At 65.5% G+C, this 40,831-nt stretch carries 39 protein-coding genes, 13 tRNA genes and 6 pseudogenes; 42 read left to right on the top strand and 16 right to left on the bottom strand.

The genetic code is table 11. The features are described from left to right. Both B9H04_RS09085 and B9H04_RS09080 read right to left on the bottom strand, forming a co-directional pair. Positions 1-1,026 (bottom strand): annotated as a pseudogene (locus tag B9H04_RS09085) (hypothetical protein); the annotation flags it as partial. A 115-nt stretch (positions 1,027-1,141) separates the two neighbouring features. After that, a complete protein-coding gene (locus B9H04_RS09080) occupies positions 1,142-1,600 on the bottom strand; it encodes a hypothetical protein (RefSeq protein ID WP_049931879.1) in 459 nt (152 codons plus the stop codon). Positions 1,601-1,656: 56 nt separating this feature from the next. On the opposite strand from B9H04_RS09080, the gene B9H04_RS09075 reads away from it, so the two are divergent. Both B9H04_RS09075 and B9H04_RS09070 read left to right on the top strand, forming a co-directional pair. Beyond that, complete coding sequence (locus B9H04_RS09075) at positions 1,657-2,724, top strand: ABC transporter ATP-binding protein (RefSeq protein ID WP_085682625.1); 1,068 nt, start codon at positions 1,657-1,659, stop codon at positions 2,722-2,724. Continuing rightward, positions 2,721-3,584: an ABC transporter permease gene (locus B9H04_RS09070; protein WP_049931883.1), complete on the top strand. Its 864-nt coding sequence runs from the start codon at positions 2,721-2,723 to the stop codon at positions 3,582-3,584. Before B9H04_RS09075 ends, B9H04_RS09070 begins: the two co-directional genes overlap by 4 nt. Here B9H04_RS09070 and B9H04_RS18675 read toward each other — a convergent pair. From B9H04_RS18675 to B9H04_RS09060, 3 genes are all read right to left on the bottom strand, one after another. Further along, a complete protein-coding gene (locus B9H04_RS18675; protein ID WP_155120039.1) occupies positions 3,578-3,754 on the bottom strand; it encodes a hypothetical protein in 177 nt (58 codons plus the stop codon). The genes B9H04_RS09070 and B9H04_RS18675 overlap by 7 nt on opposite strands. 75 nt (positions 3,755-3,829) lie before the next feature. After that, the gene (locus tag B9H04_RS09065) at positions 3,830-4,468 is read right to left on the bottom strand and encodes a bifunctional 4-hydroxy-2-oxoglutarate aldolase/2-dehydro-3-deoxy-phosphogluconate aldolase (RefSeq protein WP_049931885.1); all 639 of its coding nucleotides are present in this window, start codon (positions 4,466-4,468) and stop codon (positions 3,830-3,832) included. Between the two features lie 60 nt (positions 4,469-4,528). Next, positions 4,529-5,275: an IclR family transcriptional regulator gene (locus tag B9H04_RS09060; protein ID WP_049931886.1), complete on the bottom strand. Its 747-nt coding sequence runs from the start codon at positions 5,273-5,275 to the stop codon at positions 4,529-4,531. A gap of 324 nt (positions 5,276-5,599) precedes the next feature. Between B9H04_RS09060 and B9H04_RS09055 the strand changes: the two genes are divergently transcribed. The 6 genes from B9H04_RS09055 to B9H04_RS09030 are packed head-to-tail and all read left to right on the top strand — an operon-like array spanning position 5,600 to position 12,034. After that, a complete protein-coding gene (locus B9H04_RS09055) occupies positions 5,600-6,934 on the top strand; it encodes a sugar ABC transporter substrate-binding protein (protein WP_049931888.1) in 1,335 nt (444 codons plus the stop codon). 18 nt (positions 6,935-6,952) lie between these two features. After that, positions 6,953-8,023 (top strand): carbohydrate ABC transporter permease, encoded by a 1,071-nt coding sequence (locus B9H04_RS09050; protein ID WP_049931889.1) that lies wholly within the window; start codon positions 6,953-6,955, stop codon positions 8,021-8,023. Beyond that, a complete protein-coding gene (locus B9H04_RS09045) occupies positions 8,023-8,859 on the top strand; it encodes a carbohydrate ABC transporter permease (protein WP_049931890.1) in 837 nt (278 codons plus the stop codon). Before B9H04_RS09050 ends, B9H04_RS09045 begins: the two co-directional genes overlap by 1 nt. A 3-nt stretch (positions 8,860-8,862) precedes the next feature. Next, positions 8,863-9,984: an ABC transporter ATP-binding protein gene (locus B9H04_RS09040; RefSeq protein ID WP_049931891.1), complete on the top strand. Its 1,122-nt coding sequence runs from the start codon at positions 8,863-8,865 to the stop codon at positions 9,982-9,984. Positions 9,985-9,990: 6 nt separating this feature from the next. After that, positions 9,991-11,139: a galactonate dehydratase gene (dgoD, locus tag B9H04_RS09035; RefSeq protein WP_049931892.1), complete on the top strand. Its 1,149-nt coding sequence runs from the start codon at positions 9,991-9,993 to the stop codon at positions 11,137-11,139. 40 nt (positions 11,140-11,179) lie between these two features. After that, positions 11,180-12,034, top strand: a complete 855-nt coding sequence (locus tag B9H04_RS09030) for an SDR family NAD(P)-dependent oxidoreductase (protein ID WP_085682624.1) — start codon at positions 11,180-11,182, stop codon at positions 12,032-12,034. Between the two features lie 640 nt (positions 12,035-12,674). On the opposite strand, the gene bga is transcribed toward B9H04_RS09030, so the two are convergent. Next, entirely contained in the window at positions 12,675-14,786 is a 2,112-nt protein-coding gene (gene bga / locus B9H04_RS09025) for a beta-galactosidase Bga (RefSeq protein ID WP_049931894.1), read from the bottom strand. A 121-nt stretch (positions 14,787-14,907) separates the two neighbouring features. Between bga and B9H04_RS09020 the strand changes: the two genes are divergently transcribed. Together B9H04_RS09020 and kdgK1 are read left to right on the top strand one after the other, a co-directional pair. Further along, entirely contained in the window at positions 14,908-16,929 is a 2,022-nt protein-coding gene (locus B9H04_RS09020) for a glycoside hydrolase family 36 protein (RefSeq protein WP_049931895.1), read from the top strand. Positions 16,930-17,018: 89 nt separating this feature from the next. Next, on the top strand, positions 17,019-17,975 hold the full coding sequence (gene kdgK1 / locus B9H04_RS09015) for a bifunctional 2-dehydro-3-deoxygluconokinase/2-dehydro-3-deoxygalactonokinase (protein WP_049931932.1): 957 nt from the start codon (positions 17,019-17,021) through the stop codon (positions 17,973-17,975). A gap of 75 nt (positions 17,976-18,050) precedes the next feature. On the opposite strand, the gene B9H04_RS09010 is transcribed toward kdgK1, so the two are convergent. Further along, positions 18,051-18,500 (bottom strand): acyl-CoA thioesterase, encoded by a 450-nt coding sequence (locus B9H04_RS09010; protein ID WP_049931896.1) that lies wholly within the window; start codon positions 18,498-18,500, stop codon positions 18,051-18,053. A gap of 180 nt (positions 18,501-18,680) precedes the next feature. Between B9H04_RS09010 and B9H04_RS09005 the strand changes: the two genes are divergently transcribed. Both B9H04_RS09005 and B9H04_RS09000 read left to right on the top strand, forming a co-directional pair. Then, on the top strand, positions 18,681-20,288 hold the full coding sequence (locus B9H04_RS09005; RefSeq protein WP_049931897.1) for a methyl-accepting chemotaxis protein: 1,608 nt from the start codon (positions 18,681-18,683) through the stop codon (positions 20,286-20,288). After that, positions 20,281-21,021 carry a G protein-coupled receptor family protein gene (locus tag B9H04_RS09000; RefSeq protein ID WP_085682623.1) on the top strand — a complete coding sequence of 247 codons (741 nt, stop codon included), beginning with the start codon at positions 20,281-20,283 and terminating at the stop codon, positions 21,019-21,021. The genes B9H04_RS09005 and B9H04_RS09000 overlap by 8 nt, the downstream gene beginning before the upstream one ends. A gap of 67 nt (positions 21,022-21,088) precedes the next feature. On the opposite strand, the gene B9H04_RS08995 is transcribed toward B9H04_RS09000, so the two are convergent. From B9H04_RS08995 to B9H04_RS08985, 3 genes are read right to left on the bottom strand one after another with little or no spacing between them, the layout of a single operon-like run. Continuing rightward, positions 21,089-21,916, bottom strand: a complete 828-nt coding sequence (locus B9H04_RS08995) for an undecaprenyl-diphosphate phosphatase (protein WP_085682622.1) — start codon at positions 21,914-21,916, stop codon at positions 21,089-21,091. A gap of 45 nt (positions 21,917-21,961) precedes the next feature. After that, positions 21,962-22,624, bottom strand: coding sequence for a hypothetical protein (locus tag B9H04_RS08990; RefSeq protein ID WP_049931900.1), 663 nt, complete (start codon positions 22,622-22,624; stop codon positions 21,962-21,964). A gap of 60 nt (positions 22,625-22,684) precedes the next feature. Next, the gene (locus B9H04_RS08985) at positions 22,685-23,785 is read right to left on the bottom strand and encodes a DUF4330 family protein (protein WP_049931901.1); all 1,101 of its coding nucleotides are present in this window, start codon (positions 23,783-23,785) and stop codon (positions 22,685-22,687) included. Positions 23,786-23,913: 128 nt separating this feature from the next. Here B9H04_RS08985 and B9H04_RS08980 point away from each other — a divergent pair, with 128 nt between their 5' ends. Further along, positions 23,914-24,360, top strand: coding sequence for a VanZ family protein (locus B9H04_RS08980; RefSeq protein ID WP_049931902.1), 447 nt, complete (start codon positions 23,914-23,916; stop codon positions 24,358-24,360). Next, positions 24,357-24,830: a hypothetical protein gene (locus tag B9H04_RS08975; protein ID WP_199237899.1), complete on the top strand. Its 474-nt coding sequence runs from the start codon at positions 24,357-24,359 to the stop codon at positions 24,828-24,830. The genes B9H04_RS08980 and B9H04_RS08975 overlap by 4 nt, the downstream gene beginning before the upstream one ends. Before the next feature lie 3 nt (positions 24,831-24,833). Here the strand turns inward: B9H04_RS08975 and B9H04_RS19190 are convergent. Both B9H04_RS19190 and B9H04_RS19435 read right to left on the bottom strand, forming a co-directional pair. Beyond that, positions 24,834-25,328: pseudogene (locus B9H04_RS19190) on the bottom strand (UDP binding domain-containing protein); the annotation flags it as partial. A 3-nt stretch (positions 25,329-25,331) separates the two neighbouring features. Continuing rightward, positions 25,332-27,545, bottom strand: a pseudogene (locus B9H04_RS19435) (nucleotide sugar dehydrogenase); the annotation flags it as partial. Here B9H04_RS19435 and B9H04_RS19175 point away from each other — a divergent pair. From B9H04_RS19175 to B9H04_RS08955, 3 genes are all read left to right on the top strand, one after another. Next, the gene (locus tag B9H04_RS19175) at positions 27,532-27,867 is read left to right on the top strand and encodes a DUF7342 family protein (protein WP_085682621.1); all 336 of its coding nucleotides are present in this window, start codon (positions 27,532-27,534) and stop codon (positions 27,865-27,867) included. The pseudogene B9H04_RS19435 and the gene B9H04_RS19175 overlap by 14 nt on opposite strands. A 123-nt stretch (positions 27,868-27,990) precedes the next feature. Continuing rightward, a complete protein-coding gene (locus B9H04_RS08960) occupies positions 27,991-28,296 on the top strand; it encodes a toxin-antitoxin system TumE family protein (protein WP_049931908.1) in 306 nt (101 codons plus the stop codon). Positions 28,297-28,319: 23 nt separating this feature from the next. Then, the gene (locus B9H04_RS08955; protein WP_049931933.1) at positions 28,320-28,724 is read left to right on the top strand and encodes an HVO_A0114 family putative DNA-binding protein; all 405 of its coding nucleotides are present in this window, start codon (positions 28,320-28,322) and stop codon (positions 28,722-28,724) included. Positions 28,725-28,772: 48 nt separating this feature from the next. Here the strand turns inward: B9H04_RS08955 and B9H04_RS08950 are convergent. Continuing rightward, positions 28,773-28,982, bottom strand: a pseudogene (locus B9H04_RS08950) (UTP--glucose-1-phosphate uridylyltransferase); the annotation flags it as partial. A gap of 90 nt (positions 28,983-29,072) precedes the next feature. Between B9H04_RS08950 and B9H04_RS08945 the strand changes: the two are divergent. Together B9H04_RS08945 and B9H04_RS08940 are read left to right on the top strand one after the other, a co-directional pair. After that, positions 29,073-29,591, top strand: a complete 519-nt coding sequence (locus tag B9H04_RS08945; RefSeq protein ID WP_085682620.1) for a DUF7342 family protein — start codon at positions 29,073-29,075, stop codon at positions 29,589-29,591. Further along, positions 29,588-30,028 (top strand): hypothetical protein, encoded by a 441-nt coding sequence (locus tag B9H04_RS08940; protein WP_049931912.1) that lies wholly within the window; start codon positions 29,588-29,590, stop codon positions 30,026-30,028. Before B9H04_RS08945 ends, B9H04_RS08940 begins: the two co-directional genes overlap by 4 nt. A gap of 104 nt (positions 30,029-30,132) precedes the next feature. On the opposite strand, the gene aglF is transcribed toward B9H04_RS08940, so the two are convergent. Continuing rightward, the gene (gene aglF, locus B9H04_RS08935; protein WP_049931913.1) at positions 30,133-30,903 is read right to left on the bottom strand and encodes a UTP--glucose-1-phosphate uridylyltransferase AglF; all 771 of its coding nucleotides are present in this window, start codon (positions 30,901-30,903) and stop codon (positions 30,133-30,135) included. A gap of 273 nt (positions 30,904-31,176) precedes the next feature. On the opposite strand from aglF, the gene B9H04_RS08930 reads away from it, so the two are divergent. The 23 genes and pseudogenes from B9H04_RS08930 (at position 31,177) to B9H04_RS08835 (ending at position 39,702) form a co-directional block, all read left to right on the top strand. Beyond that, entirely contained in the window at positions 31,177-31,428 is a 252-nt protein-coding gene (locus B9H04_RS08930) for a hypothetical protein (protein WP_080508589.1), read from the top strand. A 15-nt stretch (positions 31,429-31,443) separates the two neighbouring features. Further along, positions 31,444-31,716: a hypothetical protein gene (locus tag B9H04_RS18090; protein WP_129452297.1), complete on the top strand. Its 273-nt coding sequence runs from the start codon at positions 31,444-31,446 to the stop codon at positions 31,714-31,716. A gap of 43 nt (positions 31,717-31,759) precedes the next feature. After that, positions 31,760-32,152: a hypothetical protein gene (locus tag B9H04_RS08925; protein ID WP_049931916.1), complete on the top strand. Its 393-nt coding sequence runs from the start codon at positions 31,760-31,762 to the stop codon at positions 32,150-32,152. Positions 32,153-32,154: 2 nt separating this feature from the next. Further along, a complete protein-coding gene (locus B9H04_RS08920; RefSeq protein ID WP_049931917.1) occupies positions 32,155-32,715 on the top strand; it encodes a hypothetical protein in 561 nt (186 codons plus the stop codon). Positions 32,716-32,779: 64 nt separating this feature from the next. Next, positions 32,780-33,223, top strand: a pseudogene (locus B9H04_RS08915) (zinc ribbon domain-containing protein); the annotation flags it as partial. Positions 33,224-33,850: 627 nt separating this feature from the next. Further along, positions 33,851-33,926, top strand: a tRNA-Gln gene (locus tag B9H04_RS08910). A gap of 3 nt (positions 33,927-33,929) precedes the next feature. Then, positions 33,930-34,003: transfer RNA gene (locus B9H04_RS08905), tRNA-Asp, on the top strand. Between the two features lie 252 nt (positions 34,004-34,255). Next, positions 34,256-34,328: transfer RNA gene (locus B9H04_RS08900), tRNA-Pro, on the top strand. A gap of 4 nt (positions 34,329-34,332) precedes the next feature. Next, positions 34,333-34,415 (top strand) — tRNA-Ser (locus tag B9H04_RS18670). Positions 34,416-34,784: 369 nt separating this feature from the next. Continuing rightward, positions 34,785-34,870, top strand: a tRNA-Ser gene (locus B9H04_RS08895). A 47-nt stretch (positions 34,871-34,917) separates the two neighbouring features. After that, positions 34,918-34,999: transfer RNA gene (locus B9H04_RS08890), tRNA-Leu, on the top strand. A gap of 42 nt (positions 35,000-35,041) precedes the next feature. Continuing rightward, positions 35,042-35,124 (top strand) — tRNA-Leu (locus tag B9H04_RS08885). An 80-nt stretch (positions 35,125-35,204) separates the two neighbouring features. Beyond that, positions 35,205-35,331: transfer RNA gene (locus B9H04_RS18665), tRNA-Thr, on the top strand. Positions 35,332-35,365: 34 nt separating this feature from the next. After that, a tRNA-Glu gene (locus B9H04_RS08870) sits at positions 35,366-35,438 on the top strand. Between the two features lie 104 nt (positions 35,439-35,542). Continuing rightward, positions 35,543-35,613: transfer RNA gene (locus B9H04_RS18660), tRNA-Met, on the top strand. 12 nt (positions 35,614-35,625) lie between these two features. Further along, on the top strand, positions 35,626-36,030 hold the full coding sequence (locus B9H04_RS08865) for a hypothetical protein (RefSeq protein WP_049931919.1): 405 nt from the start codon (positions 35,626-35,628) through the stop codon (positions 36,028-36,030). A gap of 47 nt (positions 36,031-36,077) precedes the next feature. Next, positions 36,078-36,153, top strand: a tRNA-Glu gene (locus B9H04_RS08860). Positions 36,154-36,632: 479 nt separating this feature from the next. Next, a tRNA-Arg gene (locus B9H04_RS08855) sits at positions 36,633-36,707 on the top strand. Between the two features lie 68 nt (positions 36,708-36,775). Next, the gene (locus B9H04_RS08850) at positions 36,776-38,305 is read left to right on the top strand and encodes a TROVE domain-containing protein (protein WP_049931921.1); all 1,530 of its coding nucleotides are present in this window, start codon (positions 36,776-36,778) and stop codon (positions 38,303-38,305) included. A 27-nt stretch (positions 38,306-38,332) separates the two neighbouring features. Further along, positions 38,333-38,456, top strand: a tRNA-Gly gene (locus B9H04_RS18655). A 60-nt stretch (positions 38,457-38,516) separates the two neighbouring features. Continuing rightward, complete coding sequence (locus B9H04_RS08845) at positions 38,517-38,810, top strand: hypothetical protein (protein WP_049931922.1); 294 nt, start codon at positions 38,517-38,519, stop codon at positions 38,808-38,810. 48 nt (positions 38,811-38,858) lie between these two features. Further along, positions 38,859-39,461 (top strand): hypothetical protein, encoded by a 603-nt coding sequence (locus B9H04_RS08840; protein ID WP_049931923.1) that lies wholly within the window; start codon positions 38,859-38,861, stop codon positions 39,459-39,461. Next, the gene (locus B9H04_RS08835; RefSeq protein WP_049931924.1) at positions 39,439-39,702 is read left to right on the top strand and encodes a hypothetical protein; all 264 of its coding nucleotides are present in this window, start codon (positions 39,439-39,441) and stop codon (positions 39,700-39,702) included. The genes B9H04_RS08840 and B9H04_RS08835 overlap by 23 nt, the downstream gene beginning before the upstream one ends. 267 nt (positions 39,703-39,969) lie before the next feature. On the opposite strand, the gene hepT is transcribed toward B9H04_RS08835, so the two are convergent. After that, on the bottom strand, positions 39,970-40,371 hold the full coding sequence (gene hepT, locus B9H04_RS08830; RefSeq protein ID WP_211216868.1) for a type VII toxin-antitoxin system HepT family RNase toxin: 402 nt from the start codon (positions 40,369-40,371) through the stop codon (positions 39,970-39,972). Positions 40,372-40,736: 365 nt separating this feature from the next. Then, positions 40,737-40,831: pseudogene (locus tag B9H04_RS18085) on the bottom strand (IS5/IS1182 family transposase); the annotation flags it as partial.

The following is a 40,831-nucleotide window of genomic DNA, read 5'->3' as shown; positions in this document are numbered from 1 at the left end:
GTCGTCACCGCGTCGCAGGAGCGTGTCGTTGCCCCACCCCGCCGCGGCCTCGGCAGCGCGCGATTCTGCCACCCCCTCCGTCAGCGCGACCTGGAGGCGGAGCTCGCCGACGGTCCCGCGGGATTGCCACTTCCCTCCGGCTCGGACTGACAGGGGAACCGGCGGCGCTTCGTCGGGTCGCAGCCCGTGAACGAGCTGCTCCGTCGTCTCCGGGGGCGTCTCGTACACGGCCGGCAGCTGTCGCGGCGACTCGGCGCGGGCCGCGACGTGGCGATAGCCGTAATAGTAGCCGGCCCTGGACAGCTTCCAGGCGTTCGGTCTGGCCCGCTCGTAGGCCGCCCGGCGCTCGGCCCTGAGATCGATCCCCTCCAGGTAGCGCTCGGCGTAGACATCGGCGACGTACTCTGCGGCCCCCTCGCGGACGGCGGCGAACATCCCCGGTGAGACGTTCGCCTGAACCTGTGTCAGTTCCTCGTCGGTCAAACAGAAATCGGTCTCGATCTGGACGACGTGTACGTACTCGTGGGCGAGCGTGGCCTCGACGTCAGCGACGGGGTCGTCCCCGCCGATCCCCACGTTCACTCTCGAGTAATTACCGTCGGTGAAATCCGGGGGAGCGACGTAGCCGTCGGGGCTGGTCAGCGTCACGTCTCGACTCTGGTTCTCGTTTAACCCGATTAGGTTGCCGAAGCGGTCCATGTTCCCGTCCAGATCGGTCTGCGAGAAGGTCTGCTCGCTGGCCGGAGCGACCCTGACAACAGGGGCGGGAACCTCCGCGGGCGACAGTCCGTGGAGGTCGAGCACGCGCAGCCAGACCACGGTGGTGTTCACCGGGAGCCTGTCTCCGTCACCTCGGACCTCGACCCGGGAGGCGTCGGGAGGCGCAGTGCTGGCTACCGACTCGGGAGTCTCGGCCCCCGTGGCCCCACGGCAGACGTCGTCTGCCGGCGCCGACCCAGCAGGTCCCAAGGACCCGCCGCATCCCGCGAGTACCACGCAGAGGGCGAGGAGGGCACCGTACCGCATCGTGAACGCCCTGAGTCTCGTCGATAATAAAATTCGGTCTGCTCAGGTGCCGTCTCGCGGGTCCGCCCGGCCGTCGCGGCGTATCTCAGTAGAGCCGGTGATCACGACCGGCCGGTCAGGTCTCCGCCCGCTCGCGCAGCGCCGACAGCGTCCCGGCCTCGCGGAGGTCGTCGACCGCGCAGTACCACGCGCCGCGCACGCCGTTCAGGTCGTTCTCGACCGGGCGCTCCAGCGGCACGAGGTCGTCGAACTCGAAGACGACGACCACGCGCTCCTCCGAAAACGGGTCGATGAGCGCCTTCCAGTCGGCCTCGTCCATCGGGCCGGGCTCACCGCGGGTCTGCTCGGTGCGGGCCGTGACGCGGGCGTAGTGCGTGACCGCCGACACCGGTTCGGTCCGGTAGAAGGCCATGTACGCGAAGTCGGCGCGGGTGCGGTCGTACGAGCGCGGCGCGGGGTAGAAGCCGGCGCGACAGCGCTCGAAGGTGTCCGGCTGGGTCGCGACGACGCAGACGCGGGCGTCGCCGGGCGCGTCGTCGTCGGGGGCGTCCGCCGCGAACTGGTCGAGGTCCATGTCCGCGTTGGGGCGCGAGCGCGGATATATCCCCGCTCGGCTCGTACCCCGGATCAATGGCACGGAGCGCGGCGAGCGCGAGCGATGGTCCCCGCAAGCGCGACGAGACCCGGAGCGCGGACGACGACGCGTCGACGGACGGGCTGACCGGCCCGCCCGCCCTCTCGGTCGAGCGGCTCACGAAGCGGTTCGGCGACGGCGACGACGCGGTGACGGCGGTCGACGACGTGAGTCTCGCGGTCGAGCGCGGCTCCGTCGTCGGGCTGCTCGGACCGAACGGCGCGGGTAAGACGACACTGATCAAGTGCGCGCTGGGCATCGTCGTCCCCGACGCGGGGTCGATCCGGGTGTTCGGCAACGACGTGGGCGACGGCCGCCGCGCGGCCTACGCCGACGTGGACGCGATGTTGGAGGGCGCGCGCAACGACTACTGGCGGCTCACGGTCCGGGAGAACCTCCGGTACTTCGCGACGATCAGCGGAGTCGACCCCGACTCCGTGGCGGCGCGTCACGACCGCCTGCTCGACCGGCTCGACCTGGCCGACAAGGCGGACACGCCCGTTCGGGACCTCGCGCGCGGCATGAAACAGAAGGTGTCGCTGGCGAGCGTGCTGGCGGGCGGCGCGGAGCTGGTCTTCCTCGACGAGCCGACGCTCGGGCTCGACGTGGAGAGCGCGCGGACGCTCCGGGCCGAGTTACGCCGGCTGGCGGTCGAGGAGGGGCTCACCATCGTCGTCAGCAGCCACGACATGACGACGATCGAGGCGGTGTGCGACCGCGTCGTCATGCTGTCGAACGGGCGGATCGTGGCGGACGACAGCGTGGAGGCGCTGCTCGGCGCGGCCGCGAGCGACGCGGTACGCGTGGCCAGCCCGGACCTCGACGCCGAGGCGGTCGCGGGCCTCCGCGAGGCGTTCGAGGTCCTCGACGTTGACCGCGAGGCGCGCCCGCCCGCGGTGACGGTCGCGGCCGGCGGCGACCGGCTGTACGACCTGACCGACGCGCTGCGGGCGGCCGGCGTCACCGTCTCGGACATCCGCACGGTCCAGCCCGACCTCGAAGAGGTGTTCCTCGAACGCACGGGGAGCGACCTCGGTGCCCCGTCCGGGGGTGACCGGCGATGAGCGCGGACACGAGCCCGCCGGAGGATCCGGGCGGCGCGGCCGCGGCCGAACCCGGCGACGGAGTGCGGCCGGACGACGAGCCCCGGCCGGCCACCTACTACCACTTGGCGCGGGCGGTCCTCTATCGGGAGTTCCTGATCTTCGTGCGGTACCCGGCCAACGCGATCGGCGGGATCGTGGTGTCGCTGTTCTTCTTCGCCGCGCTGTTCCTCGGCGGGCAGCTGCTCGCCGGACAGGCGCTGGCGGACTCGATCGAGGGGATCGTTGTCGGCTACTTCCTGTGGACGCTGTCGGTGGGCGCGTACTCCTCGGTGTCGAACGACATCGGCAGCGAAGTGCAGTGGGGGACCCTCGAACGCCACATCACCACGCCGTTCGGCTTCGCGCCCGTCGCCCTGCTGAAGGGGGTCGCGAAGGTGGTGCGCACCTTCCTCACGAGCGCGGTGATCCTCGCCGTGATGCTCCTCGCGACCGGGACGCGGCTCAGCCTCGCGCCGGTGACGGTGGTCGCCGTCGCCGGGCTGTCGATCGTCTCGGTCCTCGGGCTCGGCTTCGCCGCGGGCGGCGTGACGGTGCTGTACAAGCGGATCGGCAACTGGCTCAACCTCCTCCAGTTCGGGTTCGTCGGGCTGATCTCGGCGCCCGTCTTCGATCTCCCGTGGACGCGCGTCCTCCCCTTGGCGCACGGCAGCGCGATGCTCCAGCGCGCGATGGTCGACGGGACCCGACTGTGGGAGTTCCCGCCCGCCGACCTGGCGCTGCTCGTCGCGGTCGCCGGGGGCTACCTCGCCGGAGGATACCTCGTCTTCCAGCTGGCGACGCGCCGAGCGCGGCGGCTCGGCGTGCTCGGCGACTACTGAGCGTCGTCGTCGGCCGCCGTCATCACGGCGTACGTCAGCGCCACGGGAATCGCCGCGCCGAGCGCGCCGGTCGGGACCAGCGAGGTCGGCGCCCCGACCAACAGCAACAGTCCGACCGCGACGCCCGCCGCCGCGACGCCGGCGAGGAACACCCGTCCGGACTTACGCATACCCGAACGACGTTCGCGGCGGCATATGTGCGTGTCGGGTCGGGACCTCCCCTCGTCGAGTCGGAGCCACCCGGTTCACTCCCGCGCGGCCGACACGGCCTCGACCACCGCCCGCGCGTCCGCGGCGATCCGGTCGTACGCCCCCGCCTCGATCGCGTCGTGATCGACGATGGCGCCGCCGACCCCGACCGCCGCCGCGCCAGCCTCGACGTACGCGCCGGCGTCGTCCGCCGTCACGCCGCCGGTCGGGACGAGCGGGACCTGCGAGAGGGGCCCGCCGAGCGCCGCGACGTGGGCGGGACCGCCGGTCTTCGCCGGGAACACCTTCACGAAGTCCGCGCCGGCCTCGAACGCCTCGATCGCCTCTGTCGGCGTGTACGCGCCGGCCGCGATCGGCGTCCCGTACCGGTTCGCGGTCCGGATCACCTCTCGGTTCACCGTCGGCGTCACGACGAACTCGGCGCCGGCGAGCTGCGCCGCGCGGGCGGTCTCCGCGTCGAGGACGGTGCCGACCCCGACCGCGGCGTCGTCGACGCGCTCGGCGACCGCCTCGATCGCGGCCGTCACGTCCGGCGTGTCCGCCGTCACCTCCAGGGCCGTCACGCCGCCGTCGGTGACGGCGTCGGCGACCGCCGGGGCCTCTTCGACGCCGACGCCGCGGAGGATGGCGATCACGCCGCTGTCCGTGATCCGGTCGAGTCGGTCGGTTCGCATGGCGAGTATCTTTCGGGGAGGGGTATTAAATTAAACCGTGTTGAGCGCGGTCGCGCCGCGTCACAACAGTTCGAGTTCAATAGTCTTCGCGGCGCTGGAGACGAGTCCGGCTGTGTCTTCCTCCAACCGCTTCCCCTGCATCTCGTCTGACGGGCCGGAGACGCTGACCGCGCCCACAGGGTCGCCGTCGACGACGACGGGGGAGGCGGCGCACTGCCAGTCCGGGTCGAGTTCGCCGCGGTCGAACGCGATGTTCCGGTCCCTGATAGACCGAAGTTCGGAGCGGAGCGTCGCCCGGTCGGTCACTGTCCGGTCGGTTTTCGGGTCGAGGCCGTGACGGCCGACGTACTCGTCGACCGCGTCCGCCGACCGGAACGCGAGGATCGCCTTGCCGGCCGCGGCGGCATGGAGCTTGACGCTCCCACCGATCGAGATCGGGTGGTCTCGGGCGCCGATTCGATGTAGATAGACGGCGTCCGCGTTCTCCGGAACCACGAGGTTCGCGACCGCGTTTGTGTTCCGCGCCAGTTTTCGTATCTCGCTTTGCGCCGCCTGATAGACGGGATTGCGTTCTCTCGTCCCGAACCCGATCCGCAGGAATCGATGGGTGAGCTCGTAGGTCCCGTTGGTGTTCTTCACGTAACCGAGCGTACGGAGCGTCGAGAGGTGGTTGTGAACCGCGCTTTTCGAGACGTCCATCGCGTCGGCTAACTCGGTGACTCCGGCGCCGTCACGGTCGTATAGTTCCTCGACGATCTGCATGGACGTCTCCGTCGCCTGAACAGTGATGGTGTCCGTATCTCCCATCGTTTCTGAGAGTGGTATGAGAGACAGCGGTATAACACTTGTTTAGTATAGGAGAACACAGTCACCGATAAGAGTATTATATTATGGTTGTAGTCTATAAATTAATTACATTATGCTCACACTATTGGGTTCGGACGGAATAAATTCGAAAAAACGCATATATATCGCCTCTGTTCACCTCGTGAAAACACAAATGAAGCGGTTCTGAGCCGTTTTTAGGACAAATGCCCAGTAATTTTATATAGCTGTAACGCAAGAGACTGATAGTCAGGTTCGATCATGACTAACAAACCAAACTACGCCCAATACGGGCGACGTAGACTCATGAAAGGCGCGGGACTCGCGGGGCTCGCGGGACTCGCAGGGTGTATCGGAACCGGCGACCCAGGAAGTGGGGGAGACGGCGGCGACGGGAGCGACGGCAGTGACGGGAGCGACGGCAGCGACGAGAGCGACGGCGGCAACGGCATGGCGTCGGAGATCAACGTGTGGGGGTGGGATGTTGCCGCGCGAGCGCTGATGATAACCTCTGAGGAGTACGAGTCCGAGAACGACGCGACGGTTGCCGTCGAGGAGTTCGGTCGGTCCGCGATGAAGGACCGACTCCAGACGAACCTGCTCTCGGGCTCCGGCGCGCCGGCGGTCTCCATGTTGGAGTCCGTCGACGGCCCGTCGTTCATCGACACGGGCTCCGTCGCGCCGCTCACCGACGAGATCGAGGAAGCGGGCGTTCAGGACGACTTCGTCTCCGGGAAGTGGGAGGCCCTCACCGTCGACGGCGACATCTACGCGCTCCCGTGGGACACCGGTCCCACGGCGGTGTATTACCGCCGGTCGGTGTACGACGAACACGATATCGACCCGGACAGCATCGAGACGTGGGAGGAGTTCATCGAGGAGGGCCAGAAGCTCCCAGATGACCAGTACATGCTCAACCTCCCTGAGGGGGACCTCTCCGGCGTCTGGCGGTATCAGTTCCGCCAGCTGTCCGGCGAGCCCTTCCTCGAGAGCGGCGAGGTGAACATCCACAACGAGAAGTCGCTCCGTGTGGCCCGCAATATAAAGGAGATCTATGACGCCGATATCGCGGCCAACATTGAAGGATGGACGTCCGCCTGGTTCAGCGCCTACGGCGACGCGACGATCGCCTCGCTCCCCTCGGCGGCGTGGATGGAAGGGACTCTGCGGGCCGAGCTTCCCGACACCGCGGGCGACTGGGGAGTATTCAAGATCCCCGCGCTGGAGTCGGGCGGGCCGCGCGCGTCGAACTGGGGCGGCTCCAACCTTATGATCGCCGACCAGGTGTCCGACGAGGCCCATGCGCGTGGGTGGGACTACATGGAGTTCTCGCTGGCGACCAAGGAGATGCAGCTGGCGATGTATGACGAGTACGGTCTCTTCCCGGCGCTGGAGACCACCTACGACGACCCGGTTTTCGACAAGGAACTGGACTTCTACGACGGTCAGCCCGCACGAGCGCTCTTCGCTGAGGTCGCACAGGACGCGCCCGGATACCGGTTTACCGCGGACACGCCAGAGGTGTCACAGGCCATCGAGACCGAGTTGCAGCGGATGATCAACGGCGAGCAGTCGCCCGAAGAAGCCGTCCAGGCGGCCGCGGAGACTGTCGCCGAGAACACCGATCGGGACCTCGCGTAACTCGGAGGGACCGATCGAATGGCCACTTCTGACGAGACAAACGACCGCGTCGAGCAGACGTACCGCCGACGCGCCCGGGCGAGGATACAGAGCGTCGGGAGACGGCTCAGACGAGCGGCGCGACCGGGATGGGACAGAGTGCGGTTCGCCAGGCAGGATCTGACGGCGGCGATGCCGGCGCTGCCGCGCGTCGCGTACCTGTTCATCGCACCGTTCTTCGTACTGTTCGGGCTGTTTCTCGCCTTCCCGGTGTTTTACACGCTGTATCTGTCGTTCTTCGAGTATCAGGGCGTCGGCGAAGGATCGCTGTTCTGGATCGACCTCGGCCCGCTGTACGTCGAGATTCCACAGATCGCGCAGCTGAATTTTGTCGGGCTCGGGAACTACGCCCGCCTGCTCGGCAACGATCTGTTCTGGCAGTCGATGTTCAACACCTCGTACATCCTCGCGGTTCAGGTCCCGCTTATGATTGGGCTTGCACTTGCGCTCGCACTCGCGCTGAACGCCTCGTTCATGCGTCTCAAGGGAGTGTTCCGCACCGCGATCGCGCTGCCGGTCTCGGCGAACCTCGTCGCGTACTCGACGGTGTTCCTGCTGCTTTTCAACGAGCAGCTGGGATTCCTGAACTACGTCCTCTCCGGTGTCGGGCTCGGTCCGATACCGTGGTTGACCAGTGAGTTTTGGGCTCGGAACACGATCATCGCCGCGGTGACGTGGCGGTGGACGGGGTACAATATGATTATCCTCCTCGCTGGTCTCCAGACGATCCCACAGCAGCTGTACGAGGCGGCTGAGATCGACGGAGCGAACCGGTGGGAGAAGTTCCGCTACGTCACGCTCCCGCAGCTTAAACCGGTGCTGCTATTCGTCGTCGTGTTGTCGACGATTGGGACGTTCAAGCTGTTCGCCGAGCCGTACGTCATCACTGGCGGCGGCCCGACGAACGCGACAATCACGATCGTCCAGTACATCTACCGGCAGGCGTTCGTCAACTTCAACCTCGGCTATGCGAGTGCGCTTACGGTCGTGTTCGTGGTGGTCGTTAGCATCTTCTCAATCATCCAGATCAAGCTCGGGGGTGAGGACTGATGCGCGATCAACGCCGGAAGGACGCGGTCTGGCGGTTCCTCACCTACGCCTTCGTCATCACGATGGTTGTGGTGATGATGGTACCGCTGTACTGGATGCTGGTGGCGGCGACGCTCCCACAGGAGCAGTTCCTCCAGTTCCCGCCGCGGTTGATTCCCGGCACCGCATTCCTCGACAACTTCGCGGCACTACAGGAGCGGCTCGACTTCGTCCGTACGATCCGGAACAGCGTCTTCATCGCCGTCGTCTACACGCTGCTCTCGCTCGTGTTGTGTTCGATGGGTGGTTTCGCGTTCGCCAAGTACGAGTTCAAGTACAAGGAACCGATCTTCTATACGATCTTGGCGACGCTCGTGTTGCCGATCCAGCTGCTCGTCATCCCGCTGTTCCTGCTGATGGCACAGCTGGACTGGACAAACACCTTCCGGGCGATCATCCTCCCGTGGGCGGCCAACCCCATCGGAATCTTCCTCATGCGGCAGAACATGAAATCGATCCCGGACGCGCTGCTCGAATCCGCCCGGATGGACGGCGCGACGGAGTTCCAGATATTCTATCGGATCGCCTTACCGACAATGCGGTCGTCGCTGGCCGCGCTGGCGATCATCCTGTTCCTGTTCCAGTGGGACCTGTTCTTGTACCCGCTCGTGATCCTCGAGTCGGCAGACATGTACACCATCCCCATCGGACTGGCGCAGCTGACCGGGTTCCAGCGGATTTACTACGACCAGATCATGGTGGCGGCGACGCTTGCCATCGTTCCGATGGTCGTGTTGTTCTTAGTGCTACAGAAACAGTTCGTCAGTGGCATCCTCGCGGGGTCGCTCAAAGAGTAACCAATGTCAGGAATCAACATCACGGAATTAGACAAGGTGTACGACTCCGGAACCGAGAACGTGGTCGCCGTGGAGAGCCTCTCCGTCGATATCGACCACGGCGAGTTCCTCGTATTGGTCGGGCCGTCCGGCTGCGGGAAGTCGACGACGCTCCGCTGTCTCGCCGGTCTTGAGGACGCGACGGCGGGGACGATACGGTTCGACGGCGAGGATGTCACGGAGTACCGGGCCAGCGAACGGGACGTGGCCATGGTGTTCCAGAACTACGCGCTGTACCCGCACATGACCGTCCGGGGTAACATCGGCTTCGGGCTGAAGCTCTCGACGAAGCTGACCGGCGACGAGATCGAAGCGAAAGTTGAGGACGTCGCCGAAATGCTCGGGATACGCGAGTTGCTCGACGAGAAACCGAAGGCACTCTCCGGGGGGCAACAGCAGCGCGTGGCCCTTGGACGGGCGATCGTTCGAGAGCCGTCTGTGTTCCTGATGGACGAGCCGCTCAGCAACCTCGACGCCAAGCTCCGCTCAGAGATGCGGACCGAGCTACAGGAGCTACAGGCCGACCTTGACGTGACGACGGTGTACGTCACCCACGACCAGACGGAGGCGATGGCGATGGGCGATCGGATTGCCGTGATGGACGGCGGTGTACTCCAGCAGGTCGGGTCGCCGGAGGAGGTGTACCGCTCGCCTGTGAACCGGTTTGTCGCCGACTTCATCGGATCGCCGAGCATCAACCTCCTTACGGCCGACGTGGAAGACGGTACCCTTGCGGGTCCCGGGGGGTTCGCGTACGAGCTCGACGGCTCGGAGCCGGTCGACGGACACGAACGGGTCAGTGTCGGTGTCAGGCCGGAGGACATCGAGGTCGTCGAATCGGGTCGGAACGCGGCCGACGTGACGGTCGTGGAGCCGATGGGGAACGAGAACTTCCTCTACATGGAGATTGGCGGCCACGAGCTCACCGCCCGCGTCAGCCCAACGGTCCGGCCGGCGGAGGGGTCACAGGTCGCGTTCGACTTCGACGAGGCGGCGCTGTACCTGTTCGACGTCGAGACCGGCGACGCGCTGAAAACCAAAACGGACTCCGTCGACAGCGCTGTCGTCGGAACGACACAGAACTAAGCGATCATGTACATCACCGACTACGAGCTGTTCGAAGTACCGCCTCGCTGGCTATTCTTGAAGCTCACAACGAGCGACGGTACCGTCGGCTGGGGAGAGCCGATCGTGGAAGGGCGCTCGCACACGGTCGTCGCGGCCGTTGAGGAGCTGCTCGACAACTACCTGCTCGGCGAGGACCCGACGCGGATCGAGGACCACTGGCAGGCGATGTATCGCGGGGGGTTCTACCGCGGGGGCCCCGTGCTGATGAGCGCCATCGCCGGCGTCGACCAGGCGCTGTGGGACCTCAAGGGGAAGCAGTTCGGCGCGCCAGTCCACGAGCTGCTCGGCGGCCGCGCGCGCAACCGTATCCGCGTCTACCAGTGGATCGGCGGGGACCGGCCGGCAGACGTCGGCGAGGCCGCCAGCGAGAAGGTCGACGCGGGGTTCTCGGCGCTGAAGATGAACGCGACCGCGGAGCTGCGGCCGATCGACACCCCGGCCACCGTGAACGACGCGGTCGACCGGATCGCGGCCGTCCGGGAGTCCGTCGGCGACGATGTCGACATTGGGGTCGACTTCCACGGGCGCGTGTCGAAGCCGATGGTTCGGCGGCTTGCGGCCGCGTTGGAGCCCTACGACCCGATGTTCATCGAGGAGCCGGTGTTGCCCGAGCACAACGACTCGCTCTCGGGGATCCGGCAGTCGACGACGATCCCGATCGCGACCGGCGAGCGGATGTACTCGCGGTGGGACTTCAAGGAGGTGCTCGAGGCGGACGCCGTGGACCTGATCCAACCCGACGTCTCGCACGCGGGGGGGATCACCGAGATGAAGAAGATCGCGTCCATGGCCGAGGCGTACGACGTGTCGATTGCGCCGCACTGCCCCCTCGGGCCCATCGCGCTCGCGTCCTGTATTCAGGTCGACGCCTGCACGCCGAATGCGCTGATCCAGGAGCAGTCGCTCGACATCCACTACAACGAGACGAGCGACGTGCTGGACTACCTCGCCGACCCGGCGGTGTTCGAGTACCGCGACGGCTTCGTCGACATCCCCGGCGGCGACGGGCTCGGGATCGAGATCGACGAGGAGCACGTCCGGGAACAGCACGGCAACGTTGACTGGCACAACCCCGTCTGGCGGCACGACGACGGCTCCGTGGCGGAGTGGTGATCCGGATGCTGACACAAACGCGGCGACGCGGGAGAGAGCGATGACCCGCCGACACGAATCACCGACCGACCACGCGGTGCCCCGACGCTTCGCCGGGAAGACCGCTATCGTCACGGGGTCGACGCGCGGCATCGGTGCCGGAATCGCGGAGCGGCTGGCCGCCGAGGGCGCGAACGTCGTCGTCAGCGGCCGCACCGTCGAGGCCGGTGAGGCCGTCGTCGACCGGATCGCGGACCTGTCCCCAGATGAGTCGGCCGACTGCGCGCCCGCCGGCGACGTGACGTTCGTCCGCGCCGACATGCGCGACCCGGACGACGTGGCGGCGCTCGCCGAGGCGGCCGTCGAAGAGTACGGCTCGCCCGACGTGCTCGTAAACAACGCCGGCGTCCAGACCGAGACCGCGGCTGACGAGGCGACGCTCGACGACTGGGCGTTCGTCGTCGGGACGGACTTCCGTGCGTACTGGCTCGCGGCGCGGGAGGCGCTCGACCACATGGACCGGGGGGCGATCGTGAACGTCTCGTCAAACCACGCGTACGCGACGATGCCCGCGCACTTCCCATACAACGCGGTGAAGGCGGGGATCAACGGCATGACGCGGTCGCTCGCCGTCGACTTCGGCCCCCGGGTCCGGGTGAACACGGTCGTGCCGGGCTGGGTCGAGATCGAGCGGACGCGCGACGAGCTCCCCGAGGGGCGGTTCGAGGAGGTCGAGTCGATCCACCCGACCGGCCGGATCGGCACGCCGGCCGACGTCGCCGGGGCCGTTTCCTTCCTCGCGAGCGAGGACGCCGCCTTCGTCACGGGCGCCGCCCTCCTCGTCGACGGCGGCCGCGGCGCGGTGATGCAGGACGACACCCTCCCGGACTACCGGGCGCGAGAGCGCTCGGAGTAGCCGGTCGAGGAAGATTCCGAATTGGTGGCTGTTGAACTGCTCCGACGATCACACACTGTGAATCGTCGTGATCAATACGGGGACGGCAACGGGTGAGGGCGGGAGTGCGTATCGCAGGTCGCGAGTGCGGTCGTTTATAACTGATCGAGTGGTGTTGCTGGTAGCTGTTTATAGGCGCTCGACGACGCGGTGAACACCTCTAAAGCCCCAGTCGCGAGGACTCGATGCGCTCGCTGCGGTCCTCAGTCGGTCGTTGCCACTCCCTCCCTGCGGTGCTTGCGTCGCCTGTGGCGGTTTCGCGGCTGCCCCTTCGATTCCCGCCCCGGAACAGCACCGCAGCCTCAACCTCCCCATCCTCGTCGCTGGCGGCCGTCGCTTCGCTCCGCCCGCCACCGACTTCCTCGCGCGGCGCCGCTCGCGGGCCTCCGGCCCGCTCCCGGGCCCGCGCCGACCGCTTCGTCCATTTATAACCGATCGACGCCGTGGCGCACGCCTATTTAAATATCTTATTCGCACCACCGATCTACAACACTCACTCCCGCTATCGATCAGGTAGCACTCTTCAACGACCGGCTGTTTCAGGCGAAAAGGTTTAACAATGGGATTCAGCGGAGCCGTATGTTTCGACTGACGTGTCCGACTACGGCTGAGCGACCCGCAGACCGTCCACGCGGTCGCCCTCGATGACGACGACTCCGTACGACCCCACAACGGCGGTGTCAGCGCGCGAGTCCTCGCCGCCGTCACCCGCCGCGTCGACGGCGTCCCGGTCGGCGTCGTCGACCGCGAGCGAGTCGGGGTCGATCCCGGGCAGTCGGAGCCGGTCGCCCGTGAAGTTGGTCACCCACGTGTGGCCGCCGCGGTAGCCGACGCGGACGCCGTCCGGAAGCCGATCGGCGTAACGAATACCCGCGCGGTCGAGCAGGGCCGACGCGAGCGCGTCCGCCAGGTCCGGGTCGGGCCAGACCCCGCAGTAGGTGACGCGTCCGTCGCCGACCGCGTTGGCGACGACCGCCGGTCGACCGTCCGCCGGCCCGTCGACCTCGTACGTGTACCGGACCTCAGCGGCGTCCGGGTCGAGCCACTCGGCCCAAGTCCGGAACGAGGCGGACGGCGCCGCGCCGTCGTCGGCATCGCTCCCGTCGTCCGTGGGACCGTCCGCCCGCCGGACCGCCGTTTCGAGGCGCCGCGGCAGCGACTCGTGCTGGTCGACGGCCGCGCCGACGAGGTCGGTCAGCGGGCCGGGCTGCGACGTCGGTCGGAGCTTGTTCTCCGCGTCCTTCACGCCGGTTCGGGGTCCGAAGAGGACCTCCCCGCCACCGGCGACGTAGTCGGTCAGCCGGTCGGCGAGGTCCTCGGTGACGAGGTGGAGCGCGGGCGCGACGACGGCGGCGTATCCGGAGAGGTCGGCGCTCGGCGGGACCACGTCCACCTGGACGCCGCGACCGCGGACGGCGCCGTAGAACGCCTCTTGGAGCGCCCAGTAGTCGAACTCCGGGGCGTGGGGCTGCGCGTCGAGTGCCCACAGGGAGTCGTAGTCGAAGACGACCGCCACCGGCGCGTCCACGTGGTCGGCGCTGTCGAGCGCCGCGAACTCTTCGCTAGCGCGCGCGGCGTCAGCGTACCCGCGGTCGGGCGAGCCGTCCGCCTTCCGGAGGCCGGCGTGGTACTGCTCTTGCCCCTCGAGACAGCGCCGCCACCTGAAGTAGAGCACCGCGTCGGCCCCGTGAGCGGCGGCGTGGTGGGCCCACAGCCGCATCGCGCCCTCGCCCGGCTGGGGGCAGTGCGGCGGCCAGTTGACGTCGCCCGGCTGCTGTTCCATCACCCAGAACGGCCTGTCGAGCGCGCTCCGGTAGAGGTCGTGGTCCATCCCCACCTGGTCGGGGTCGCCGGCCCGCAGCTGGTCCGGCGACGCCTCCCCGTCGTAGCGGTCCTGAACGAATCCCGTCGGGTAGGAGTCCCAGGCGACGCGGTCGAGGTCCGCGCTCACGTCGTAGGCGTTCAGCGTTGGGAACCGTCCCATGAAGTTGTGAGTAACGAACCAGTTTGGGTCGGCCTCGCGTATCAGGTCGGCCTGGAGGCGGTTGTACTCGACGACCGAGTCGCTGGCGAAGCGCGCGTACGCCAGCAGCCGTGAGGGGTGGTGCTCCGCGGGGGTCGGCCCCGGCGGGTCGACCTCCTCGAACGAGCCGTACTGCTGGCTCCAGAACGCGTTCCCCCACGCCTCGTTGAGCCGGTCGATGTCGCCGTAGCGGTCCGCGAGCCACGTCCGGAACGCCTCGGCGCAGTCGTCGCAGTAACAGCGGACGGTCCGATGACAGCCGAACTCGTTGTCCGTCTGCCAGCCGGCGACGTGCGGCGAGTCGGCGTACCGTTCGGTGACCCGCTCGACGATCCGTGCCGTCTCCTCGCGGTAGGCGGTGGAGTTGAAACAGTAGTGGCGGCGGCTGCCGTGTTGACGGACGGTGCCGTCGGGCTCTTCCTGCCGGATCGACGGCCGCTCGTCGACTAGCCACTTCGGCGGCGTCGCCGTCGGCGTACATAACACCGCCTCCATCCCGTGGTCGCCAACGAGCTCGATCGCCTCGTCGAGCCACCCGAAGTCGAACTCCCCGCGCTCGGGCTCAAGAACTCCCCACGAGAACTCCGCCATCCGCACGTATTCGAGGCCGGCGTCGGCCATCGCGGCGATGTCGCGTTCCCACTCTTCGCTCGGCCAGTGTTCCGGGAAGTAACAGACTCCGGTTCGCATGGCTCACCGTGTCGACCGTGTCACCTAAGCGTTCGGATAGGCGGAGTCGACGGCGGTCGGCCTCCGCCCGACGGGGCGCTCGCGTGGCAGGGTATTTGTGGGGGCACGGAGAGGGTGTGATATGAACGAGGGCAGGGCGCACACCACCGCAGTCACGTACGACCCGACCGACCGCGAGGTCACGGTCGCGGACGACGCCGGCGACCTCCTCGTCGGGAGCCTCCACGCGGCGGCGACCGACGGGGAAGACGGGCGGGTGCGGGTCGCAGCGGTGTCGCTGTCGACGGAGGGCGGCGGCGTGACCGCGACCGTGACCGTCGAGAACGCCGGCGAGGAACCGGTCCGAGTCGGCGACGTGACGTGCGCGTTCGACACCGCGTTCGGCGCTGACGCGCGTGTGTACCGGCACGGGTACCAGTCGTGGACGCCGACGGGGACGCTCTCCGTCGGAGAGCGGTTCCCGATCGAGGACCCCGACAACGCCCCGATGATGAACGACCTCGCGGCGTCGACAGACGACCGGGTCAGCAGCTACCTGACCGGGCTCGTCGAGGGGGATCGCGGCGTCACGGCGGGGTTCCTCGAACACGACCGGTTCTGTACGCGGTTCGAGGTGGCCGACGACGCCGACGGGGTCGCGACGCTGCGCGCGGTGTGTCCGCTGGAGGGGACGCGCTTGGCGCCCGGCGAGCGGACCGAGCTACCGCCGTTGTGGGTTGACGCCGACCGCGACCTGCGGGAGGGACTGGCCGCGCTGGCCGACCGCGTCGGCGAGCGGATGGACGCTCGCGTACCCGAGCGCGCGCCGACCGGGTGGTGTTCGTGGTACCACTACTTCACCGATGTCACCGAGGCGGACGTGCGGGAGAACCTCGCGGAACTCAGAAGGTGGGAGATCCCGGTCGACGTGGTCCAAGTCGACGACGGCTACATGGAGGCGTTCGGTGACTGGCGGTCGATCGCCGACGGGTTCGAGGATATGAGCACCGTTGCGGGTGACATCGCGACCGCGGGGTACCGCCCGGGATTGTGGCTCGCGCCGTTCTACGTGGAGGCCGGCGCTGACCTGTATGCCGACCACCCGGACTGGTTCGTCACGGAGCCGACGGACGGCGCTGGCGACGGTCCGGGAACGCCGGTCGACGGCGGCTTCCGCGCCGGGTCCGAGCTGTACGGGCTCGACACGACGCACCCAGAGGTCCTCGACTGGCTCCGCGAGACCGTCTCGACGGTTGTCGACGAGTGGGGATTCACCTACCTGAAGCTCGACTTCCTCTTCGCGGCGGCACTCCCCGGCGAGCGGCACGACCCCGAGGCCACCCGGATCGAGGCGTATCGGCGGGGCGTGGAAGCGATCGCCGAGGCGGCCGGCGACGACGCGTTCCTCCTCGGCTGCGGCGCGCCGATGGCCCCGAGCGTCGGGCTCTTCGACGCCATGCGGGTCGGCCCGGACACTGACCCGACATGGGAGACGCCGGGGGAGTCGGGGAGTCAGCCGGGGCTGAAAAACGCCGTCCGCAACACACTCACCCGAAACTTTCTCCACCGGCGGTGGTGGCTCAACGACCCCGACTGCCAGCTCGTCCGAGACACGAGCGACCTCACCGCGGCCGAGCGTGAGTCGTTCGCGGCGCTCGTCGCCGCGACCGGCGGCGTGAACGTGTTCTCTGACCGGCTCGCGGAGATCGGTGCGGCCGGCCGCCGGCTTCTCGAACGGACGATCCCGCCCGCGACCGGCGGCGAGGTCGGGCGACTCGACGAGGAGCGGTTCCCGTCGCGAGTCGTCTGCGACCGGCCGGGCGACGGGGCCACGACCGTCGCCCTGTTTAATTGGGCGGACGAGCCGTCGACCGTCAGGTTCGACGCGCGCGAGCACGGGTGGAGGGGGGGACCAGAATCGGACCGGGTCGTCTGGGACGGGCTCTCCGGCTCGGTTGTTGCCGGTCCGGTCGTCGAGCGCGAGCTGCCGCCGCACGGCGCGGCCGTGTTCGCCGTCGTCTCGGCCGAGGACGGCGACCTGCTCGGCGACGCCGCGACGCTCACGGGGGGGTCGGACCGCGCGTCGGGGGCGACCGTTCGAGACGGGGCCCTCACGGCGGCGGTCGACGGGGAGCGCGTGACGTTCGCGCTCGACCGCGAGTGACGACCGCCGCCGATCACCCGTTCTTATAATTGGTCGAGCGTAGCACCGGGTATGAACACGTTCGAGACCTGCTGTGTGGGGTGGCGCCGATGACCGACCTCGTGACCTTCGGCGAGACGATGCTCCGGCTGTCGCCGCCGCGCGGCGACCGGCTCGGGACGACGCGCGAGCTGGCCGTCCAGGCCGGCGGCGCGGAGAGCAACGTCGCGGTCGGCGCGGCGCGGCTCGGCGCCGACGCCGCGTGGCTGTCGAAGCTCCCGGACTCGCCGCTCGGCCGGCGGGTGACGAGCGAGCTCCGAAGTCACGGGGTCAGCCCGGAAGTCGCGTGGGCGGACCCGGACGAGAGTCGGGTCGGGACGTACTACCTCGAACACGGCGGCGCCCCGCGCGGGACGAACGTGATCTACGACCGCGCCGACGCCGCGATCACGACCGTCGAGCCCGACGAGCTCCCCGCGGCGCCGCTCGACGGCGCGGAGTGGTTCCACACGACGGGGATCACGCCGGCGCTGTCGCCGGCCGCCGCGGAGACGACGACCGCGCTGCTGCGCCGCGCGGGCGAGGCGGGCGCCACCCGCTCGTTCGACCTGAACTACCGGTCGAAGCTGTGGGGGCCCGACGAGGCGCGCGACGCGTACGAGACGCTGTTCGAGCACGCCGACACCCTGTTCGTCCCGCACCGGGACGCGCGGGCGGTGCTGGACCGCGACGGCGACGCCGTCGAGGTCGCCCACGGCCTCGCGACCGACCACGCCCTCGACACCGTGGTGGTCACCCGCGGCGACGAGGGGGCGACGGCGCTCACGGGCGGCGACGTGTACGAGCAGACGGTGTTCGAGGCGGAGACGTTCGACGCGATCGGCACCGGCGACGCGTTCGTCGCCGGGTTCGTCGCCGAGCGACTGCGGGGCGGCGATGTCTCCGCGGCCCTGGAGTGGGGGTCGGCGACGGCGGCCGTGAAGCGGACGACCGACGGCGACCTCGCGGTCACGACCCGCGCGGAGGTCGCGTCCGTCATCGACGGCGCCGACCGGATCAGCCGCTGACGCGTCGAGCGTCGCGCGCGCGGCGGTCGGCCCGCACGTTCGGTGGTCCTCGTCCGGATCGGTCGTCTCGGCCGCTCAGCGGTCCTCGTCTGGCTCCGCAGCGAGCGCCTCGTCGCGGAGTTCGCGGCAGCGCTCGCCCGCGACCTCCAGGTCCGGGACGGGCGTCGGCTCCCCGTCGGCGTCGACGGCGACGAACACGAAGTACGACTCCGTGGTGAGCTCGCGCTCCCCGGTCCGCGGCGACTCGCGGTACGCGCGGATCCGCGTCCGGAGGCTCGTCCGCCCGACCGCGTACACGTACGACTCGATGACGCAGGTGTCCCCCTGCGGGACCGGCCGCTTGAAGTCGAGCTCGTTGATCTTGGCCGTGACGCAGGTCTCGCCCGCGGCGCGCATCGCCGACATCGCGCCGATCTCGTCCATCCACTTGACGACGTTCCCCCCGTGGGCCGACGCGTAGTTGTTCGTGTGGGTGGGCTGGACGCGCTGGCGGTTCTCGATGTAGGTCTCGCTGACGCTGGGCATGGATACGGGTGGCACGGCCGAGGGAAAAGCCCGCGCCCCAGCGCGTCGCCGGCTCGCAGTCGCTCGATTTCCGATCGCCGACCGCTCTGCCCGCGGCTCGCACGCTCGCCGCTCTGATTATCGATCCCGGTAATTTCGCCTGTACTCCTAAGTAAGGTGGTTATTACTCTCCGATCATACATGCTGAACGTAATCACCGGGCGGTACGGTCGACGCGTCGGGGCGGCGGTGCTCTCGACCCTCGTCGTCACGCTCGGGTTCGTCGGCCTCTTCGCGGGCCACGTCGCGACGGTCGGGACGCCGGAGGCCGCGACCGCGTCGCTCATGGGGATCGGCGTCGTCCTCACCCTGAACCTGGGCCTGCTGGGGATCGTCATGGTCGGCAACGTCGCCGTCGAGCTCCGGCGGCTGACGCAGACGGCCGAGGCCGTCGGCCGCGGCGAGTTCGACGCGAGCGCCAGCTCCGACCGCGGCGACGAGATCGGGCGACTCTTCGACGCCTTCGACGAGACCCGGCGGTCGCTGCGGGACGCGGTCGCCGAGTCCGAACGCGCGAAGTCGGAGGCGGAGACGGCCCGTGAGGAGGCCGAGGAGCTCTCCGACACGCTGCTCGAACGCGCCGACGAGATCGGCGGCGCGATGGAGCGGGCGGCCGACGGCGACCTCTCCCGACAGCTCTCTGAGGAGAGCGAGGTCGACGCGATCGAGCGCATCACGGCCGCGTACAACGAGATGACCGGCGGGCTCTCGACGACGATCGAGGACATCCAGACGTTCGCGGGCGACGTGGAGGCGACGAGCGAGGAGATGGCCGCCGAGGCCGACGACGTGGCCGCGATGAACGAGGAGGTGGCCGACGAGATGCGAACGCTCGCCGACGAGTTGGACGAGCAGACCGACCGGCTGCGCGAGACGGCCGCCGACACCGACGACTTCTCGGCGACCGTCGAGGAGATCGCCTCCACCACCGACGAGGTGGCCGGCGACGCGAGCGCCGCGGCCGAGCTCGGCGAGGAGGGCGAGCAGCGCGCGACTGAGGCGGTCGAGGCGATCGTCGAGATCGGCGACCTGCTGGCAGAGCTCGACGACCTCGTCGCCGGGCTCGACGACCGGATGGACGGCGTCGCGGAGACGACCGACGTGATCGCCGACATCGCTGAGCAGACCAACATCCTCGCGCTGAACGCCTCCATCGAGGCGTCGCGAGCGGGTGGTGACGGCGACGGCTTCGCGGTCGTCGCCGACGAGGTGAAGGGGCTCGCCGAGGAGACGCGCGAGTCGACGACGGCAATCGAGTCGACGATCGGCGAGGTGACCGACGACGTGTCGGCGGTCGCCGGAGAGATGGACCGGACGATGACGGAACTGGACGACACGACCGCCGCGGTCCGGGCGGCGGGCGAGGCGATCGAGGAACTCACCGGCACCGTCGAGGACGTCGACGTCGCGATGGGGGACATCGCCCGCGCGACCGACGAGGGCGCCGAGGGGATCGAGTCGGTCGCGGCCCGCGTCGAGGAGGTCCACAACTCGGCGACCGACGCGGCCGACCGCGCGCGGACGCTGGCCGAGACCGCCGACGACACCGCCGAGACGGTTGGCGACCTCGCGGAGACGGCGACGGCGCTCGCCGAGCGGACCGCGTCGCTCACCGAGCGGCTCGCCCAGTTCGAGACGCGCGGAGACGCGGCCGACGTCGCGGCCGCGACGACCGCGACGGGGACGGACGCTGGGACGGAGCCCCCGGCGGGCGCCGCCGGCGACGCGGAGGTGAGCGCCGATGATTGAGCCGTCGACGGTGCGGTTCGCCTCGGCGGGGGTCTACGCGGTCTCCGCCGTCGTCCTCCTCGCGCTGGCGCGGCGTAAACCCCCCGAGCTGCGGCGGTACTGCTACCCGTTCGTCGCGGTCGTGGCGCTCGCGGGCGTCGGGATCGGGACGTGGGGCGCCGGGATCGGGGCGTTCTCGGTCGGGAGCGGCACGCTGGAGGCGGGGCAGCTGCTCTCCGACTACGTCGCGTACCCCTTCCTGTGCGGGTTCGCGGCGTTCGTCTCGGGGGCGGGCCGGCGGTACGTCTGGGGGATCGTCGCGCTCACCGTCGCGATGCGGCTCGGCTACGACTTCGCGGAGGTGTTCGAAGGCGCGCTCGCGACGGCGGGCACCCTCGGGATCCTCGTCGGGTACGCGACGCTGCTCGGGTTGTTCTTCGGCCCGATCGCGGGCGCGGCCGCCCGACAGCCGCCCGCCCGGGAGCTGTTTTACAAGAAGACGCGGAACCTCGCGCTGTTCGCGTTCGGCGTCCTGATCGCGTGGGCGATGTTACAGATCGCCGGGCTGTTCGATCAGTTCTCCGCGGCGGTGACCTTGGAGTACCTCGACCTCCTGCTCCGGGTCGGGTTCGCGGGCTTCGTGTTCGCGAACGTGGAGACGCTGGCGGCCGAGGCCGACTCCGAGATCGGCGAGGAGGACGGTGATGCGGGTCGGGGCACGACCGCGACGGTGTCGGTGTCGAGCGCGGACTGAGTCGGCGTAATCGGACTTTTTACGCAGCCGGGAAACCCGTAGACGGGTTGCCGTCGCGTGATTCAGTTCACACGAGCAGCGCGATCCCGCCCCCGCCGACGATCGCGAGCGCGCCGAGGGCGAAACACACCGTCGCGAAGGGGACGCGCTCGACGACGCGCATGAGCGCGTCGATCGTCAGGTAGCCGACGACGCCGCTCACGCCGAGCGCGACCGCCGCGGGCACCGGCGCGATCCCCGGCAGGCCGCCCGCGCTCGTGACGGTGAGCGCGGCCGCGCCGACGCTTGCGGGAATCGACAGCAGAAAGGAGAGCCGAAACGCGGTCGGGGGGTCGTAGCTGCGGAACAGCAGCGTGCTCGCGGTCACGCCCGACCGGGAGATGCCGGGAAGGATGGCGAACCCCTGCGCGGCGCCGACGAGGACCGAGTCGACGAGCGAGGGCGTCTCGCGGCCGCCCATGCTCACCGTGTCCGAGGCCCGCTGGAGCAGGCCGGTGACCACGAGGAGGACGCCGATCGCGGCGACGAAGACGCCGCCCGTGAGTTCGCTGACGAGGTCGACGGCGAGGACGTATAACGGAATCCCGACGAGCCCGGTGAAAAGTGACGCCACGACGACGTACGTCGCGATCGCGTGGTCCGCGTCGTACGCCGTCGCGGGGCGCCACCCGGGGATCGCCCTGAGGATGGTCGCGATCTCCGCGCGGTAGTACGGCGCGGCCGACAGCGTCGTCCCCAGCTGGAGGAATAAGGCGAGCTGGACGGCCACCGCGGGGTCGGTGCCGACGAGCGTGAGCACGAGCGAGAGGTTCCCCTGACTCGAGACGGGGAGCCACTCGACGACCCCCTGAACGATCCCGGCGAGTATCGCAACGAGCAGCTCCGTGGTGGTCACTACCCGAATCGGGCGCGGGCAGTCACTTAAGCGACCCCGTTTGGCCTAGCGGCCGGAGCGGGTCCGCCCGTCGACCGACGAGTCCGGCTCGGACGGTTCCGTCCCGTCGGGGTCGCCCGCGTTCGCGTCCTCGTCCATCGAGCGGTGCTCCCGTCCGGTCTCAGTCGCGTTCGCGTCGGCGGTCGCTCCCTCCGGCGGCTCCGGGGGTTCGAGCGCGGCGACGAGGAGCTCGACCGGACGCGTCTCGCGCAGCGCCGCCCAGCTCCGGCGCTCGCGGGTGGCGAGCACGCCGGCGGCGACGAGGCCGCCCGCAACGACGAGGCGAGTCGTCCCGAGCGTTCCGGCCGCGACGCTCGCCAGTCCGAGGGCGAGGCCCGCCGCGAGGAGCGCCAGCCCGACGGCGACCGCCGGCGCCGCCAACGTCTGCCGCACGCCGGCCCGGACCGCGGCCGCCAGGCGAGAGTCGTCGAGCGCGGGGAGGAGCCGGTCGAGGACCGCATCGAGGAGGCGAATGAACGGGCCGACCGTCCACGTCTCCCGGAGATCGATCACGATCACATCCGGGTCCGGCTCCGCGGTGAGCCAGCGGTACAGGTACGAGTCGCGCACGGCGTCGGCGGTGCGCCGCGATAGGCGACCGAGACGCGACTCGCGGGCCGCCCGCCGTACGCCTCCGGCCAGCGTACCCGCCTCCGTCTCGTCACTCATCTGAATCGATCTTCGGGTGGGCGCTCATGTGTGTTGCGACTGTGGCGGACTTGGACGTGGTTACCGCCCCACGGTGACGACCGTCGCCTCCACAGTAACCGTGCCGAGATCGAGCGCCACGGTCGACCCCTGCCGGATCTGGTCGCCCTTGAACGCGAGGCCGCTCGGCATCTCTCGGAGCTGGAGGTCCGCGGTGATCGTCACCTCGCGGTTCACCGGGTGGTCCACGACGTTGACGCTGCCGTTCTCGCCGGTGGTGATGATGAGCGACGGCTCCGTCTCCACGCCGGTGACGCGAGCGACGGTGGTGTCGCCGGTCCGCTCGACCATCCCCGGTTCGATGGCGTCCGCGAAGTCCTCGCGAACCTCCTCCATCCGGAGCGTCACGGTCCGGGTCGTTGTCGCGTCCATGTCGATATCGTGGCTGACCTGTTCGATTCGCGCGTCGAGTGTGTACTCATTTGTGGGAAGTGTTACGCTCTGTCCTCGCCTGACTGGACTGCCGCCGAACCGGAGCCGGTCCTGCTGGCGGTGCCCGGCGAGCGTCGCTTCAACGAACAGCTGTCGTTGGGTCGATCGGTTGGTCGTGTAGGTGGTGACGTTGTTGATGCGGGCCACGGTGCGGTCGCTGAGGCGAATCTCGTCACCCGGGGTCACCGCCTGCGCGGTGCCCGCATCGACTTGACTCGAGAGCAACACGCGCTGTTGTTCGGTAGCCAATGCGTCGCTGTCGCCGACGTCACGAATCTGGCCGTTGACCTGATAGCGGTCGGTCGTGATATCGAGCGTCCGTCCGAGTCGTGGTGGGGCCCCTGCGTACGTGAGACTTCCTTGCTCGTTGCGTTCGCCTTCAAGCGCTACGCGGAGGACGACGCGAGTCTGACCGTCCTGTGGCGTGAGATGAACGTCTGTTATCCGGAGTGTTGATGTGCTATCGGAGTCGTAGGCATCACCCTCCTCGATAGCGTCGACAACGTACGGCGAGACGGTGCCAACGTCGAGCGTCGCGTACGTGGTGTCCGTCTCCGGTGGCGGCGCTGGGTCGTCGGTGAGCACGAACGCGGCGCCTGCGACGACGACGGCGGCGATCAGCAGCACGACGAGCGCGTCGATGACGTTAACGCGGCCGAACAGCCGTCCCTCGTCGTCGATCAACTCCATGGAGGTCCCTCCGAGCGCGGCATTACCAACGACGACCGGCGCGCGCGTAAAAAGCGTATTCGTTCGGCGTGCGCTCAACTGCGCGGATCCGTACCCTTTTGCCGGCGCCCACAGAGGAGCGTGGTACGATGAGTCGGCTCCGACTCCCGCTCGTGCCGCGGTGGCTCCGCCTCGCCGGCGTCGTCGCGGTCGCGTCGACGATCCTCTACTACTCGGTGTTCACGCCGCCAGGAAGCGGCGTGATACGGACCGGTCCCCTCGGCGTGTTCCCGTACGGCACGTGGCTCCACGGGCTGGCGTACGCCGGACTCGCGGTGACGCTCGCGTACGCGTTTCAGGACTCGCCGTGGCGCGACCGAACCGTGTTGGGTGTCGTGTTCCTGCTCGCCGTCGGCTACGGCGGGAGTATCGAGCTGCTCCAGTCGACGCTCGACGCGCGCACGGCCGACTTCGGCGACCTGCTCACCAACGCGGTCGGGGCCGCCGTCGCGGCCGTGTGCTGGCGCGTACTGACGCGCAGGGTTCGGTTCTATCGGATGCGGCGGGTTGGCGAGATCGAGGCGCCGGTCCAGTGAGCATGGTCCAGTTCAACCGAACGCGAGTCTCCCTCCGCGTCGCGCTCGGCTGTTGCTGCCTACTCGCGTGTCTTGGCGGCGCGTACCTCGGGCTACCCGCCTACGAGACGTCGATCGATGCGCAGGCACCCACCGAGGAGGCGATGGCGGCGTCGCTCGACGCGTACTCGCCGAGCGAGATCGAGCCGATCGAGTTCGCGGCCCTGTCTCCGGAAGAACAGGCCGCAGTCAGGGGGGCGGTCAACTCGGCAGACCGCATCTACTCGGACCGCGGGCCGTCGGATGAGGGTACTCGGTTCGCGTACCGCAACGACGTGACGAACCACTACTTCGTCGGGTACGAGGGGTCGATCTACCTCGTCCGCGTCGTCATCGATATCGGCTATCCCCTCTTGGCCGGGTCGCTCGCCGCTGGCGGCGTCGGGGCGCTCCTCGTCGCGAGCGGCCTATGGCGTCGTCGGTCCGAGTGATCGCTACCAGGTGAGTCCCTCGTAGGTGAGTCCGTCGCGCCGTTCGATGATCCGCCGGCCGTCGACGACGATCGGGGCGTCCATCGCGTCGAACTCCGCGTCGAGCGCGGCGAACTCGTCCCAGTCGGTACAGACGACGCACGCGCTCGCGCCGTCGAGCGCGGCCGCCGCCGAGTCGGCGTACTCCACGTCCGGGAAGTGCGCGCGCATGTTCTCCGTCGCCACCGGATCGTACGCGACCACGGTCGCACCGCGCGCTTGTAGCCCCTTGATGACGGGGATCGCTCGGGAGTTCCGGACGTCGTCGGTGCCCGACTTAAACGAGAGCCCGAGGACGGCGACGCGCTCGCCGCGCACGTCGACGTGGTCGTCGAGCAGCGCGAGCAGCCGATCCGGCTGCCCGTCGTTCACGCGCACGGCCGCCTCGAGCAACTCGGGGTCGTAGCCGGTATCCTTCGCGGCCGCAATTATAGCATTCGTGTCCTTCGGGAAGCAGTTGTGAACGACTAGTCCGTCGGTCGTCACGAACGTATGGTCCTCGGCGACTTCCAGCGAGTAAACGTCCGTCGTCGTCTCCTCGACGGTGACATCGCGAACCGGAACTGAGGTAAATCCGCCGTCCGCCGTGTGCCCCGTCGGTGCGATGTCCCGATCATACGCGTCGAGCCGATCGTCGATCCGGTCTTGCTCTTCGGGCAGGAACAGCTCCTTCAGCGCCGCGATCTGGCGTTTCGAACTCACACGCAGGAAGTGGGCCGGCCGCGTCGACTTCGCCGACTGCGAGGTCTTGTAGCTCGGGACGATGCCGAGACTGTGGAGTAGCAGAGTCATCCCGTCGATCAACTCCTCGCTAACGGAGCCATAGTCGTAGACAACGGCGTTCGAGTGATTGGTGTACTCGATATGCCCGTCACCGCGGAACAGTCCCGAAAGCAACGCCACGCGTTCGTCGGCCGTCGCTTGGAACGCGTCGTCGGGGATCGCCGCGGAGTAGGAGCCGGTACCACAGCCGAGCCACTCGAGGAACGCGGCGAAAACCCGGCTGGAGACGCTGATCGCCGTCGTAGTCTCCTGTTGCCTTGTTTGATACCGAATCCCCAGATCCTCGTAGTACGACTCAACATCGCTGACGTACTCCGGTTCATCGCTTGGATGGAAACTCAACTGAATCCGTCTTCTGGTGGTCGACCCGTGTCCAGAGGTGTCGTCGTTGATGTGGCCCTCACTGAGATAGTACCCGATGAACCGCCAGAACTGCTCGTCTGCGCGGAGTATGGCTGGCACGTACGTCTGCCCACCGTCCCGCGTCGTGTAGAGAGACAGGTCTTCCCTGTCGACCGGTAACTCCTCCTCGTAGGTGAGGAACACGTCGAGCGGCAGGTAGTTATCTCGAACGAGATCGGAGAGCTTGTGATAGTCGAACTGACGGTTGTACGCGCGAAGCACCTCGTACACCTCGTCTTTGTTCGCCTCCAACGGCGTCGACGGTTTCAGATACACCCGATCGTTCTCGAAGTCGGGCGACTCGGCAACGATCTCGATGAGGTCAAACTCCGAAACGGGATCGCTCGGGAGATCGGCCAACACCGGCACGGAATCTCCCGCTTCGAGCTCCGCAGCCGGCTTGACCGCGGTATCGTTCCCCTTTAGCGTAATCATCGGATGGTCGTGCGTGACGGTCACCCGTTTGTTCATTTTCGTCCGGATCGTGTGTAGCGGACCGTCGTATCGGCGGCGCGTCGCCACCTTGACGGGCTTGAACGCGAACTCGCCCTGTTCCGACCGACTGAGTACCGAAACGTCGTCGACGGTCCCGTCGGAAACGTACTCGTCGAAGAACTCGCCGAGCGTGAGATGTCTCGTACCTGTCTCGTCTTTCGCTAGAACACGCTGATCGCCCGTCAGACAACTTCCCCCCCACCCTAAGCCGGAGCGGAGGAAGCGCTCGCCGATGCGGTCGTCGAGGCCGACCGCGTCGGCCACCTCGTAGGCGTCGACGCCGAACTGCTTGCAGACGTTCCCGATGTCGTTGATGAGGCTGACCTTGCTCGCGAGGAACGCGTTGTTGGCGTACTTGATCATCTCGGCCTCGGCGATCCCCGTCTCGACGACCGCGGCGTCGGTGGCGTCGAGGAGCGGTTCGAACACCCCACGAAGGGCGTCGAGCGCGACCGCGTCGTCGGGCCGCGTGCCGAACACGACCTTGTCGGGCGACTGGAAGTCCGCGACGGCCGTCCCCTCGCGGAGGAACTCTGGGTTCATCGCCACATGGAGGTCGTCGCCGAACTCCTTCCCCGAGGCTTCGACGAGGATCGGGGCGAGTGTCTCCCCGGTGGTCGTCGGGACGACGGTGCTTTTCGTCACGACGACGTGGTCGCCGTCCTTCGTCCGGAGGGCGTCGCCGAGCGCCTCGGCGCCCGCCTCGATGATCGACGTGTCGATGCTCCCGTCGTCGTTCGCGGGGGTCGGCAGCGCGAGGAACGTGAGGTCGGTGTCGCGGACGGCGGCGTAGTCGGTCGTCGCCGTGAGCGTGCCGCCGCCGTGTTCCGCGAGGAGGTCGTCGAGACCCGGTTCGTGGATCGGCGCGCGGCCGTCGTTGATCGCCGCGACGATCTCCTCGTCGATGTCGACGTTCACCACCTCGTGGCCCATGTCGGCGAAGCAGGCCGCGACGGTCGTCCCCACGTAGCCGCTGCCGACGATGCTCACGCGCATTAGATGGGGGTTCGGGGACGGGCGTTTTAGGGTTTGGCACCGCGTCGGGCTCGTCGACATCCTCGATGCTGGTGTCGGATTCTGCGATCTCGTCGCCGGCGAGGCTCCACTTGGCTTTGTCGCGGTCCTCGGGGTAGTCGACGTCGAAACAGCCAACCAACTCCGTGCGAGCCTCAGCCGGACAGAAGACCTCACAGATGAACGCGACCGTCGACAAGCGGCCCGTGAGTGGGACCACCTCGAGACGCGCCGGCGCCTCGTCGAAGACGTACTCCGCCTCCACGACCGCTTCCCCGGCGAACGACGCTCCGCGTCCGCCTGAGTATCGGAGCGGAAACCCAGCCCTCTCTTGAACCTCTCTCGGATATGTTCGGCTTCTATCTCCAAACCTATGTTCTTTCGTCCACACCTTTATTTCTATGGAGATGACAACATAGGGTGACGGATGGCGTCCTACACCACCATCGAAGATTGGAAGGATGTCGAAGATGGCTACGTCGTTGATGTGACCATCCGGCAGACGGAGGCGGCAAAATACCCGAGTGGATGGGACTACGGCCTACACCTCGGAGAGGTTGGCGGCGACACCATCCTTCGCTACGATAACGCCCACGAACGGACGAAGGGTCACGAACGCCACACAAGAGATGATGACGAAACCATTCCGTTTCCGGGAATGCTGGCCCTGTATGACCGCTTCAAGCGGGACGTCGAAGAGCTGACCCCCGTTTCGTGGGACTGGCCGGAGTAGGACGCTTCCAAGAGAGACACACCATGCCCACGCTCAAAATCACCGTCGGCAAACGCGATCGCCTCGACCAGCGTACGCGCAGCCGTATCAAGGCCGCCCAAGAGGATGAAGACCTCGACGACGCTCAGCCAGTACTCAACTTCGGCTCGTACGCTGAACTCAACCGCCTCCTTAGTCCGAAGAACTTGGAGCTACTGGAGGCAATCTTCGAACACGAACCCGAAAGCATTCGTGAAACTGCGGGCCTGGTGGATCGAGACTACAAGCAAGTACACCACAATCTCTCCGAACTCGAAGATATCGGCGTCATCGAGTTCGAAGGCGGCGGCACAGGACAAGCGAAGAAGCCGCTGCTGGCTTACGACGGTCTCGAGATAGATATCCCCTTCGCGAGTTCGAACGGGAACGTCGGCACAGCAGCACCGTGAACGAGAGACTTTCGTAGCGCTTTCACGATACCGCTCGTCCTCGGCGCCCTACGCGTCGGACTCGACGACCGCGTCGGCGTCAGCGTCGTCACCGTCCGCGTCGGCGTCGTCGCCCCGGAGCCGGCGCTCGGCCTCGTCGCGGTCCTCGGGGTAGCCGACGTCGACGCGCCAGCCGTTGAGGCCGACGGCGTCGATGATGTGACCCGACTGGATGAGCAGATTCACGGCGTCGCCGACCTCGTACTCGTCGCGGTTCGAGGACAGACGCGGTGGACCGAGAGCCGCCGTGTATCACATTTAATTTGAACTACCTCAAATTATTTCTACGTAGGGACTATATCAGCGGTCATGAGCGACGAACCGGACCGGAGCTGGACTAACGGTCTGTCGGCGGCCGATCGCGTCGGAGCGGTCGCCCTCACGGTCGGGAAACCCCGAACAGCCAATTGGATAGCCGAAGAAGCCGAGGTCGCCCACGAGACGGCGACGAAGTACCTCACACGACTGGTCGACGACGGTACACTGCGATCGGACACGCGCGGTCAGCAGACGACGTACGAGCCGGATCCGGTGGGTCAGTATCTCGCCGAGATGCGCGAACTCTACGAGGAACACTCGCCCGACGAACTCGCTGCGAGCCTCGAAGACATAAACGAGCAGATCCGCACGTGGAAGACGAAATACGACGTCGAAACGGCCAATCAGCTCCGTGCGAGCCTCGGCCGGACAGACGACGTCACAGACGAACGCAATCGTCGACAAGCGGCCCGCGAGTGGGATCACCTCGAGACGCGCCGGCGTCTCGTCGAAGACGCACTCCGCCTCTACGACCGCTTCCCCGGTGAACGCCGCTCCGCGTCCGCATGAACCGCGGTGCGGAAAATCCGGCCCTCTACCGGACGCTCAAGGACGTCTTGGAGCGACAAGCGGAGGTCACCTCCGTCCGCTTCGAACCGGACGCGATCCAGAAGCGGTACCTCGCCGCTGCGATCGACTCACAGCGGGTCGTCCCGCCGACCGGCTCCGAGTCACCGCAGCTCGAGGTCCACTGGAAGCTCACGCCGCCCCATGACGAGTTCAGGATCGACTACGCCGATCCGAACGCGGAGTTCCACTGCGGCTGGCATCAAGACGACGACCACGACGACCTCGGCGCAGCGCATTTCCAGTACCAGACAGCTTCGATGGAAACTCCGGCGTATGAAGCGGTCGTGTTCGAAGCGGCGTCTCCTCCGAAACTCCTCTGGGAGTGCTGTGAGGACCTCTTCAACAACGTCATTCCCGACTACACGGGAGAACTGTAGTACGGGAACTGTCCCGATCCTACGGCTATGCTCCGTGAGATTCTCCAGCGGATGGCAACAAAGACCGCGTTAATGGCGTCGCGATAGCTCTCGTTCTCGTCGCCCTACGCGTCGGACTCGACGACTGCGTCCGCGTCCGCCTCGTCACCGTCCGCGTCGGCGTCGTCGCCCTGGAGCCGGCGCTCGGCCTCGTCGCGGTCCTCGGGGTAGCCCACGTCGATGCGCCAGCCGTCGAGGCCGATGGCGTCGATGGTGCGGCCCGACTGGATGAGCAGATCCACGGCGTCGCTGATCTCGTACTCGTCGCGGTTCGAGGGCTGGACGAGGTGGCAGGCGTGGAAGATCGCGGGCGTGAACGTGTAGAAGCCGGTCATCACGAGGTTGCTCGGCGGGTCCTCGGGCTTCTCGACGACGTCCGTGATCTCGCCGTACTGGTTGGTGTCGCAGACGCCGTAGCGGGAGGCCTCCTTCCAGGGGACCTCCTCGACGAGGAAGGCGGCGTCCGCGCGCTCCTCGCGCTGGCGACGGACGACGTCCTTGAGGTTCGCCTGGAAGATGTTGTCGCCGAGGATGAGCATGAAGTCGTCGTCGACGTGTTCCTCGACCGTGAGGAGCGCGTGGGCGAGTCCCTTCTGCTCGCGCTGGTGCGTGTAGGTGATCGGGACGCCCTCGTAGGCGTCGCCGTAGTGGTCGATGATTACCTCCTTCATGTAGCCGACGACGACGATGAGCTCGTCGGCGCCGAGCTCGATCAGCTGATCGAAGCAGTGGGTGATGAGGGGTTTGCCGTCGACCTCGACCATCCCCTTCGGTTTGTCGTCCGTGAGCGGGCGGAGGCGCGTGCCCTTGCCGGCCGCGAGTACGACTGCTTGCATGATTCGAGGATTCTGGTCAGGCAATCATAAGGATTCTGCCTTTCCGAGTCGGCTGGTCGCACTGTCCACACGACTTGTAGTGTGTGACTGGCGCCGATGGAGTTGATGCTGTACTGGAACTTATGTACTCTACAAAAAGTATTTGTCATAGGTCTCGGCACACGCTATCATGAATCTCCGAACGTTGGTCGGAAAGCCACACACTCGGTGAGACGGTCCGTGCGACCGCCCTTCCGGGGCCGTAGCGGGCTGTACTCCGGTGTGTGCCAACCCATGGACGACGATGAACTCATCCGTCGAGAACTGCGCAGCGCTCGTGAAGAACTTGTCCGCAAACGCGCACGACAGTCGGACGACCTGCCGGCATCGACGAGTCAGCTTCCGTTGATGCCGGAGCGGGACGACGCGTTCCTCCGTCTCGCTCTGATGAGCGTCGAAGACCTCGAAACGCACATCGATCGGCTCGAACGCGATCTCGCCGACTTGGAAGCCGGTATCGATCGCCCGGACGCAGAGATTGAATAAGCACGTCGAACGCGTATGAATCTCACTGAAAATACAATCTACCGCCACGACGAACTCGGAGAAGTACTCGTGCTCGGTGTCCACCACATCTTCGAAACGTACGATCCGGACTCGGCGGACGGCCGTCTTCGATCGAGAGTCGTCCGCTACACTGCGGAGTGGGACGATTATGGTCCGATGCCCTCCAGTGTCCGTACCACGCCGGTCGATGAGTTTCGGACGGTCGTTGGCGACACCGTTCGAACGTGGGAGGGCGTTGAGTGGTCAACGAATGATCCACTCGATTGAACGGCAAAGAAACTATGTGTGTGTAGATTCTACACATAGTGTGATGGCTGAGGAAAAAACACGCGTCGATTTTAACGCCCCGAAGTCCCTCGTTGAGCGCGCCGATAGCGCGATTGAAATCCTCGACATCTCTCGTACCCGTCTCATCATCGACGCACTTGAAGACGAACTCGAAGAGCTTGTAAACGACGAGGAGTTCCAGCGACGGCTGAGCGACGCCTACTACGACGGCCGGGTCGATTACGACACCGTCGAAGCAATTCTGGGCCGTGAGGAGGCACTGCGATTGAAACTCCTCGGAGAGTCGATCGATCGGACGCCCGCTATACCCACACTCGAGGATGGGCTCCCGAGTGACGATGCCTTCTACGACGGCGAGATTTCCGAATGGACGGATTCAAATTCGGCTGATTCTGATGACGAGTCGCGTGCCTGATAATGTCGGAGCACGCCGTTGCCGTCGTCGATACGAATGTACTGTTGAATCTCGCCACGCCGGTCGTTGACGGGCGGCCGAAGGCTCCCTCTGGCGGGGACCCACTCAAAACACTCCTCACCGGGTACGACGTCCACGTACCAGCGAGTGTTCTCGGCGAGGTCACCCATGCCACGGGAGATGATGACCTCCTAGCTGCTGCCGCGGATCTCATCCTCCAAGCTGCCCATCATATAACAACACACGATGTCGACAACCGGGCCGACGAGCCGATCGACTATGGGCTTGATCAGGGAGAGGCCGAAGGTGTCTGGCTGGCCAACGAGTTGGAGGTAGAACTCTTCATCACGGACGAATTCAACACTACCAACTACCTTTTCATTAATCTCGCACTTGACGACCGGAACACACTCTTCACGACACCACACATGCTCTGTATCCTCGCAACTCACAAGATCCTGCCCATAGAATACGTCGACGCTGTGCTCAGCTACTACGTCGAAACCAAAGGCTGGGATACACAATATGTGGCGCAATTGCGCCAAGAGTATCTCCACGGTTGATTTCTTCGAGTACGACCTGTGTTTCGGGCTGAGCCACAACAGCCCCACCGTCGATAGCGGGTTCGTGACTGCGTTTGAGGACTTGACAGACATCCGCAACCGAACGGGTGCGTCGTGGGGTCACAAGTGGGCGTTCCGAACCCTGTACGAGCAGGTAGAATACAAAGCCGAAGCGGTCGGCATCTCGGTGAAGCAAGTCGGGTCGGCGTACACGTCACAGCGGTGTGCCGAGTGTGGATTCACAGCTGAGGAGAATCGCACGACTCGGATCGGCTTCCGGTGCGTGAAGTGTGAGTCGGAAGCCAACGCGGACTACAATGCGGCGAAGAACATCGGGATGCGGTACGTCCGTCGAGGCCAACAGTCGTCTCGACGGACGGGAAACAGTCAGCTTGCCCTCAAGTCTGGAACAGTGACGCCGAGTGACGGATTCACCGCCCACCCGGACGGGTTCGAGGCCGAGTTCACGGACAAGCCCCATCACCAGAAGTCACAGACTTCTGGTTAGCAGCCAGAACTCGAAGAGTTCTGACGACACCCTCCACGAGCGAACCCGTCAGAGTGAGCGAAGTAGGGTGGGGTAGTTGACTGATCGGACCGCGAACTAGATTCGTCAAAATAGTGCCTATAGTTACCACACCCTGACTAATTTTAATACAGTTCCCACAATAATCTGTAACAGACGTCCAAAATAAACCTCGTAAACGGAGAATCCCGCAACATGGTCGATACTCGCTTCAAACCGCGGCGTGCTTGCTCTTGTTTAGCCGCGGGTCGCGTGTTCAGCGAGTACCTACAAGACCAGCGTGCGGAGAGACCGGACGAGAATCGTCGAGCCTGCGTCACCATCGAACACGAGAGCGCGACGCACTCCGGCGATCTCCGGACACTCTCACCCGCATAACCTGGCTCCCACGCGGACTACCCGTCAGGGGCTGGGGAACACGGGAGTGCCGCCTGCTTTCGCCTAGTACTCTCTTAGCTCACAGCGTCACGCGAGTACGGCGACTGAAGCTCGTGGCAGTTTGGTCTGCGTTCGTTCCTGACAATGGAACGAACGAGCGATTCCGTACGCGCTGAGCGTACGAGGAGTCCCTAGCACACACCCCCCGCAGCGTTAGCTGCGGCTACGTCAAGCCCCGGAGTCTCCGCTGGCGAGGGACGCCGGACTTTGAATCCGGAAGTCGCCGGTTCGATTCCGGCCGGGGCGACATGCCGACGTGGTGTAATCCGGCGATCATACGGTCCTGTCACGGCCGTGATCCGGGTTCAAATCCCGGCGTCGGCGTGGACGCGTGGACAAACCACGTGGGGATACCCATCGAGGTAGGCAGCCCGTTGGTGCGATCAGCTGGATCGTTCCGACGATGCTGGGCCCAGCAGGGTCTGCAACCTACATGAGCCGGTGTGGTATTCCCGGGAACCTCCCGAAGTACGCCCCCGCGATGAGACGCGCAACCACGACTACTCGGTCGCGGTTGCGCAGTTGGAAACAGTCGTACAGATAGATAACTAACTGCCGAACGCTCGGCAGTCCCGTGAGCCGATGGTCCAGCGGACGACGAACTGTGCCTTGGGCGCACAGGACCGAGGTTCGAATCCTCGTCGGCTCAGTGTGCCGTGACTGGGGAATGGTGACCCCACTGGCCTGCTACGCCAGCCCCGGCGACGGGTTCCCGGTTCGAATCCGGGACACGGCGTGATGCCAACGAATGTCTGCCCTGACTGCGAAGAAGAAGCGTTCCGCCACGTTCCACTCGGTGAGACAACGTCCATCGACACGATTGGAAGTGTGAGAATCTGCGTCACCGAGGACGGCGCGTACTTCCACGGAACGAGGTAACCGTCATCCATCCCTGCTGTGACTGGGTGCTGATGAACACATTCGCCTCGGTAGTAAAGCTCAGAAGCTGAGTAATGCGCGTCTTCCGGTGTCCTGGTGAGAAACGCGAGGCGGGCTCATCGGAGCAAGTTCTGACGGAGATGGTGAGACATGCGGATAGGCGACCGCGCTCGGTTTGAAACCGAGAGCCAGGAGGCTTCGGAGTTCGACTCTCCGTCTCACCGTTGGCGGGGTTTCCCTAGCTTGGTCAAGGGACTGCGTTGGAACCGCAGCGTCCGCAAGTACACGAGTGTTCAAATCGCTCTCCCGCCGCTGCGTGCCAAAGTGATTCGCAGAGTCGCCGGCGATTCTCGAATTGCGCCGCCATGCCAGAGTGGTCAAACGGACACGGTCGAGACCCGTGTGGTTAGTCCTTCCCAGGTTCGAATCCTGGTGGCGGCATCCGGCCATCGTGCCTGGAGACAATTCTCGCTTCACCGTTACGTCGCCGTACTCAAGTGGTCAACGAGAAGCGGCTCAGACCCGCTGGCGTAGGTCCTTCCGAGGTTCGAATCCTCGCGGCGACATTTTCTCCCTGTGGTCTAACGGCTACGATGCCTCCCTGTAGAGGAGGAGACGCACGTTCGAGTCGTGCCGGGGAGACTACGGGACGGTGGAAGAGCCTGGCATTCACACACTCTCGCCGAATTTTCACCGGAGATCCGGTGCGACGGTGAGAGTTCCTTCATCTCACTTGTAACGAGAACACGCAGGTTCGAATCCTGCCCGTCCCACTGACCGATGACCCGTTCCAGGAGAGGCCCACCCGCTCCAGTGGAGTAGCGGCCAAACTCACGGCCCTCTCACGGCCGAGCCCCCGGTTCGAATCCGGGCTGGAGCATTCTCCAACAGTCCGAGACCTCTCACTTCCAGCCGGCGAGACTGAGGGACGGACAGCTGTGGAGAACTGAGAGATGCCCATGGGTGAGTTCCGAATTGTGGTGCTGCAGGATAGGATAATGGCAGTCCACGGGGCTCATATTCCCGAGGTCCAGGTTCGACTCCTGGTCCCGCAATAGAGGACAATAATGGGACTATTCGATACAGTCGAACTCTACGACGACGTCCACCTACCGGAGTACCCCGAAGGGATGACTCCTGCCGAGGACGTCGACTGGCAGACGAAATGTATCGACCGACCGACTATGACCACATTTCGGATTACGGCAGATGGTCATCTCTTAGAAGAGGAGTGGCACACCGAAGCGGTCCCGCCGGAAGACAGACCATACGCGAGCCGTGACGACGTCGACGAGGACGATTTTCGCTACATGGCCGGCAGTCTAAATCGAGTCCACGACGGCTGGATCGAACGAGACGACTACCACGGCCGTTTCGAGCTCACACACTCCGTCGAGGATCTCGATACACTTGTCACGTATCAAGTGACGTTCACGCACGGGCAACTCGAGGGCTTCGAACGCCTGCAATAATCCGTGCGTGTCCGCCGCACCTCAGCGCTTGATATCGTCCCTACCGCGCTCCCGGAGTCTCCGTTGGCGAGAGACGCCAGTTTTTCAAACTGGAGGCCAGGGGTTCGATTCCCCTCGGGAGCACTCGGGGGCTGGCCCTGACAGCGTTTTCCGTGTCTGACATAGCGGGCATCCACGGATCCGTGACGCTGTCACGGCCGGCTTTCCCCAAGCGTGTGGTCGTCGAGGTGGTGCGTTTCTTCGCCCGCAAAGCACACCAACGGGAGTCATAGCCCGTCGCACCACCGGTTGCCCGACTGCACGTGGCGACCGTCGAGTCGGGGCGTTGCTTCGCCAGGAACTCGCAGGTTCAAATCCTGTCGGTGGCACCGTCCATCGATAACATCCCGGACAAAGAGAGCACGAGGGTGCTCTCGACACCGGTCCCGCCCCGACAGTGTTCCGGTCGCCATCACTCATCTCGTGGCCGTCGAGTTGGAGTCATCCTTCGCCTCAGGAGCCGGAAGTCCGGGTTCGAATCCCGGCGGTGGAATCTCACTGTTCCACCGTGGTGTAAAGGTAGCACGCTGTTCCGGCTCCAGCGGTTTCCCGGCCACGTCTTTGTCTCCGTAGCTCAGTCCGGACAGAGCACCGGCCTTCGAAGCCGAGTGTCGCACGTTCGAATCGTGCCGGAGACGTTCGCTGCTCGCAGCACGTGTGAGCAGCACCGGTATCGGAGTCGCCTGTTGCGGCTCCGCGTGATAGCATGGAATTCAACACGCCAAAACAAACGGTCGCGGAGGCGACGCGAACCACCAACTACGAGGGTGGGGAAGCGTTCGAGCCTGCCGACCCACGACTCGCACTGTACAAGCGCACGATCAACCAACTGCTGGAGGACTCGTTCTACGAAACCGATGACGAGCAGCTCGCTGCTGTCGTCCGGCGATTTGACGCCGCGGCAGACGAGGATCCGGAGTTCGTCCTGAAGCTCGCCGCGTACGCGCGCCAAGAACTCTCCCTGCGGGACATCCCACAGGTCTTGCTCGTGCTGGCAGCCAACGACGACCGATTCAAGGACGACTCCCCCGAATCACTCACCCGAGAGTGGGCCCCGGCGATCATCCAGCGGATGGACGAGACGGCGACCAGCCTCGCTATCCACGACCAACTCTTCGGCGGGACTGCCCCGTGGCCGCTTCGACGCGGGATCGAAGACGCACTGGTGGAGATGGCCGACGCCTACACCCTGGGCAAGTACGAACTGTCGCGGCGTGAGGTGACGCTGTATGACGTATTCAACCGCGTCCACCCCACGCCCGTCGACACCGACCAAGAGGTGCTGTTCGAGCGATTCATGCGCGGCGATCTCGACGACTATCCCGACGTCGACCCGTTGCCGTCGCCGAACACCTGGGAGACGGTTATCTCCGAGCGCGGCAACACCCAAGCCGCGTGGGAGACGCTCATCGAGGACGACACGTACTCACTGCCGATCTTCGCGTCGATCCGGAACCTCCGGAACATGCTTGAAGCCGGCGTTGACGAGGACACCATCGTGGACCACCTTGACTTGGACGCAGTCCGGTACGCGCCGCTGTACCCGTTCCGGTACTACCAGGCGTACACCGCGCTCCAGAATGCTGACGTCCAAGCACCAGCGGTCGAGCGGTGGCTGGAAAAGGCGATCGACGTCGCTGTCGAGACGGTACCCGATGGACTCGGAGATACATTCGTCGCCGTGGACCTCTCAGGGTCGATGGACATGGCGCTATCCACGAACAGCACGCTCCGCCTGAAAGAGATCGGCGCGTTATTCGGGGCGATCCTGGCCGATCAAGGTGCCGAGGTCGGCGGGTTCGGCGACGATTTCCAGACCGTTCCGATGTACGTCGACACGCCAGTACTACAGCGCCAAGATGCGGTGCTGGCCATCGACGAGGATGTCGGGAACTCGACGAACGGCTGGAAGGCACTGGAGTATCTCCGCGACCGTGAAGAACCCGTTGAGCGCGTCGTCGTCTTCACTGACATGCAGATCTGGGACAGCACGCCATTCACGGCACGCGATACCCAGACGGTCAAGGCAGCGTTCGATGCATATCAGAACGAGGTCTCCACGGACACCGCGCTGTATCTCGTCGATCTTGCATCCTACGGCGACCTCGTGACCCCGGAAGGCTACGAGAACGTCTACAACGTCTCCGGGTGGTCAGAGACCGTCCTCTCGTTCATCAAACACGCCGAGAATCCGAAGCAGGTTATCGATGAAATCGAGGCCTTCGAGTCTACATAGCGTTGTCCTCTCATCTTTTTCCGTCAAGCGCGAGTAGTGTAATTCGGTATCACGTGGTCGTGCCACGACCGAGACGGGCGTTCACGGCTCCTATAGAGCCGTGAGCTTGGAGGAGGTTTCCTCCTCCGGCGTTCGAATCGCCCCTCGCGCACTCGGAGCGCCGCTCGTGAGTCAGATAGCCCGAGTGACGCTCTTCAATAGAGGTGACACTATGGCAATCACTAGTGACAACGATCCCGAGCCGACGACGACTGCTGTCGTCACGATCCGCATCCCATGTGACACAGACAGCGATCTCGTCACCAACGCTGAAGAGCGCCTCTCGCGAGCCGAGGATATCGATACCGTCACGATTGACGATCTACACGGTATCGCTCCGAAGCTTTCGGCAACGACCATCACCGTCGGCATCACCATTCGTTGGACCACGACAATGACCGATGCGCAGGTGAGGAGGCGGCTCGCCGAGGTCCCCGGTCTTGAATCGATCAAGCGTATCGGATGAACTGATCTAGACACCGCTATTTATGAGGTCACCTGCTGACGAACATCTATGGGCGGTATCGAGCTCCGGAATGGAACACTCGTCGTCGAACGCGAGCCGAACCGGCTAGACGAGTTGGCGATCAGATTCTCCGAAATTCTCGATCAGTTCGACATCAAGCACGTCTACATCGCGGGCTATGTCTCTATCCTCGCTGGGCGAGCGCGCTCTACCGAAGACGTTGACGTCCTCATCGAACGAATCGACGAGGAGACTGCAGACGAACTCGCAGAGACGCTTGACGAGAAGGGGTTCTGGGGCCCGGCAATGCCGCTCACTTCGATGTGTGAGATGCTCGATAACGGCGACAACATCTGGGTTGCCCCGGAAGACCAGATTACGCCGCATCTCGAAGTGAAGTTCGCGCGTGACGAGTTCGACCGCGCATCCCTCCAAAACGCGATCACAGCCAGGATCGGTGATGAGGCGATTTCGATTGGACCGTTAGAACTCCAGATCGCATACAAGCTCCACCTCAGCGCACAGAAAGATATTGAGGACGCGGTTCACCTCTACACGCTCTTCGAGAAAAGTCTTAGTGTGCCCCGTCTCGAAAAGTGGGTAACGCGACTCGATGTCGAAGACGAATATGAGCGACTCAAACGCGCCTGAGCACCTCGACGCGAAGCACGAGCGAAACCGTGAGCACCGCATCGAGGGCATCAAGCGCTGGGTCGAGTACATCAAATCAGAGCCACCAGAGACGTGGGGACCACAGCAGAACGCGGTCGTCAACGACCAACTCGATGCGGCCCAAAGCGTACAGACCTCGGCGACACATCAGCAACACGTGAAGGATGTAGCGGCCGAAATCCGCGAAGCAAGCGACAAGCCCGACGGTGATTCAGAGTAGACCGGTGTTTACAGAACCGCCTGAATAGTGGACTTACTTCGCTGAAGAACTTGATCTTGAGCGGAGTGAACACGTCCGTGAGGGCGGCCAGTTGGTCGCCGAGCTTCGCGACTGATCAAAACGTTTCCCTGAAATATCACTCAACAAGCCCTTCTTCCAGTACGTGATCGGCATCGACTCCGTTGTCAGTATGCCTAGTGCGTCGATCCACCTCGGCCGAACGACGGTATCCTGTGTTGGTTCAACTATTCTCCTGTATCCATTGTGCTATCTGTTGGCTATACGTCTCGTATACAGAGAGGCCGGTCTGGAGGTTTCGTATACCTCGTCGTACTCAACGTGCCCGTACTCGTGTACAAGCACATTTCGAAAGCCGATCGCGGCGACGAGCGTCCCAGCCGCCTCTTCGTCGATCACACCCTCACGGTTAAGTACTCGAATTGCGCCTTTTGATGTCGTCCCGTCAAATTCGAACTCGCGTGAGGCGACGTGTTGAGCGAGGTCAGCACACGCCTGAATCGCGTTTTCGAACATTCGTTCGACGGCACGTTGCTCTGTTGTACTTGAGAGGAATTCTTGGCGAGGCAGTGTCTCTTGTTTTGTTTTGAGCTCACTGTAGTACTGCTCGATCTGTTCGAGCTTGACCGCAACGACGCGTTCGTCAACCACGCAATCCATCCTCCGCTATCCGATCGATGACTGTCCGCTGGTGCCGGCGAAGCGTCTCACGTTGCTCGTCAAATTCCGCCTCCATATCTGTCTTGAACTGCTCGAATGCCCGTTTATCGCCACAGAGCAGGTCGCCATTTACCGCGTCGTGTGCGACATCTAGCGGGAGCGAGTCAATATCGGAAACGTCGATGAATGGGAACTCCTCGTGTTGGAGCTCACCAGAGAGTACACACCGCTTTTTGAACCGGTCCCGTTCAGAACAGTCTGTTGTGAACTTGACAGCGATATCAAAATCTGATGAATGTGTAGCTGTTCCCGAAAGCTGTGATCGGCCGTGTTGAATCGCTGTAAGGCGGAGAGATTCACTGTTTGACGAAGCGTTTGATGTTATAGACGACACACATCAGCGCGATTTCGCGGAACTCACGGAACCATGACCGCGCTCGCACGGCGAAGC

The sequence above is a fragment of the Halorubrum ezzemoulense DSM 17463 genome, from assembly GCF_002114285.1.
GTDB lineage: Archaea > Halobacteriota > Halobacteria > Halobacteriales > Haloferacaceae > Halorubrum > Halorubrum ezzemoulense.
This window is presented reverse-complemented; position numbering and strand designations above follow the sequence as displayed.

Bases quoted from the DNA above. Each gene is read 5' to 3' on its own strand.
- B9H04_RS09080 (WP_049931879.1), bottom strand. From the start codon at position 1,600: ATGGACCTCGACCAGTTCGCGGCGGACGCCCCCGACGACGACGCGCCC.
- B9H04_RS09075 (WP_085682625.1), top strand. From the start codon at position 1,657: ATGGCACGGAGCGCGGCGAGCGCGAGCGATGGTCCCCGCAAGCGCGAC.
- B9H04_RS09070 (WP_049931883.1), top strand. From the start codon at position 2,721: ATGAGCGCGGACACGAGCCCGCCGGAGGATCCGGGCGGCGCGGCCGCG.
- B9H04_RS18675 (WP_155120039.1), bottom strand. From the start codon at position 3,754: ATGCGTAAGTCCGGACGGGTGTTCCTCGCCGGCGTCGCGGCGGCGGGC.
- B9H04_RS09065 (WP_049931885.1), bottom strand. From the start codon at position 4,468: ATGCGAACCGACCGACTCGACCGGATCACGGACAGCGGCGTGATCGCC.
- B9H04_RS09060 (WP_049931886.1), bottom strand. From the start codon at position 5,275: ATGGGAGATACGGACACCATCACTGTTCAGGCGACGGAGACGTCCATG.
- B9H04_RS09055 (WP_049931888.1), top strand. From the start codon at position 5,600: ATGAAAGGCGCGGGACTCGCGGGGCTCGCGGGACTCGCAGGGTGTATC.
- B9H04_RS09050 (WP_049931889.1), top strand. From the start codon at position 6,953: ATGGCCACTTCTGACGAGACAAACGACCGCGTCGAGCAGACGTACCGC.
- B9H04_RS09045 (WP_049931890.1), top strand. From the start codon at position 8,023: ATGCGCGATCAACGCCGGAAGGACGCGGTCTGGCGGTTCCTCACCTAC.
- B9H04_RS09040 (WP_049931891.1), top strand. From the start codon at position 8,863: ATGTCAGGAATCAACATCACGGAATTAGACAAGGTGTACGACTCCGGA.
- dgoD (WP_049931892.1), top strand. From the start codon at position 9,991: ATGTACATCACCGACTACGAGCTGTTCGAAGTACCGCCTCGCTGGCTA.
- B9H04_RS09030 (WP_085682624.1), top strand. From the start codon at position 11,180: ATGACCCGCCGACACGAATCACCGACCGACCACGCGGTGCCCCGACGC.
- bga (WP_049931894.1), bottom strand. From the start codon at position 14,786: ATGCGAACCGGAGTCTGTTACTTCCCGGAACACTGGCCGAGCGAAGAG.
- B9H04_RS09020 (WP_049931895.1), top strand. From the start codon at position 14,908: ATGAACGAGGGCAGGGCGCACACCACCGCAGTCACGTACGACCCGACC.
- kdgK1 (WP_049931932.1), top strand. From the start codon at position 17,019: ATGACCGACCTCGTGACCTTCGGCGAGACGATGCTCCGGCTGTCGCCG.
- B9H04_RS09010 (WP_049931896.1), bottom strand. From the start codon at position 18,500: ATGCCCAGCGTCAGCGAGACCTACATCGAGAACCGCCAGCGCGTCCAG.
- B9H04_RS09005 (WP_049931897.1), top strand. From the start codon at position 18,681: ATGCTGAACGTAATCACCGGGCGGTACGGTCGACGCGTCGGGGCGGCG.
- B9H04_RS09000 (WP_085682623.1), top strand. From the start codon at position 20,281: ATGATTGAGCCGTCGACGGTGCGGTTCGCCTCGGCGGGGGTCTACGCG.
- B9H04_RS08990 (WP_049931900.1), bottom strand. From the start codon at position 22,624: ATGAGTGACGAGACGGAGGCGGGTACGCTGGCCGGAGGCGTACGGCGG.
- B9H04_RS08985 (WP_049931901.1), bottom strand. From the start codon at position 23,785: ATGGAGTTGATCGACGACGAGGGACGGCTGTTCGGCCGCGTTAACGTC.
- B9H04_RS08980 (WP_049931902.1), top strand. From the start codon at position 23,914: ATGAGTCGGCTCCGACTCCCGCTCGTGCCGCGGTGGCTCCGCCTCGCC.
- B9H04_RS19175 (WP_085682621.1), top strand. From the start codon at position 27,532: ATGCTCACGCGCATTAGATGGGGGTTCGGGGACGGGCGTTTTAGGGTT.
- B9H04_RS08960 (WP_049931908.1), top strand. From the start codon at position 27,991: ATGGCGTCCTACACCACCATCGAAGATTGGAAGGATGTCGAAGATGGC.
- B9H04_RS08955 (WP_049931933.1), top strand. From the start codon at position 28,320: ATGCCCACGCTCAAAATCACCGTCGGCAAACGCGATCGCCTCGACCAG.
- B9H04_RS08945 (WP_085682620.1), top strand. From the start codon at position 29,073: ATGAGCGACGAACCGGACCGGAGCTGGACTAACGGTCTGTCGGCGGCC.
- B9H04_RS08940 (WP_049931912.1), top strand. From the start codon at position 29,588: ATGAACCGCGGTGCGGAAAATCCGGCCCTCTACCGGACGCTCAAGGAC.
- aglF (WP_049931913.1), bottom strand. From the start codon at position 30,903: ATGCAAGCAGTCGTACTCGCGGCCGGCAAGGGCACGCGCCTCCGCCCG.
- B9H04_RS08930 (WP_080508589.1), top strand. From the start codon at position 31,177: ATGGACGACGATGAACTCATCCGTCGAGAACTGCGCAGCGCTCGTGAA.
- B9H04_RS18090 (WP_129452297.1), top strand. From the start codon at position 31,444: ATGAATCTCACTGAAAATACAATCTACCGCCACGACGAACTCGGAGAA.
- B9H04_RS08925 (WP_049931916.1), top strand. From the start codon at position 31,760: ATGGCTGAGGAAAAAACACGCGTCGATTTTAACGCCCCGAAGTCCCTC.
- B9H04_RS08920 (WP_049931917.1), top strand. From the start codon at position 32,155: ATGTCGGAGCACGCCGTTGCCGTCGTCGATACGAATGTACTGTTGAAT.
- B9H04_RS08865 (WP_049931919.1), top strand. From the start codon at position 35,626: ATGGGACTATTCGATACAGTCGAACTCTACGACGACGTCCACCTACCG.
- B9H04_RS08850 (WP_049931921.1), top strand. From the start codon at position 36,776: ATGGAATTCAACACGCCAAAACAAACGGTCGCGGAGGCGACGCGAACC.
- B9H04_RS08845 (WP_049931922.1), top strand. From the start codon at position 38,517: ATGGCAATCACTAGTGACAACGATCCCGAGCCGACGACGACTGCTGTC.
- B9H04_RS08840 (WP_049931923.1), top strand. From the start codon at position 38,859: ATGGGCGGTATCGAGCTCCGGAATGGAACACTCGTCGTCGAACGCGAG.
- B9H04_RS08835 (WP_049931924.1), top strand. From the start codon at position 39,439: ATGAGCGACTCAAACGCGCCTGAGCACCTCGACGCGAAGCACGAGCGA.